This is a genomic window from Streptomyces olindensis (genome assembly GCF_040645895.1).
GTDB classification, from domain to species: domain Bacteria; phylum Actinomycetota; class Actinomycetes; order Streptomycetales; family Streptomycetaceae; genus Streptomyces; species Streptomyces olindensis.
The window spans coordinates 1-57,391 of the sequence record NZ_JBEYZD010000041.1; the positions used below are offsets into that span (position 1 = coordinate 1).

General features: G+C 71.3%; 48 protein-coding genes, 1 pseudogene and 1 riboswitch (1 of these 50 cut by a window edge). Of the genes and pseudogenes, 32 read left to right on the forward strand and 17 right to left on the reverse strand.

What is annotated here, in order from left to right; genetic code table 11:
* Positions 1-47 precede the first annotated feature (47 nt).
* A complete protein-coding gene (locus ABZ948_RS25035; RefSeq protein WP_031116879.1) occupies positions 48-287 on the reverse strand; it encodes a hypothetical protein in 240 nt (79 codons plus the stop codon).
* Between the two features lie 679 nt (positions 288-966).
* The gene (locus ABZ948_RS25040) at positions 967-1,503 is read right to left on the reverse strand and encodes a DUF6082 family protein (RefSeq protein WP_359763048.1); all 537 of its coding nucleotides are present in this window, start codon (positions 1,501-1,503) and stop codon (positions 967-969) included.
* A gap of 340 nt (positions 1,504-1,843) precedes the next feature.
* On the opposite strand from ABZ948_RS25040, the gene ABZ948_RS25045 reads away from it, so the two are divergent.
* Positions 1,844-2,902, forward strand: coding sequence for a CobW family GTP-binding protein (locus ABZ948_RS25045; RefSeq protein WP_359763050.1), 1,059 nt, complete (start codon positions 1,844-1,846; stop codon positions 2,900-2,902).
* A gap of 25 nt (positions 2,903-2,927) precedes the next feature.
* On the opposite strand, the gene ABZ948_RS25050 is transcribed toward ABZ948_RS25045, so the two are convergent.
* Positions 2,928-5,384: a DNA gyrase/topoisomerase IV subunit A gene (locus ABZ948_RS25050; RefSeq protein WP_359763052.1), complete on the reverse strand. Its 2,457-nt coding sequence runs from the start codon at positions 5,382-5,384 to the stop codon at positions 2,928-2,930.
* A gap of 243 nt (positions 5,385-5,627) precedes the next feature.
* Between ABZ948_RS25050 and ABZ948_RS25055 the strand changes: the two genes are divergently transcribed.
* From ABZ948_RS25055 to ABZ948_RS25070, 4 genes are all read left to right on the forward strand, one after another.
* Positions 5,628-6,998 carry a M16 family metallopeptidase gene (locus ABZ948_RS25055; RefSeq protein WP_359763054.1) on the forward strand — a complete coding sequence of 457 codons (1,371 nt, stop codon included), beginning with the start codon at positions 5,628-5,630 and terminating at the stop codon, positions 6,996-6,998.
* Complete coding sequence (locus tag ABZ948_RS25060) at positions 6,995-8,383, forward strand: M16 family metallopeptidase (protein WP_359763056.1); 1,389 nt, start codon at positions 6,995-6,997, stop codon at positions 8,381-8,383. The genes ABZ948_RS25055 and ABZ948_RS25060 overlap by 4 nt, the downstream gene beginning before the upstream one ends.
* A 191-nt stretch (positions 8,384-8,574) precedes the next feature.
* Positions 8,575-8,739, forward strand: a riboswitch (cyclic di-AMP (ydaO/yuaA leader).
* Positions 8,740-8,752: 13 nt separating this feature from the next.
* Entirely contained in the window at positions 8,753-9,541 is a 789-nt protein-coding gene (locus ABZ948_RS25065) for a M23 family metallopeptidase (protein WP_359763058.1), read from the forward strand.
* 184 nt (positions 9,542-9,725) lie between these two features.
* Entirely contained in the window at positions 9,726-10,421 is a 696-nt protein-coding gene (locus tag ABZ948_RS25070) for a GntR family transcriptional regulator (RefSeq protein WP_031116871.1), read from the forward strand.
* Between the two features lie 192 nt (positions 10,422-10,613).
* On the opposite strand, the gene ABZ948_RS25075 is transcribed toward ABZ948_RS25070, so the two are convergent.
* Positions 10,614-10,895, reverse strand: coding sequence for an HPr family phosphocarrier protein (locus ABZ948_RS25075; protein ID WP_114255742.1), 282 nt, complete (start codon positions 10,893-10,895; stop codon positions 10,614-10,616).
* Positions 10,896-11,069: 174 nt separating this feature from the next.
* Here ABZ948_RS25075 and ABZ948_RS25080 point away from each other — a divergent pair, with 174 nt between their 5' ends.
* From ABZ948_RS25080 to ABZ948_RS25095, 4 genes are all read left to right on the forward strand, one after another.
* A complete protein-coding gene (locus ABZ948_RS25080; RefSeq protein ID WP_359763061.1) occupies positions 11,070-14,036 on the forward strand; it encodes a bifunctional acetate--CoA ligase family protein/GNAT family N-acetyltransferase in 2,967 nt (988 codons plus the stop codon).
* 73 nt (positions 14,037-14,109) lie between these two features.
* Positions 14,110-14,697 carry a DUF5998 family protein gene (locus ABZ948_RS25085; RefSeq protein WP_031116868.1) on the forward strand — a complete coding sequence of 196 codons (588 nt, stop codon included), beginning with the start codon at positions 14,110-14,112 and terminating at the stop codon, positions 14,695-14,697.
* Positions 14,697-15,893, forward strand: coding sequence for an alkaline phosphatase family protein (locus tag ABZ948_RS25090; RefSeq protein ID WP_359763063.1), 1,197 nt, complete (start codon positions 14,697-14,699; stop codon positions 15,891-15,893). The genes ABZ948_RS25085 and ABZ948_RS25090 overlap by 1 nt, the downstream gene beginning before the upstream one ends.
* A 59-nt stretch (positions 15,894-15,952) precedes the next feature.
* Positions 15,953-16,603 (forward strand): thymidine kinase, encoded by a 651-nt coding sequence (locus tag ABZ948_RS25095; RefSeq protein WP_031116866.1) that lies wholly within the window; start codon positions 15,953-15,955, stop codon positions 16,601-16,603.
* Positions 16,604-16,623: 20 nt separating this feature from the next.
* On the opposite strand, the gene ABZ948_RS25100 is transcribed toward ABZ948_RS25095, so the two are convergent.
* The gene (locus tag ABZ948_RS25100) at positions 16,624-17,427 is read right to left on the reverse strand and encodes a VOC family protein (protein ID WP_359763066.1); all 804 of its coding nucleotides are present in this window, start codon (positions 17,425-17,427) and stop codon (positions 16,624-16,626) included.
* Between the two features lie 325 nt (positions 17,428-17,752).
* Between ABZ948_RS25100 and ABZ948_RS25105 the strand changes: the two genes are divergently transcribed.
* Entirely contained in the window at positions 17,753-18,604 is an 852-nt protein-coding gene (locus ABZ948_RS25105; protein WP_359763068.1) for a sulfurtransferase, read from the forward strand.
* A 75-nt stretch (positions 18,605-18,679) separates the two neighbouring features.
* Here ABZ948_RS25105 and sepH read toward each other — a convergent pair whose 3' ends face one another.
* The 3 genes from sepH to ABZ948_RS25120 all read right to left on the reverse strand — a co-directional run bounded on the left by sepH (position 18,680) and on the right by ABZ948_RS25120 (position 22,764).
* The gene (gene sepH, locus ABZ948_RS25110; RefSeq protein ID WP_359763070.1) at positions 18,680-19,720 is read right to left on the reverse strand and encodes a septation protein SepH; all 1,041 of its coding nucleotides are present in this window, start codon (positions 19,718-19,720) and stop codon (positions 18,680-18,682) included.
* A 526-nt stretch (positions 19,721-20,246) separates the two neighbouring features.
* Positions 20,247-21,566 carry a D-arabinono-1,4-lactone oxidase gene (locus ABZ948_RS25115; protein WP_359763072.1) on the reverse strand — a complete coding sequence of 440 codons (1,320 nt, stop codon included), beginning with the start codon at positions 21,564-21,566 and terminating at the stop codon, positions 20,247-20,249.
* The gene (locus tag ABZ948_RS25120; protein ID WP_359763074.1) at positions 21,526-22,764 is read right to left on the reverse strand and encodes an MFS transporter; all 1,239 of its coding nucleotides are present in this window, start codon (positions 22,762-22,764) and stop codon (positions 21,526-21,528) included. Before ABZ948_RS25120 ends, ABZ948_RS25115 begins: the two co-directional genes overlap by 41 nt.
* Before the next feature lie 256 nt (positions 22,765-23,020).
* On the opposite strand from ABZ948_RS25120, the gene ABZ948_RS25125 reads away from it, so the two are divergent.
* Together ABZ948_RS25125 and ABZ948_RS25130 are read left to right on the forward strand one after the other, a co-directional pair.
* Complete coding sequence (locus ABZ948_RS25125; RefSeq protein ID WP_359763076.1) at positions 23,021-24,148, forward strand: ferrochelatase; 1,128 nt, start codon at positions 23,021-23,023, stop codon at positions 24,146-24,148.
* An 8-nt stretch (positions 24,149-24,156) separates the two neighbouring features.
* Positions 24,157-24,972, forward strand: a complete 816-nt coding sequence (locus tag ABZ948_RS25130; protein ID WP_359763078.1) for an inositol monophosphatase family protein — start codon at positions 24,157-24,159, stop codon at positions 24,970-24,972.
* Between the two features lie 99 nt (positions 24,973-25,071).
* Here the strand turns inward: ABZ948_RS25130 and ABZ948_RS25135 are convergent, their stop codons facing one another.
* Positions 25,072-25,245 (reverse strand): hypothetical protein, encoded by a 174-nt coding sequence (locus ABZ948_RS25135; protein WP_010035018.1) that lies wholly within the window; start codon positions 25,243-25,245, stop codon positions 25,072-25,074.
* Positions 25,246-25,698: 453 nt separating this feature from the next.
* Here ABZ948_RS25135 and ABZ948_RS25140 point away from each other — a divergent pair, with 453 nt between their 5' ends.
* The 4 genes from ABZ948_RS25140 (at position 25,699) to ABZ948_RS25155 (ending at position 29,311) form a co-directional block, all read left to right on the forward strand.
* A complete protein-coding gene (locus ABZ948_RS25140; RefSeq protein WP_003993508.1) occupies positions 25,699-26,352 on the forward strand; it encodes a response regulator transcription factor in 654 nt (217 codons plus the stop codon).
* Positions 26,353-26,358: 6 nt separating this feature from the next.
* Complete coding sequence (locus tag ABZ948_RS25145; protein ID WP_359763081.1) at positions 26,359-27,591, forward strand: sensor histidine kinase; 1,233 nt, start codon at positions 26,359-26,361, stop codon at positions 27,589-27,591.
* Between the two features lie 405 nt (positions 27,592-27,996).
* Positions 27,997-28,293: a DUF4193 domain-containing protein gene (locus tag ABZ948_RS25150; RefSeq protein WP_003993510.1), complete on the forward strand. Its 297-nt coding sequence runs from the start codon at positions 27,997-27,999 to the stop codon at positions 28,291-28,293.
* 13 nt (positions 28,294-28,306) lie between these two features.
* Entirely contained in the window at positions 28,307-29,311 is a 1,005-nt protein-coding gene (locus ABZ948_RS25155; protein ID WP_359763083.1) for a hypothetical protein, read from the forward strand.
* A 42-nt stretch (positions 29,312-29,353) separates the two neighbouring features.
* Here ABZ948_RS25155 and ABZ948_RS25160 read toward each other — a convergent pair whose 3' ends face one another.
* On the reverse strand, positions 29,354-29,812 hold the full coding sequence (locus tag ABZ948_RS25160; RefSeq protein ID WP_359763085.1) for a DUF3093 domain-containing protein: 459 nt from the start codon (positions 29,810-29,812) through the stop codon (positions 29,354-29,356).
* A gap of 58 nt (positions 29,813-29,870) precedes the next feature.
* On the opposite strand from ABZ948_RS25160, the gene ABZ948_RS25165 reads away from it, so the two are divergent.
* From ABZ948_RS25165 to ABZ948_RS25200, 8 genes are all read left to right on the forward strand, one after another.
* On the forward strand, positions 29,871-30,455 hold the full coding sequence (locus ABZ948_RS25165) for a PaaI family thioesterase (RefSeq protein ID WP_359763087.1): 585 nt from the start codon (positions 29,871-29,873) through the stop codon (positions 30,453-30,455).
* 77 nt (positions 30,456-30,532) lie between these two features.
* Positions 30,533-31,102 (forward strand): dUTP diphosphatase, encoded by a 570-nt coding sequence (gene dut / locus ABZ948_RS25170; protein ID WP_359763089.1) that lies wholly within the window; start codon positions 30,533-30,535, stop codon positions 31,100-31,102.
* A 1-nt stretch (position 31,103) separates the two neighbouring features.
* Positions 31,104-31,856 (forward strand): DUF3710 domain-containing protein, encoded by a 753-nt coding sequence (locus ABZ948_RS25175; protein WP_031116853.1) that lies wholly within the window; start codon positions 31,104-31,106, stop codon positions 31,854-31,856.
* 158 nt (positions 31,857-32,014) lie between these two features.
* Positions 32,015-33,190, forward strand: a complete 1,176-nt coding sequence (locus tag ABZ948_RS25180; RefSeq protein WP_359763092.1) for an alginate lyase family protein — start codon at positions 32,015-32,017, stop codon at positions 33,188-33,190.
* Positions 33,191-33,328: 138 nt separating this feature from the next.
* A complete protein-coding gene (locus ABZ948_RS25185) occupies positions 33,329-35,872 on the forward strand; it encodes a sensor histidine kinase (protein WP_359763094.1) in 2,544 nt (847 codons plus the stop codon).
* Entirely contained in the window at positions 35,869-36,552 is a 684-nt protein-coding gene (locus tag ABZ948_RS25190) for a response regulator (RefSeq protein ID WP_359763096.1), read from the forward strand. The genes ABZ948_RS25185 and ABZ948_RS25190 overlap by 4 nt, the downstream gene beginning before the upstream one ends.
* A 53-nt stretch (positions 36,553-36,605) precedes the next feature.
* Positions 36,606-37,004: an OB-fold nucleic acid binding domain-containing protein gene (locus ABZ948_RS25195; protein WP_359763098.1), complete on the forward strand. Its 399-nt coding sequence runs from the start codon at positions 36,606-36,608 to the stop codon at positions 37,002-37,004.
* Between the two features lie 3 nt (positions 37,005-37,007).
* On the forward strand, positions 37,008-37,739 hold the full coding sequence (locus ABZ948_RS25200; protein ID WP_359763100.1) for a DUF3159 domain-containing protein: 732 nt from the start codon (positions 37,008-37,010) through the stop codon (positions 37,737-37,739).
* 69 nt (positions 37,740-37,808) lie between these two features.
* On the opposite strand, the gene ABZ948_RS25205 is transcribed toward ABZ948_RS25200, so the two are convergent.
* Together ABZ948_RS25205 and ABZ948_RS25210 are read right to left on the reverse strand one after the other, a co-directional pair.
* Positions 37,809-38,486 carry a potassium channel family protein gene (locus ABZ948_RS25205; protein ID WP_359763102.1) on the reverse strand — a complete coding sequence of 226 codons (678 nt, stop codon included), beginning with the start codon at positions 38,484-38,486 and terminating at the stop codon, positions 37,809-37,811.
* Positions 38,486-39,157: a potassium channel family protein gene (locus tag ABZ948_RS25210; RefSeq protein ID WP_094053911.1), complete on the reverse strand. Its 672-nt coding sequence runs from the start codon at positions 39,155-39,157 to the stop codon at positions 38,486-38,488. Before ABZ948_RS25210 ends, ABZ948_RS25205 begins: the two co-directional genes overlap by 1 nt.
* 261 nt (positions 39,158-39,418) lie before the next feature.
* On the opposite strand from ABZ948_RS25210, the gene ABZ948_RS25215 reads away from it, so the two are divergent.
* The 5 genes and pseudogenes from ABZ948_RS25215 to ABZ948_RS25235 all read left to right on the forward strand — a co-directional run bounded on the left by ABZ948_RS25215 (position 39,419) and on the right by ABZ948_RS25235 (position 45,015).
* Entirely contained in the window at positions 39,419-40,360 is a 942-nt protein-coding gene (locus ABZ948_RS25215) for an adenosine kinase (protein WP_359763104.1), read from the forward strand.
* 296 nt (positions 40,361-40,656) lie between these two features.
* On the forward strand, positions 40,657-42,708 hold the full coding sequence (locus ABZ948_RS25220) for an APC family permease (RefSeq protein WP_359763106.1): 2,052 nt from the start codon (positions 40,657-40,659) through the stop codon (positions 42,706-42,708).
* 119 nt (positions 42,709-42,827) lie between these two features.
* Positions 42,828-44,156 carry a class I SAM-dependent RNA methyltransferase gene (locus ABZ948_RS25225; protein WP_359763108.1) on the forward strand — a complete coding sequence of 443 codons (1,329 nt, stop codon included), beginning with the start codon at positions 42,828-42,830 and terminating at the stop codon, positions 44,154-44,156.
* Between the two features lie 182 nt (positions 44,157-44,338).
* Positions 44,339-44,689, forward strand: a pseudogene (locus tag ABZ948_RS25230) (transposase); the annotation flags it as partial.
* Positions 44,690-44,850: 161 nt separating this feature from the next.
* Positions 44,851-45,015, forward strand: a complete 165-nt coding sequence (locus ABZ948_RS25235; RefSeq protein WP_359763110.1) for a hypothetical protein — start codon at positions 44,851-44,853, stop codon at positions 45,013-45,015.
* Between the two features lie 92 nt (positions 45,016-45,107).
* Here ABZ948_RS25235 and ABZ948_RS25240 read toward each other — a convergent pair whose 3' ends face one another.
* The 5 genes from ABZ948_RS25240 to ABZ948_RS25260 form a co-directional block, all read right to left on the reverse strand.
* Positions 45,108-45,437 (reverse strand): hypothetical protein, encoded by a 330-nt coding sequence (locus ABZ948_RS25240; RefSeq protein ID WP_359763112.1) that lies wholly within the window; start codon positions 45,435-45,437, stop codon positions 45,108-45,110.
* A 136-nt stretch (positions 45,438-45,573) separates the two neighbouring features.
* Positions 45,574-50,295: a putative T7SS-secreted protein gene (locus ABZ948_RS25245; protein WP_359763113.1), complete on the reverse strand. Its 4,722-nt coding sequence runs from the start codon at positions 50,293-50,295 to the stop codon at positions 45,574-45,576.
* 2 nt (positions 50,296-50,297) lie between these two features.
* Entirely contained in the window at positions 50,298-50,954 is a 657-nt protein-coding gene (locus tag ABZ948_RS25250) for a hypothetical protein (RefSeq protein ID WP_359763115.1), read from the reverse strand.
* A complete protein-coding gene (locus ABZ948_RS25255; RefSeq protein ID WP_359763117.1) occupies positions 50,944-51,282 on the reverse strand; it encodes an SseB family protein in 339 nt (112 codons plus the stop codon). The genes ABZ948_RS25250 and ABZ948_RS25255 overlap by 11 nt, the downstream gene beginning before the upstream one ends.
* A gap of 367 nt (positions 51,283-51,649) precedes the next feature.
* A complete protein-coding gene (locus tag ABZ948_RS25260; protein WP_359763119.1) occupies positions 51,650-53,023 on the reverse strand; it encodes an extracellular catalytic domain type 1 short-chain-length polyhydroxyalkanoate depolymerase in 1,374 nt (457 codons plus the stop codon).
* A 559-nt stretch (positions 53,024-53,582) separates the two neighbouring features.
* Here ABZ948_RS25260 and ABZ948_RS25265 point away from each other — a divergent pair.
* The 3 genes from ABZ948_RS25265 to ABZ948_RS25275 form a co-directional block, all read left to right on the forward strand.
* Positions 53,583-55,781: a 1,4-beta-glucanase gene (locus ABZ948_RS25265; protein ID WP_359763121.1), complete on the forward strand. Its 2,199-nt coding sequence runs from the start codon at positions 53,583-53,585 to the stop codon at positions 55,779-55,781.
* A gap of 66 nt (positions 55,782-55,847) precedes the next feature.
* Complete coding sequence (locus ABZ948_RS25270) at positions 55,848-56,954, forward strand: ricin-type beta-trefoil lectin domain protein (protein WP_359763122.1); 1,107 nt, start codon at positions 55,848-55,850, stop codon at positions 56,952-56,954.
* 182 nt (positions 56,955-57,136) lie between these two features.
* A protein-coding gene (locus ABZ948_RS25275) for an RICIN domain-containing protein (RefSeq protein WP_359763124.1) crosses the window boundary here: on the forward strand, positions 57,137-57,391 show its 5' portion. 2,397 nt of this gene lie beyond the right edge of the window; 255 of the gene's 2,652 nt are visible here — the first part of the coding sequence; it begins with the start codon at positions 57,137-57,139; its stop codon lies beyond the right edge, outside the window.

Consider the following 57,391-nt stretch of genomic DNA (forward strand, 5'->3'; position numbering starts at 1 on the left):
ACCTCCTGGTGCCGGGCCGCGGCGTCGGTTCGATGGGGACCGACGGATCAGGCGTCGGGAATGTCGGCCTTGGCGTCGATGAGCGTCTTGCGCGTGACGACCACGATCCGCTCGTAGTCGGCCCGGGACGCGTCGGCGGGGAGCTTTCCGTCGAGTTCTTCGGTGAGGTCCGTGCCGATCACAGCGAACCGGCCGTCGGACAGCTCGAAGATGTCGGGGCAGTTGGCACCTGTCGCACTGCCCCGCGCGCTGGGAGGGGTGCCAATCCGACGGATGATGTGGCTCACGTTCTGGCGTTCCTTTTGATCTCGAGGCTTGGTGCGCACTGTAGCCTGCGGTGCGATGCGGCCCTGTGGGGCCGCGGCCTCGACAACCGGGCGGCGTGGAGCGGCGGTTCGGCGGTGGTCGACCCGGTTCGCGGGATGCGCAGTAGTCAACCTTGTTGGCACCTGGGCAAACGCGCCGGTTTATGGGTTCGTTACCGCCCAGGCGTGTGATGCCTTCAGGAGAGTGATCCACGAGGTGCGGCGCTTACGGCGGGGTGCCGGAACGGGGCCGACGGGGCCGGTGTGGCGGAGGGGGGCTGGGCGCTCGGGTCCGCCAACGCGACAGCTGTGGCCACCCACGCCGGCGAGCGGGCGACGCCCGTCGCCGCCGCGACACCACGGGGCCCACCCGACGCCGTACCCGACCCGCGCCTCGGACCCGACCCGACGCTGTACCCGACCCGGGGCCTCGGCCCCGACCCGCCGCCGCACCGGACCCCGGCCTCGAAGCCCACCCAGGCCTCGGACCCGGCCCCGGCCTCAGACTCGACCCAGGCCTCGGACCCGGCCCCGGCCTCAGACTCGACCCAGGCCTCGGACCCGACCCCGGCCTCGGACCCGACCCCGGCCTCGGACCGGACCTCGGCCTCAAACTCGACCCCGGCTCCAAACCCGACCCACCCCGCCCACCCCCACCCCGCTACTCAACCGGCGGTTCCCCCACCACCCACCACTCCTCGACGTCCGCCTCCTCCAACTGCACGAGGAGATCGTCGACCATGCGTCCCAGCCGTGCCTCTTCCGACGTCCCGACCAGGGTCGCCCGATGCGGGCGGGAGGCGTACCAGTATTCGCGGAAGATCGGGTTCTGCAGCATGCTCCGGGCGAAGCCGAAGAACTCCTCCCGGGACATGTTGCCCATGCGGTAGTAGCACAGGGCGTTGGTGTAGAGGGCGTTGGCGAAGAGGAACTGGCGCAGCTTGCCGGGCGGCACGGTCCCGTCGTAGGCGTCGAGCACATCGGCCAGCTCCGGGTCGTCCATCGCCTTGCTCAGCAACTCCCAGTGCAGCCGCTGCTGATGGGCGAAGTTGGTGCGGCGCTGGGACTGCGCGGTCTCCTCCAGGTGCTCGATCCGGGCACGCAACGCATGGAGCTTGGGCCACTGCACGGCCAGGGCGACGACGGTGCCCGCCGCCAGGCCGATTCCGGCCGAGGCGGTGGCCCTCAGTCCTCGCATCGCAAAATTCTGTGTGGCCATGTCAACCCCCGATTCAGACGGCCGTCCGCCGGTCGTCGGGGTGCGGGTCGACTGGAGGGGACCGGCGCGCGGTGGGCGGCGCTTTCCGTCTCCCAGAGTGCCGAGCGGCTCTGATCGGCGGGGAGGCGGAGGAGAGGCGCACGGAGGGAAGCGAGGGTCGCACAAACCGGCGCCATGCCCAACGTCTGCCCCGCGAGTGCTGCTAACAATCGTTCACATCGCCGCGTTCTGAGGCTCGTATCCTGGGGCGGCATCCCCATTTCCTCCGTGTGCCGGGAACGCGAGCCGGTGCACGCATCGGCGTGAGAGAGGTCGCACGGTGAGTCAGCGGAGCCCGAAACCGCAGCAGATCCCGGTCGTCGTCCTGGCCGGATTCCTCGGCTCGGGAAAGACCACGCTGCTCAACCACCTCCTCCACCGCAGCGGAGGCAGCCGGATCGGCGCCATCGTCAACGACTTCGGGGCCATCGAGATCGACGCGATGGCCGTGGCCGGAGCGCTCGGCGACTCGACGGTCTCGCTCGGCAACGGGTGCCTGTGCTGTGCCGTAGACGCGAGCGAGCTGGACCAGTACCTGGAGCGGCTCGCGGAGCCCTCCCTCGGCATCGACGTCATCGTCATCGAGGCCAGCGGTCTCGCCGAGCCGCAGGAACTGGTGCGGATGCTGCTCGCCAGCGAGCATCCGGGGATCGTCTACGGCGGGCTCGTCGAGGTCGTCGACGCCGCCGAGTTCGACGACACCCGGGCCCGGCATCCCGAGATCGACCGGCATCTCGCGCTGGCCGACCTCGCCGTGGTCAACAAGCTGGACCGGGCGGCGGACGGCGAACGCGTCCTCGGACTCGTCCGGTCCCTCGTCGACCGCGCCGCCGTCGTCCCGGCGACCTACGGCCGGATCGACCCCGAGTTCCTCTTCGACTGCCGGCCGAGCGAGGAACGCATCGGACAGCTGTCCTTCGACGACCTGCACGAGCACGGCGAGGACGATCACGCCGGTCACCTGCACACCGCGTACGACAGCCTGTCGTTCGTCTCGCGGGAGCCCCTCGACCCGCGCCGGCTGATGGAGTTCCTCGACAGCCGGCCCGACGGTCTGTACCGGATCAAGGGGTACGTCGACTTCGGCCCGTACGACGCCCGCAACCGTTACGGCGTCCACGCCGTCGGGCGGTTCCTGCGCTTCTACCCCGAGCCCTGGCCGGCCGGTGAGGAACGCCTCACCCAGCTGGTCCTCATCGGCTCCGGCATCGACGCCCCCGCCCTCGACAAGGAGCTCGACGCGTGCCGGAGCGACGCCCCGCACGCCGACGAACACGGCATGTGGGGCGTCCTGCGGTACGTACGGGACCCCGACGAGGACCCCGCCGGCCCGGCCTAGACCGGCCCGGCCTAGACCGGCCCGCCTAGACCGGCCCGGCCACCACCGCCACCGTCTTGGCCAGCGAGACCCCCGAGCCGTCGCGGCGCGGGTCGGTCTCCGGCAGGTCGGCCGGGCTGCCGTTCTTCTGGGCGGCGAGAGCGGGAGCCGGGCCCGCCCAGGCCAGGGACAGGCAGTCCTCGCCCTTCAGGAACCGCTGGCAGCGGACGCCACCGGTGGCTCGGCCCTTGCGCGGGTACTGGTCGAACGGGGTCAGCTTGGCCGTCGTCTGGACGGAGTCGTCCAGCGTGCCCCGCGAGCCCGCGACCGTGAAGACGACGGCGTCCGCCGCCGGGTCCACCGCCGTGAAGGAGATGACCTTCGCGCCCTCCGAGAGCTTGATGCCGGCCACACCGCCGGCCGGGCGGCCCTGCGGGCGGACCTGGGACGCCTGGAAGCGCAGCAGCTGGGCGTCGTCGGTGATGAAGACCAGATCCTCCTCGCCCGTGCGCAGCTCGACCGCGCCGACGATCCGGTCACCCTCCTTGAGGGTGATCACCTCCAGCTCTTCCTTGTTGGCCGGGTAGTCCGGCACCACCCTCTTCACCACGCCCTGGGCCGTGCCGAGCGCCAGGCCGGGCGAGGACTCGTCGAGCGTGGTCAGGCAGACCACCGTCTCGTCGTCCTCCAGGGAGACGAACTCGGCCAGCGGGGCACCCCCGGCGAGATTCGGCGTCGGCATCGACTCCGGGAGCTGGGGCAGGTCGACGACGTTCAGCCGCAGCAGCCGGCCCGCCGACGTGACCGCGCCCACCTCGCCGCGAGCGGTGGCGGGCACCGCCGAGACGATCACGTCGTGCTTCACGCGCTTGGCGGCGGCGTCCTCGGCGAACGGCTCGCCGTTGGCCGTACGGGCCAGCAGACCAGTCGAGGACAGCAGCACCCGGCACGGGTCGTCGGCCACCTGCAGCGGCACGGCGGCGACCGGGGCGCCGCCCGACTCCAGCAGGACCGTACGCCGGTCGGTGCCGAACTTCTTGGCGACCGTGGCCAGTTCCGAGGAGACGAGCTTGCGCAGCTCCGCGTCCGAGTCGAGGATCCGGGTCAGTTCCTCGATCTCCGCGTTGAGCCGGTCCTTCTCCGTCTCCAGTTCGATGCGGTCGTACTTGGTCAGGCGCCGCAGGGGCGTGTCCAGGATGTACTGCGTCTGCACCTCGCTCAGCGAGAACTGCTCCATCAGACGCTGCTTGGCCTGCGCGGAGTTCTCGCTGGAGCGGATCAGCCGGATGACCTCGTCGATGTCCAGCAGGGCCGTCAGCAGACCCTCGACCAGGTGCAGCCGGTCGCGCTTCTTGCCCCGGCGGAACTCCGAACGGCGCCGTACGACGGTGAAGCGGTGGTCGAGATAGACCTCCAGCAGCTCCTTGAGGCCCAGCGTGAGCGGCTGGCCGTCCACCAGGGCGACGTTGTTGATGCCGAAGGACTCCTCCATCGGCGTCAGCTTGTACAGCTGCTCCAGGACCGCCTCCGGCACGAAGCCGTTCTTGATCTCGATGACCAGGCGCAGGCCGTGCTCGCGGTCGGTGAGGTCCTTGACGTCGGCGATGCCCTGGAGCTTCTTGGAGCCGACCAGGTCCTTGATCTTGGCGATGACCTTCTCGGGGCCGACCGTGAAGGGCAGCTCCGTGACGACGAGGCCCTTGCGGCGGGCCGTCACCGGCTCCACGGACACCGTCGCCCGGATCTTGAACGTGCCACGGCCCGTCTCGTAGGCGTCCCGGATGCCGGACAGGCCGACGATGCGGCCGCCCGTGGGCAGGTCCGGGCCGGGGACGTGCTTCATCAGGGCGTCGAGATCGGCGTTCGGGTGCCTGATCAGGTGGCGGGCGGCGGCGATGACCTCGCGCAGGTTGTGCGGCGGCATGTTCGTCGCCATGCCGACCGCGATGCCGGAGGCGCCGTTGACCAGGAGGTTCGGGAAGGCGGCGGGCAGCGCCGCCGGTTCCTGCTCCTGGCCGTCGTAGTTGGGGTTGAAGTCGACGGTGTCCTCGTCGATCGACTCCGTCATCAGGCTGGTCGCCTCGGCCATCCGGCACTCGGTGTACCGCATGGCGGCGGGCGGGTCGTCGTTGCCCAGCGAGCCGAAGTTGCCGTGGCCGTCGACCAGGGGGACGCGCATCGAGAAGGGCTGGGCCATGCGCACCAGGGCGTCGTAGATCGACGCGTCGCCGTGCGGGTGCAGCTTGCCCATCACCTCGCCGACGACACGGGCGCACTTCACGTAGCCCCGCTCGGGGCGCAGGCCCATCTCGTTCATCTGGTAGACGATGCGGCGGTGCACCGGCTTGAGGCCGTCACGGGCGTCCGGCAGGGCGCGGGAGTAGATGACCGAGTACGCGTACTCGAGGAAGGAGCCCTGCATCTCGTCGACGACGTCGATGTCGAGGATCCTCTCCTCGTACGAGTCGTCGGGCGGCGGGGTCTTCGTGCTGCGGCGGGCCATCGCTGCCGGCTCCTTGCTGAAGCGTGAACGAGATCTGACGCCGACCATTGTGGACCGCCGCACTGACAACCGGGACCAGGACCCGTCCTCCGGCCGCCGCACCCCGTCCGGCACCCGTCACCGGTCACGCTCTCCGCGTACCCCGCCCGGGAACTTCACCAGCGGTTCGCACGCTTGCATACAGTGGCAGGACCGGCAGGAATCCGCGGTTGTGAAGACCGCTCCGCGATCGAAGGGACGTACATGCCCATGGGTCACACGGCCACAGCCCAGGCAGGCTCCGGGGGCCTGACAGCGACCGAGCACCGCCTGGCCAACGGCCTGCGCGTGGTGCTCTCCGAGGACCACCTGACCCCGGTCGCGGCGGTGTGCCTCTGGTACGACGTCGGCTCGCGCCACGAAGTCAAGGGCCGTACCGGCCTGGCTCACCTTTTCGAGCACTTGATGTTCCAGGGTTCCGCCCAGGTGAAGGGCAACGGCCACTTCGAGCTCGTCCAGGGCGCGGGCGGCTCGCTGAACGGCACCACCAGCTTCGAGCGGACCAACTATTTCGAGACCATGCCCGCCCACCAGCTGGAGCTCGCCCTCTGGCTGGAGGCCGACCGCATGGGCTCCCTGCTCTCCGCCCTCGACGACGAGTCGATGGAGAACCAGCGGGACGTGGTCAAGAACGAGCGCCGCCAGCGCTACGACAACGTCCCCTACGGCACCGCCTTCGAGAAGCTGACCGCCCTCGCCTACCCGGAGGGCCACCCCTACCACCACACCCCGATCGGTTCGATGGCCGACCTGGACGCGGCGACCCTGGAGGACGCGCGGGCCTTCTTCCGTACCTATTACGCGCCGAACAACGCCGTCCTCTCCGTGGTCGGCGACATCGACCCGGAGCAGACCCTGGCCTGGATCGAGAAGTACTTCGGCTCCATCCCCGGTCACGACGGCAAGCCCGCCCCGCGCGACGGCTCGCTGCCGGAGATCATCGGCGAGCAGCTGCGGGAGGTCGTCGAGGAGGAGGTCCCGGCCCGCGCCCTGATGGCCGCCTACCGCCTGCCGCACGACGGCACGCGCGCGTGCGACGCGGCCGACCTGGCCCTCACCGTCCTCGGCGGCGGCGAGTCCTCCCGCCTCTACAACCGTCTGGTGCGCCGGGACCGTACGGCCGTCGCCGCGGGCTTCGGCCTGCTGCGGCTCGCCGGGGCGCCCTCCCTGGGATGGCTGGACGTGAAGACCTCCGGTGACGTGGAGGTGCCGGTCATCGAGACCGCCATCGACGAGGAGCTCGCCCGGTTCGCCGAGGAGGGCCCCACGGCCGAGGAGATGGAGCGCGCCCAGGCCCAGTTGGAGCGCGAGTGGCTGGACCGGCTCGGCACGGTCGCGGGCCGCGCCGACGAACTGTGCCGGTACGCCGTGCTGTTCGGCGACCCGCAGCTCGCCCTGACCGCCGTCCAGCGCGTGCTGGAGGTCACGGCGGAGGAGGTCCAGGAGGTCGCCAAGGCCCGCCTGCGCCCCGACAACCGCGCGGTGCTCGTCTACGAGCCCGTCGCCGACGAGACCGACGAAGCCGAGGACACCGCAGCCGCGGCCGGCGACGAGAACGAGGAGGCGGCCAAGTGACCGAGCTCGCCACGATGGACTTCCACCCCCGGCCCCAGGCGGGCGACGCCAAGCCGTGGGCCTTCCCGGCCCCCGAGCGCGGCACGCTCGACAACGGCCTGACGGTGCTGCGCTGCCACCGCCCCGGCCAGCAGGTCGTCGCCGTGGAGGTGCTGCTGGACGCGCCCCTGGACGCCGAGCCGGCCGGCCTCGACGGCGTGGCCACGATCATGGCCCGGGCCTTCTCCGAGGGCACCGACAAGCACACCGCCGAGGAGTTCGCCGCCGAGCTGGAGCGCGCCGGCGCCACCCTCGACGCGCACGCCGACCACCCGGGTGTCCGGCTGAGCCTGGAGGTGCCGGCCTCCCGGCTCGCCAAGGGGCTCGGCCTGATCGCCGACGCCCTCAGGGCGCCCGCCTTCGCCGACAGCGAGGTCGAACGGCTGGTCCGCAATCGCCTCGACGAGATCCCGCACGAGCTGGCCAACCCCTCCCGCCGCGCGGCCAGGGAGCTCTCCAAGGAGCTGTTCCCCGCCGACTCGCGCATGTCGCGCCCCCGGCAGGGCACCGAGGAGACGGTCGCCGCGATCGACTCCACGGCCGTGCGCGGCTTCTACGAGAAGCACGTCCGGCCCGCCACGGCCACCGCCGTGGTCGTCGGCGACCTCACCGGCATCGACCTCGACACCCTGCTCGGCGACACGCTGGGCACCTGGACCGGCTCCTCGGCCGAGCCCCGGCCGGTGCCGCCGGTGACCGCCGACGACACGGGCCGCGTCGTCATCGTGGACCGCCCGGGCGCCGTCCAGACGCAGCTCCTGATCGGCCGCGTCGGCCCCGACCGGCACGACCGCGTGTGGCCCGCCCAGGTGCTCGGCACGTACTGCCTCGGCGGCACCCTCACCTCGCGCCTGGACCGCGTCCTGCGCGAGGAGAAGGGCTACACCTACGGGGTGCGCTCCTTCGCCCAGGTCCTCAGGTCCGCCCCGGACGGCACCGGTGCCGCGATGCTCGCCATCAGCGGTTCCGTGGACACCCCCAACACCGGCCCCGCCCTCCAGGACCTCTGGACGGTGCTGCGCACCCTCGCCGCCGAGGGGCTCACCGACGCCGAGCGGGACGTCGCCGTGCAGAACCTGGTCGGCGTCGCGCCGCTCAAGTACGAGACCGCGGCGGCCGTCGCGAGCACCCTGGCCGACCAGGTCGAGCAGCACCTGCCCGACGACTACCAGGCCACGCTGTACCGGCAGCTCGCCGCGACCGGCACCGTGGAGGCCACCGCGGCGGCCGTCAGCGCCTTCCCGGTGGACCGTATGGTGACCGTGCTCGTGGGTGACGCGGCGCAGATCAAGGGCCCGGTGGAGGCCCTCGGCATCGGCGAAGTCACGGTCGTCGCCGCCGAGTAGGGCACGCGCGCGAGGAGCCCTGGTTGTCTTCCTAAGGCACCAGGGCTCCTTTATGCCCGAATTGGTACGGAGGTTGCCTGTCTGCCCTGTGGGATGCGCTACAAAACGGCGGATCCGTTTGGGAATTGAAAGTGGCCCCGCTTAGCGTCGTCCGGGCTGTTCGTCAGGCAGTGCGCCGCACCCGCGGCACCGGACAGTCATCGCCGAGTCCCCGTACGGCGCGAGCCAGGGGAGCCGGGGACCCAACCGCAGTCCCTGGGGTGAATCGGACGCCCGCGCGAGCCGCGAGGGGGTCCGTAGGAGACCTTCCTGCTCCGAACCCGTCAGCTAACCCGGTAGGCGAGAAGGAAGGAAAGGACCAGGCACTCCATGGCGTTCACCCGCGCCACCGGGAAGCATCGTCGTCCCAGCAGGATCCACCGCGGCACGGCCCGCGCGGCGGGGGTCGCGGCCCTCGCCACCACCGGCGTCATCGGCACCGTGGCCGCTCCGGCCGCCTTCGCCGCCGAGCCCGCCCCCGAGCAGACCGGCCTCACCCCCGTCGTCACCATGGGCGACACCGTGGCCCAGCAGATCGACGCCCAGGCCGTCGCGCAGAAGCACGCGGCCGAGGAGGCCGCCGCCAAGAAGAAGGCCGAGGAGGCCGCGCGTGAGCGGGCCGCCGAGGCGGCGAAGAAGGCCAAGAAGGCGGCCGAGGAGGCCCGCGAGGCCAAGGAGCGCGCCGCCCGCGAGGCCGAGCGCAAGCGCCTCAACAGCTTCGTCTCGCCGATCCCGGGCTCCTACGTCTCCACCGGCTACAAGGCCGGCGGCGCCGTCTGGTCCTCCGGCAGCCACACCGGCATCGACTTTCACGCCGCCAGCGGCACCTCCGTCCACTCGGTCGGCATGGGCACGGTCGTCGAGGCGGGCTGGGGCGGCGCCTACGGCAACCAGGTCGTGATCAAGATGAACGACGGGACGTACACCCAGTACGGCCACCTGTCGTCCATCGGCGTCTCGGTGGGCCAGCAGGTCACGCCCGGCCAGCAGATCGGCCTGTCCGGCGCGACCGGCAACGTCACCGGCGCGCACCTGCACTTCGAGGCCCGGACGAGCCCCGAGTACGGCTCGGACATCGACCCCCTCGCCTACCTCCGCTCGCACGGCGTGAACGTCTGACGGCACCCGCCCGCTCCCCGAGGCCCCGGCTCACCGAGCCGGGGCTTTCGGCGTTTACGGCGGCCGACTGTCCAAAAAATATCCATGGATTCCGGGCTGCCGTCGGAAATTCCGGCTCATTGCAATAGAGTCACGGACACGCGTCACTCGTCGACGTTTCACGGGGATTAAACGGAGGTCGGTCATGCGTATTCCCGCGCACTCGGTGTGCACGGCCATCCGGGACGACATCGTCGCGGGTGTCTACGAACGCGGCAGCCGGCTCACCGAGGAACTCCTGGCGCGCCGCTACGGCGTCTCGCGGGTGCCCGTCCGGGAGGCCCTGCGCACCCTGGAGGCCGAGGGCTTCGTGGTGACCCGGCGGCACGCGGGCGCGTGCGTCGCCGAACCCACCGAGCAGGAGGCCGCCGACCTGCTGGAGATGCGCATGCTGCTGGAGCCGCTCGGCGCCGCCCGCGCCGCCCAGCGCCGCACCGAGGCCCATCTGAAGGTCCTGCGCGGCCTGGTCCGGCTCGGCCAGGAGCGTGCCCGCCGGGGCAACAGCGACGACCTGCGCTCTCTGGGCGGCTGGTTCCACGAGACGCTCGCCCAGGCCTCCGGCAGCCCCGCGCTGACGTCGGTGCTCACCCAGCTCCGGCACAAGATCGCCTGGATGTACACCGTGGAAGCACCCGCCGGTCCCGTGGAGTCCTGGAGCGAGCACGGCGCGATCGTGGACGCGGTGGCGCGCGGTGACAGCGAGCGCGCGCGGGCGGTCACGGCGCTGCACACCGAGCGCGCGACGGCCGCCCACCGGCTCCGTTTCGGCTCCGCCGGGGAGCGCGCCGACCGTGTGAGGAACTCGCAACATCCCGTAAACACGGCGAGCCTGCGGCATTAACACGGGAGCCGTATACAAAGAGTGGCTAATTCGCGGGGGTTTATTTCTGCTGCCCCCGAACGGAAATTCCGCGCCCTCTGGGAGCTCCTCCTGGACGGGAATTGCGCGACCCGGGGCCGGGGAAAAGCGAAGGGCCCGCCCGGAAAACCGGACGGACCCTTCAGGAGCGCCGGATCAGGCGCGGAAGAATGCTCAGACGGTCTCGGGCAGTTCTTCCAGGCCCTCGGAGACCAGCTTCGCCAGCCGGTCCAGGGCGGCGTCCGCACCCTCGGCGTCGGAGGCGAGGACGATCTCCTCACCGCCCTGGGCGCCGAGGCCCAGGACGGCCAGCATGGAGGCCGCGTTGACGGGGGTGCCGTCAGCCTTGGCGATCGTCACCGGGACGCCTGCGGCCGTGGCGGCTCGGACGAAGATGGAGGCGGGGCGGGCGTGGAGGCCCTCGGCCCAGCCGACGTTGACGCGGCGCTCAGCCATGTGTTGCTGCCCTTCGGTGTTCAGGGTTGTCTAGACCAGTTTTCCATACGTGAAGCCCGGAGCGGTCCTGTCGTTCCACTCCGGGGGTGCCGTCGGATCGCGGCCTCGACCCGACTGACGCCCTCCACAGACTGCCTCGCGCCGCTGTCGGACGCTAGCCGTACTCTGGGGCCCATGCAGACCTCGCCGGACCGGCACGAGTATCCCGCCCACTGGGAAGCCGACGTGGTGCTGCGCGACGGGGGTACCGCGCGCATCCGGCCCATCACCGTTGATGACGCCGATCGCCTGGTCAGCTTCTACGAGCAGGTCTCCGACGAGTCGAAGTACTACCGCTTCTTCGCGCCGTACCCTCGCCTGTCCGCCAAGGACGTCCACCGCTTCACGCACCACGACTTTGTGGACCGGGTGGGACTCGCGGCCACGGTCGGCGGCGAGTTCATCGCCACCGTACGCTACGACCGGATCGGCCCGGACGGAACGCCCGCCTCCGGACCTGCCGACGAGGCCGAGGTCGCCTTCCTGGTGCAGGACGCCCACCAGGGCCGCGGGGTCGCCTCCGCCCTGCTCGAACACATCGCCGCCGTCGCCCGCGAGCGTGGCATCCGCCGTTTCGCCGCCGAGGTGCTGCCCGCCAACACCAAGATGATCAAGGTGTTCACGGACGCCGGGTACACCCAGAAGCGCAGCTTCGAGGACGGCGTCGTCCGTCTGGAGTTCGACCTCGAACCGACCGACCGCTCCCTCGCCGTGCAGTACGCGCGCGAACACCGTGCCGAGGCGCGCTCCGTGCAGCGGCTGCTCGCGCCGGGCTCGGTCGCCGTCATCGGCGCCGGACGCACCCCGGGCGGCGTGGGCCGCAGCGTCCTCGGCAACATCCGCGACGCCGGCTTCACCGGCCGGCTGTACGCCGTGAACAAGGCCCTCCCCGAGGGACAGAAGGAACTCGACGGGGTGCCCGCCCACCGTTCCGTGCGGGACATCGACGGCCCCGTGGACCTGGCGGTCGTCGCCGTGCCGGCCGAGCACGTCCCCGAGGTCGTCACCGAGTGCGGCGAACACGGCGTGCAGGGGCTCGTCGTGGTCTCCGCCGGATACGCCGAGAGCGGCTCCGACGGGCGCGAACGCCAGCGCGCCCTCGTGCGGCAGGCGCGCACGTACGGCATGCGGATCATCGGACCGAACGCCTTCGGCATCATCAACACCTCCCCCCAGGTGCGCCTCAACGCCTCCCTCGCCCCCGAGACCCCTCGCCCGGGCCGGATCGGCCTGTTCGCCCAGTCCGGCGCCATCGGCATCGCCCTGCTGTCCCGGCTGCACCGCCGCGGCGGGGGCGTCACGGGCGTGACCGGCGTCTCGACCTTCGTCTCCTCCGGCAACCGGGCCGACGTCTCCGGCAACGACGTCCTCCAGTACTGGTACGAGGACCCGGACACCGACGTCGTCCTCATGTACCTGGAGTCCATCGGCAACCCCCGCAAGTTCACGCGCCTCGCCCGCCGGACGGCCGCCGCGAAGCCACTGGTCGTGGTTCAGGGCGCGCGCCACGGAGCCGCTCCCCAGGGGCACGCCGTACGGGCGACGCGGCTGCCCCACGCGACCGTCTCGGCCCTGCTGCGGCAGGCCGGCGTGATCCGGGTCGACACGATCACCGAGCTGGTGGACGCCGGCCTCCTGCTCGCGCGCCAGCCCCTGCCCGCCGGCCCCCGGGTGGCCATCCTCGGCAACTCCGAGTCGCTCGGACTGCTCACGTACGACGCGTGCCTCGCCGAGGGCCTCCGGCCACACCCGCCGCAGGACCTGACCACGGCGGCCTCCGCGGCGGACTTCCACGCGGCCCTCGCCCGCGCGCTGGCCGACGACCGCTGCGACGCGGTCGTCGTCACCGCCATACCGGCGGTGGGGGAGGGCTCCGTCGCCGACGCGGCCCTCGCGGAGGCCCTGAGGTCGGCGGCGGCCGCGGCCCCCGCCAAGCCGGTCCTGGTCGTGCACGTGGAGCTCGGCGGCCTGGCCGAGGCCCTGTCGGCGGCGGCGAGCACGGCACCACAGATCGAGGCGGGCAAACCCACACAGATCGCCTCCGGCTCGGCGCCCACCGAAGAACGACCGCCCACCGAGGAACGACCGTCGAGCGGAGAACACCCGTCGACCGGAGAGCGGCTGCCGACCGCAGAACGGCCGTCCACCGCAGAACGGCCGTCCGCCACAGGACGTCCGCCCGCCGGGGAACGTCCGCCCGCCGAAGCAGGGCCGCCCACCGCCGAGACCCCCGAAGGCGCCCACCTCATCCCCGCCTACCCTGCGGCCGAGCGCGCCGTCCGTGCCCTCGCCCAGGCCGTCACCTACGCGCAGTGGCGCCGCGACGCCGCCGAACCGGGCAAGGTGCCCGAGTACGAGGACATCGAGGAGAAGGGCGCCGCCGCGCTGATCGACGGGCTCCTCGCTCGCGGGCAAGGGCTCACGCTCGGCACGGACGAGACCTGCGACCTGCTCGGCCACTACGGCATCCACGTCCACCGCGCCCTGCCCGCCCCGACCGCCGACGCCGCCGCCGAGGCCGCCCGTACCCTCGGCTACCCCGTCGCCCTCAAGGCCACCGCCCCGCACCTCAGGCACCGCGCCGACCTGGGCGGCGTCCGCCTCGACCTCGCCGACGAGGACCAACTCCGCCGGTCGTACCAAGAGTTGACCGAGCTGTTCGGCTCACCGGACGAGCTGCGCCCCGTCGTGCAGCGCATGGCACCGCGCGGCGTCGACGTCGTCGTACGGGCCGTCATCGACCCCGCGGCCGGAGCGGTGCTCTCCTTCGGGCTGGCCGGCGCCGCCTCGCAGCTGCTCGGGGACACGGCCCACCGGCTGATCCCGGTCACCGACCGCGAGGCGACGTCGCTGGTGCGGTCGATCCGCACGGCCCCGCTGCTGTTCGGCTGGCGCGGCTCCGCACCGGCCGACACCCGCGCCCTGGAGGAGCTGCTGCTGCGGGTGTCCCGGCTGGTGGACGACCACCCCGAGGTCGTCGCGGTCACGCTCGAACCGGTCGTCGTCGCCTCGCACGGACTGAGCGTCCTGGGCGCCTCCGTCCGCCTCGCACCACCGCCCGCCCGCGACGACCTCGGCCCCAGGACCCTCCCCGCCTACTGAGCGGACCCTCCCCGCGTACCGACAGGGGGCGAGCTGTGCCTCGCAGTCAGTGGTCCCCCGTAGGATGGGCGTCATGGCCAAGACCAGTACGACGACCCAGGGGCTGCGGGCGGCGATCGAGCGCAGCGGCTACTACCCGGCCCTCGTGGCCGAGGCGGTGGAGGCCGCCGTGGGCGGCGAGCCCATCCGGTCGTACCTGGTCCACCAGGAGACGACGTTCGACCAGAACGAGGTGCGCCGGCACGTCACGGTGCTCGTCCTCACGGACAACCGCTTCATCGTCAGCCACACCGACGAGCAGGCCGCCGACAGCACCTCCCCGACGCCCTACGCCACGACGTCGACGGAGTCCGTGAAGATCGGCCGCATCTCCTCGATCGTGGTCAGCCGCGTGGTCGCCAACCCGGAGTCGTACAAGCCGGGCACGCTGCCCCGCGAGGTCGTGCTCACCATCGGCTGGGGCGCGGTCTCCCGCATCGACCTGGAGCCCGCAGCCTGCGGCGACCCCAACTGCGAGGCGGACCACGGCTACACCGGCAACTCGACGGCGGACGACCTCAGCCTGCGCGTCAGCGAGGCCGGGGACGGACCGGAGACCGTGCGCCAGGCACTCGCCTTCGCGCAGGCCCTCTCCGAGGCGACCGCGGACACCGCCCGCTGATGGCACAGCCGTACACGGCCTGGGACCACCACCCCGAACCGCTCGCCGTCGCCTCCGCCCCGGTCCCCGAGTACGGCAGGGGCTCGCTCGCCGACCTCCTGCCCACGCTGGCCGCAGGCCTGGGCGTGCCGGGCATGAGCGCCACGATCTCCGAGCTGACCCCCGCCGACCGGAACTGCGTGTTCCTGATCGACGGCCTCGGCTGGGAGCAGCTGAAGGCACACCCCGAGGACGCCCCCTTCATGACGTCCCTGCTCGCCACCTCGCGCGGCGGCACCGGACGTCCGCTGACCGCCGGCTACCCGGCGACCACGGCGACCTCCCTCGCCTCCGTCGGCACCGGCCTGCCGCCCGGCGCGCACGGCCTGCCCGGCTACACGGTGCGCAACCCGGACACCGGCGAGCTGATGAACCAGCTGCGCTGGCAGCCGTGGGCCCCGCCCGGCCCCTGGCAGCCGTACCCGACGGTCTTCCGGCTGGCCCACGAGGCGGGCGTGCACGCGGCGCAGGTGTCGTCCCCGACCTTCGAGAACACCCCGCTCACCAAGGTCGCACTCAGCGGCGGAACGTTCCTCGGGCGGCTGACCGGCGAGGACCGCATGGACCTGGCGGCCGAGCAACTCGCCGCGGGCGACCGCTCCCTGGTCTACACGTACTTCGCCGAGGTCGACGGCGCCGGCCACCGCTTCGGCGTCGACTCCGACGCCTGGCGCGCCCAGCTCATGTACGCCGACCGCCTGGCCCAGCGCCTGGCCGAGCAACTGCCGCCGCGCAGCGCCCTGTACATCACCGCCGACCACGGCATGATCGACGTGCCCTTCGACGAGGAGCACCGCATCGACTTCGACGAGGACTGGGAGCTGAGCGCCGGGGTCGCCCTGCTCGGCGGCGAGGGCCGCGCCCGTCACGTCTATGCCGTGCCGGGCGCCGCGAACGACGTCCTGACCTGCTGGCGCGAGGTGCTCGGCGAGCAGTTCTGGGTCGCCTCGCGCGACGAGGCGATCGCGGCGGGCTGGTTCGGGCCGCGCATCGACGAGCGGGTGTACAGCCGTATCGGCGACGTGGTCGCCGCCGCGCGGGACGACGTCCTGCTCATCGCCTCCGAGCGGGAGCCGAAGGAGTCGGCGATGGTCGGCAACCACGGTTCGATGACCCCTGCCGAGCAGCTGGTCCCCCTGCTCGAAGTACGCTCCTGAGACCGCACGCCGACCCCTTCCACCCGCCGATCCCTCCGCCGAAAGGTGCTCAACTCGTCATGCCCGAGCTGGTGTTCTTCTCCGGAACGATGGACTGCGGGAAGTCGACGCTGGCTCTCCAGATCGAGCACAACCGCTCGGCGCGCGGCCTGCAGGGCGTCATCTTCTCGCGCGACGACCGCGCCGGCGAGGGCAAGCTCTCCTCGCGCCTCGGCCTGGTCACGGACGCGGTGGAGGTCGAGGACGGGCAGGACCTCTACGCCTACCTCGTCGACCACCTCTCGCAGGGCGGCCGCGCGGACTACGTGATCGCCGACGAGGCGCAGTTCCTCGCGCCGGAGCAGATCGACCAACTCGCGCGCGTCGTCGACGACCTGGGCCTGGACGTCTACGCCTTCGGCATCACGACCGACTTCCGCTCCAAGCTCTTCCCCGGCTCCCAGCGGCTGGTGGAACTGGCCGACCGGGTCGAGGTGCTCCAGGTCGAGGCGCTGTGCTGGTGCGGAGCCCGGGCCACGCACAACGCCCGCACGATAGGCGGCGTGATGGTCGTCGAAGGCGCCCAAGTGGTCGTCGGCGACGTCACGCACTCCGCCGACGAGGTCGGTTACGAGGTGCTGTGCCGCCGCCATCACCGCCGTCGGATGACCGCGGCGACGGCCCGGGCGGCGGCCCTGTCGCCGGACGTACTGCCGGTGACCTCCGTCTGACCAGCGGTCGCCAGGGGCCGTCAGGCCGCCGGTTGGAGCAGCGCGAACCGCGCCCCTTCCGGATCCGCCACGGTCGCCACGCGGCCGTGTGCCGTGTCGTGGGGCGGCTTGAGGACGTGTCCGCCCAGGTGGAGAAGCTGGTCCAGGCTGTCGTCGAGGTCGGCGACCTGGAAGTACGTCACCCAGTGCGGGCCCCGGTCCCGGGGCAGGGCCTGCCCCAGGCCGTGGACCCCGGCGACGGGCCGCCCGCCGAGGTGCAGGGCCACGTAGTCGAAGTCGGCGGAGACCACCGGCTCCTCCTCGTAGCCGAACACCGCCCGGTAGAACTTGGCGACGCTCGCGGTCTCGAAGGTCAGCAGCTCGTTCCAGGCGGGCGTGCCGGGGACGCCCGAGACGGCCGTACCGAGGTGCGCGGCGGCCTGCCAGATGCCGAAGACCGCGCCCGACGGGTCGGAACCGATCGCCAGCCGGCCGGCGTCGGCGGCGTCCAGCGGGCCCACGCCGATCGTGCCGCCGCAACTGCGCGCGGTCTCGGCCGTCAGATCGGCGTTCTGCGAGGCGAAGTAGGGCGTCCACGCGATGGGCAGGTGCCGGTCCGGCGGCAGTTGACCGATGCCGGCCACCTCGTGCCCGTCGAGCAGGGCGCGCACATACGGGCCGAGCTGCTGCGGGCCGGGCCGGAACTCCCAGCCGAACAGCGCCCTGTAGAACTCCTCGGTGGCGGCCAGGCCGTGCACCATCAGGCTCACCCAGCAGGGCGTGCCGGGCGTGTGCCGAGCGGGCGCTGGGCCGTGCGGGCCGGTGGACCCCCGTGCGTCGGTCATCGTCACTCTCTTCTCGGCCTCGTGCCGGCCGTGTTCTCGGCGGCCCTCGTGGGGCGGGTACGCCCTGTGGGACGACCCTTGTCCGGGAGAATGCCCGATGTGCTCGGCGCTGTCCCTCACGGCACGCTTATGGGCAGGTGTCGTTCAGCTGTGCACCAGGTGCTTGTTCCCGTGCGGCGGGTGACCGGCGCGGCCGGGCCGGTGGCCGGAGGGGTCGGGTCGAGTGACCGGAGGGGTCGGGCCGGGTGACCGGAGGTGCCGCCCGGCCGGGCCGGGCGGCCGGAGGCGGGCGGCTCGGCCGCGGCCCGTGCGCGAGGATGGGGCCATGAACGCCATCATCTCCGCATCCGACCTCGCGAGCGTCCTGGCGGGCGCCAACCCGCCGGTCCTGCTCGATGTCCGCTGGCAGCTCACCGCGGCCAAGGCGGCCGGTGAGCCGCCCTTCGACGGCCGGGCCGCGTACGAGGCAGGGCACCTCCCGGGTGCCGTCTACGTCGACCTGGACCGGGAGTTGGCCTCCGCGCCGGGCGAGGGCGGCCGTCATCCGCTGCCCGATCTCGCGCGTTTCGGGGCCGCGATGCGCCGCGCGGGCGTGTCGTCCGGGACTCCGGTGGTCGTCTACGACGGCGGCGAGGGCTGGGCGGCGGCCCGGGCGTGGTGGCTGCTGCGCTGGACGGGCCACCCGGACGTGCGCGTCCTCGACGGCGGGCTGCCGGCCTGGGAGGGGCCGTTGGAGAAGTCCGTGCCGACGCCCGAGGAGGGTGACTTCGTGCCGGAGCCGGGAGCGACGGGGCTGCTCGACGCCGACGCCGCCGCGGGGCTGGCGCGGTCCGGGGTGCTGCTGGACGCGCGGGCGGGGGAGCGGTACCGGGGCGAGGTGGAGCCGATCGACCCGGTGGCCGGGCACATCCCGGGTGCGGTGTCGGCGCCGACCACGGAGAACGTGGGGGCGGACGGCTGCTTCCTCCCCGCCGAGGAGCTGCGGGAGCGCTTCAAGGGGCTCGGCGTGTCCGAGGGCGCACGGGTCGGCGTGTACTGCGGGTCGGGCGTCTCGGCGGCCCACGAGGTCCTGGCGCTGGCGGTCGCGGGCATTCCGGCGGACCTCTACGTCGGGTCGTGGTCGGAGTGGTCCTCGGACCCGGGCCGACCGGTCGCGGTGGGGCCGGATCCCCAGTAGTCCGACGCGAGAAGAGGGCCGCGCCCGGTCGGCGCGGCCCTCGTGCTCGTACAGCCGGTCGGGCGGTTACTCCTGCTATTCCTGCTTCTTGCGCCGCGTGCCGAACACGATCTCGTCCCAGCTGGGGACGGCCGCTCTGCGGCCCGGGCGGACGCCGTCGGCCTCTGCCTGGCGGTCGGTGGCGCCGATGAGCCGGTCGCGGTGGCTGCCGACGGAGCGCGGCATGAGGACGTCCGCGTAGGCGGAACCGGCACCGGCCGAGGCGGCGGGAGCCGGGGGCTCCTCGGCCTCGGGTTCGGCGACGGGCTCCTCCTCGGGTTCCGGCGCCGGGCGTTCCGGGACGACCAGGTCGCCGCGGAAGCTGGGCACCGCCTCCAGCAGGCTGGTCAGCGAGTCCCGTTCGCCACTGCTCTCCTCGACCGGTTCGGAGGCCGCCGCGGGCAGGCTGGGCCGCTCGCGGTCGGCGGAACGGTCCAGCGGTCTGTCGCGCGGGAGCCGGGCGATCCGCGGCACGAACGGGAAGCTGGGCTCGGGCGCGGCGAGGTCGTCGGACTCGCCGATCAGCGAGCGGGCCTCGTCGTCGACGGCCTGGACGAGCCGCCGGGGCGGGTCGTACGTCCAGCTCGCCGAGTGCGGCTCGCCCGCGACGCAGTAGACCAGCAGGACCTCCCACGTGCCGTCGTCACGACGCCACGAGTCCCACTGGACGGTGTCCTTGTCGGCCCCGCGCATCAGCAGCCGCTCCTGCACGGCCTCGCCGAGCGGCGGACCGGAGTTCTCGCCGGGGCGGCGGACGGGGGTCTTGCGGGCCCGCTCGGCCATGAACGCCCGCTCGGCGAGCACGGGTCCCTCGAAGCGGCGGACCCGGTCGACGGGGATGCCTGCCATCTGCGCGACCTCTTCCGCGGTCGCGCCGGCACGTATACGCGCCTGGATGTCGCGGGGGCGGAGATGGCTCTCCACCTCGATCTCGATCTGGCCGAGGCGGGGACGGTCGCCGCGCACGGCGGCGCGGAGCCGTTCGTCGATCGGAAGCGTGTACTCCGTGCTGTCCGCAGCCTTCAGCACCAGCCGTGTGCCGTCATTCGAGACGGCCACGACACGCAGTTCGGGCATGGGGACCTCCCGGGTGGTGCCTGCCGACGTCACGTGCGTCGCTGCTTCCGCTAGTCGAGTGTGGCCTGCCCGGGTGCAGCCTGCCACAACCTTGCCGAGTTGCCCGGCGTGTCGGGCGCGGGCCCTGGATCGCCGTTATGGCACGGTTACCTATTCGCAACGCTAAGTGACGAACTCTGTCACCCTGTGCAACTAGCCCCCTCCCGGCGGTCCTTAAAGGCCCCGTACACCCTGACGGGAGACCGGACCCAGGGCTCGCAACAGTACTCCATTTGGGCCACGTGCGTGGATTGGCACGCCGTCCAACTTCTGGCAAGGGGTGGGACTCGGTCGTCCATTGCCCGGATTCCTCGATCTTGAACGTGGGGAACTTCACGTAATCGTCGGAATCGGAACAAGCCCCTCCACTGTCCGCCGAGTTCAGGGGTTCGGACTCGGGTTCCAGGGGTGACGGCGGCGTCGCGACCGGACCGTCCCGGGGCACCGTGGGGCGAGGATGCCGAGCACGCCACTTCGGGCGCGTCGTCTACGCCCCCAGAACCCTGCGCAAGTAGTCGTTCTGGAACCGCCGATCAGGGTCGAGACGGTCCCGCAGCGCCGTGAACTCGTCGAAACGCGGGTACACCCGGGAGAAGTACTCGGCGTCCCGGGTGTGCACCTTGCCCCAGTGCGGACGGCCCTCGTGGGCGGTGAAGATGCGCTCGGCGGCGGTGAAGTACCGCTGGTAGGGCGTGCCCTGGAACATGTGGACGGCGATGTACGCGCTGTCCCGGCCGGAGGCGGTGGACAGCGTGATGTCGTCGGCCGGGGCGGTGCGCACCTCCACGGGGAAGCTGACCTTCAGCCCGGAGCGGTCGACCATGGCCTTCAGTTCACGCAGCGCCTGGACGACGGCCGCACGCGGAACGGCGTACTCCATCTCCACGAAGCGCACCCGGCGGGGGGACGTGAAGACCTTGTAAGGGATGTCCGTGTAAGTCCGCGCGGACAGGGCCTTGCTGGAGATCTGCGCGATCGCGGGGATCGTGGCGGGCACCGCGCGGCCGACCCAGTTGGCCACCTGGAAGACGCCGTTGGAGAGGAACTCGTCCTCGAACCAGCTCTGGAGCTGCGGCACCGGCTTCTCCGGGCCGGCGCTGCGGTTGTTGCGCTTGGTGTTGGTGCTCCCGGTGTGCGGGAACCAGTAGAACTCGAAGTGCTCGTTCTCGGCCCACAGTTCCTCGAAGTCGGCGAGGACCCTCTCGAACGGCATCGGCTCCTCGCGGGCCGTGAGCAGGAACACCGGCTCGACGGCGAACGTGATCGCCGTGACGATGCCCAGCGCGCCGAGGCCGATCCGGGCGGCCGCGAAGACCTCCGGGTTCTCCTTCTCGGAGCAGGTCAGGACCGAGCCGTCGGCGGTGACCAGTTCCAGACCCTTGATCTGGGCGGCGATGGAGCCGGAGTCGCGGCCCGTGCCGTGCGTGCCGGTGCTCGTGGCCCCGGAGACGGTCTGCTCCATGATGTCGCCCATGTTGGTCAGCGACAGACCCTCACGCGCGAGGGCCATGTTGAGCCTCTTGAGCGGGGTGCCGGCCTCCACGGTGACCGTCATGTTCTCGCGATCAATGCCGCGTATGCCGGTCAACAGTTGAGGGCGGATCAACACACCGTCCGTGGCGGCTATGGACGTGAAGGAGTGCCCTGTGCCGACGGCCTTCACCGTGAGCCCGTCCTCGGCGGCCTGCCGCACGGCGGCGGCCAGCTCGTCGACGGAGGCCGGGGCGACCTCCCGCGCGGGACGCGCCAAGACGTTGCCGCCCCAGTTACGCCACGTGCCGTTCTTTCCGTTCGCTGTGCTGCTCAACGGAGCCTCCCCGACCCGGTGCCGGTCGCTTGAGCCGGCGGTACCCGAGGAAACCCACCGCGACCGCGACGGCCCCGGACACCGCCGGAACCCCGTACCCGGCACGCGCCCCGGCCGCGTCGATCACCCAGCCGGCCGCGGAGGAGCCGAGCGCGACCCCCACCGCGAGCCCGGTGCTCACCCAGGTCATTCCTTCGGTGAGCTGCGCGCGTGGTACGTGCTCTTCGATGAGGGACATGGTCGTGATCATCGTCGGAGCGATGGACAGACCCGCAACGAACAGCGCCACGGCCAGGAACGGCAAGTTTCCGACCAGTAGGAGTGGGATCATACTCACGGCCATGGCGCACACGCCCAGCAACCACCGACGTTCCGGCGCCCCGGCGAAGTGCAGCAGCCCGAAGACCATGCCCGCCACACAGGAGCCCGCCGCGTACAGCGCGAGGACGATGCTCGCGGCGGCCTTGTGCCCCTCCTCGTCGGCGAAGGCCACGGTGACCACGTCGACGGCCCCGAAGATCGCCCCGGTGGCGACGAAGGTGGCCACCAGGACCTGGAGCCCCGGCGCGCGCAGCGCGCTGCCACCGCCCTTGCGCTCGCGCGGGTGCGGCTCCGGCTCGGTGGCGCGCTGCGCGGTCAGCCAGAACACCCCGACCGCCAGGAAGCAGGCGGCGAGCAGCGGTCCGGCCTCCGGGAACCAGGCCGTGGACAGGCCGATGGAGATGATCGGCCCGAAGATGAAGCACACCTCGTCGATCACCGACTCGAAGGAGTACGCGGTGTGCAGTTGCGGCGTGCCCCGGTACAGGGCCGCCCAGCGGGCCCGGATCATCGCGCCGACGCTCGGCACGCAGCCGATGCCGACACAGGCCACGAACAGCACCCAGTCCGGCCACTTGTAGTGCGCGGCGAGCAGCAGGAGGGCCGCCGCCGCGAGGGAGAACAGCGTCGCCGGGCGGAGCACCCGCCGCTGCCCGTACTGGTCCACCAGACGCGAGACCTGCGGTCCGGCGAGCGCCGCCGCCAGCGCGATCGTCGCCGACAGGGCACCGGCCAGGCCGTACCGCCCGGTGAGCTGGGAGATCATCGTGACCACGCCGATGCCCATCATCGACACCGGGATCCGGCCGAGGAAGCCCGCGGCGGAGAAGCCCTTGGTGCCGGGGGCGGCGAACAGGGCGCGGTAAGGACTGGGCAACGGGGTCTCCGAAGGGCTCAGTAAGCTGCGAACGCAGTCGACACAGCTTACGGCTCCGGACGCCCCGACGCACCCGTCCGGCCCAGTCCCCGCGCACCTGTCCGGCCCAGTCCCCTCGCACCCGTTCGGCCCGAGCCCGACGCACTCGCCCGGCTCAGTCCCGAAGCGGCTCGCGACCCCGTGCCACCAACGGCTCGCGCCCAGGTGTCACCCCGCCGTTTCCCGGCTGTCAGTGCAGGGTGGCAGGATCGGAGTCATGCCAGACGCGCGCGATGCCAGCCCCTACGACGCCCTGCTCCTGCTCTCCTTCGGCGGCCCGGAAGGCCCGGACGACGTGGTCCCGTTCCTGGAGAACGTGACGCGCGGGCGCGGCATCCCCAAGGAACGCCTCAAGGAAGTCGGGCAGCACTACTTCCTGTTCGGCGGGGTCAGCCCCATCAACGACCAGAACCGCGCCCTCCTGGACGCCCTGCGCAAGGACTTCGCCGACCACGGCCTGGACCTGCCGGTCTACTGGGGCAACCGCAACTGGGCGCCGTACCTGACCGACACCCTGCGCGAGATGGTCCGCGACGGCCGCCGCCGCGTCCTGGTGCTCGCGACCAGCGCCTACGCCTCGTACTCGGGCTGCCGCCAGTACCGCGAGAACCTCGCCGACGCGCTCGCGGCCCTGGAGGCCGAGGGCCTGGAGCTGCCGAAGATCGACAAGCTGCGGCACTACTTCAACCACCCCGGCTTCCTGGAGCCCATGATCGACGGGGTGATCCGGTCCCTGGAGGAGCTTCCCGAGGCCGTCCGGGACGGCGCCCACATCGCCTTCTCGACGCACTCGATCCCGACGGCCGCCGCCGACACCTCGGGGCCCGTCGAGGACCACGGCGACGGCGGCGCGTACGTGAAGCAGCACCTGGACGTGGCGAAGCTGATCGCCGAGGCCGTCCGCGAGCGCACCGGCGTCGACCACCCCTGGCAGCTCGTCTACCAGTCGCGCTCCGGCGCCCCGCACATCCCGTGGCTGGAGCCCGACATCTGCGACCACCTGGAGGAGCGGCACGCGGCCGGCGTCCCGGCCGTCGTGATCGCCCCCATCGGCTTCGTCTCCGACCACATGGAGGTCCTCTACGACCTCGACACGGAGGCCAAGGCCAAGGCCGAGGAACTGGGGCTGCCGATGCGCCGCTCGGCCACCGTCGGCGCCGACCCGAGGTTCGCCGCGGCGGTCCGCGAGCTCGTCGTGGAGCGCGCCGCCGTCGAGCGCGGCCAGGAGGTCGCTCCGTGCGCCCTCGGCGCCCTCGGGGCGAGCCACCAGCTCTGCCCGGTCGGCTGCTGCCCGGCCCGTGCCCCCCGGCCCGCCGCCGCGGGCGCCGACAGCCCCTACGCGTGAGGAGCCCTGTGACCGACCCCCTGCACACGGACCTGCTCGAACTCGCCCAGGAGGCCGCCCGCCGCGCCGGCGCGCTGCTGCGGGACGGCCGCCCGGCCGACCTCGCGGTCGCCGCGACCAAGTCAAGCCCGATCGACGTCGTCACGGAGATGGACATCGCGGCGGAGAAGCTGATCACGGGCCTGATCGCCGAGCGCCGCCCGGACGACGGGATCCTCGGGGAGGAGGGCGCCTCCACCGAGGGCACGAGCGGCGTCCGCTGGGTGATCGACCCGCTCGACGGCACGGTCAACTACCTCTACGGGCTGCCCACCTGGGCCGTCTCCATCGCCGCCGAGCAGGACGGCGAGACCGTCGTCGGAGTCGTCACGGCACCGATGCGCGGCGAGACGTTCCACGCGGTGCGCGGCGGCGGTGCCTGGGCCACCGGCGCCTGGGACGGCGAGCGCCGGCTGGCCTGCCGCCCCGCGCCGCCCCTGGACCAGGCGCTGGTCTCGACGGGCTTCAACTACGTCACCGACGTCCGCACCCACCAGGCCGAGGTCGCCCAGCGGCTGATCCCGCTGCTGCGCGACATCCGCCGCGGCGGCTCGGCCGCGGTCGACCTGTGCGACGTGGCGGCGGGACGCCTCGACGGCTACTACGAGCGGGGCCTGCACGCCTGGGACCTCGCCGCCGGGGACCTGATCGCCCGGGAGGCGGGCGCGCTGACCGGTGGACGCCCCGGAGAGCGCCCCTCGGGCGACCTCGCGGTCGCGGGTTCCCCCGGCGTCTTCGAGCCCCTCCAGCGCCTCCTGGAGGACTTCGGCGCCTGGCACGACTGAGGCCCCGGCACGGACCGACCGAGACCGGCTCGGACCGTCGTACGACGACGAAGCGGGCCCCGGCGCTGGATTCGCCGGGGCCCGCTTCGTACGGCCTGATCAGACGCTCGTCGCGCCGACCTCCACACCGTGCTCGGCGGCGAGGCGGCGCAGGTCGTCGAGCTCGCCCTGCTCCACCTCGACGAGGAAGTCGTCGCCCTCGTCGCGAGCCCGGGACAGATCGGACTCGGTCGCCCTTATGCGCTGCAGAAGTCCTGCGGTGAATGCGTCCATGCTGCGCCCCCTCGTCCTGGGTCGTGGGTCGATGGCACGGGGGTGTGCCGTTCGGAAGGGACGATCACGTCTCATGTGGATGCCCAGCGCCGCTCTGCTGGGCGGCGACGGTGCCGGACACCCACGCCCGCCCTGCGGAAAAGCGGATTGATGCGCACCGCATGGTGGTGCGGTACCAGCAGAGCGTGATCGTGGGATGTAAAGCCGTCCTCCCCAAGCTCCCTTCCGAGGAAACCTAACCGGAGGAGAAAATCTCGTATTCCCCCTCCTTCGCCCTCCTCCCCCCTCCGGTCACCGTTCCCCGCCCCCTCCGCCACCGTGCGCTCACCTGCCTTACCGCCGACTTACGGCCGAAAAGGGCAGGATGGAGGGCAACACACCGACACCGTCGAAAACCCCTGCCCGTGTGCCCCTCAGGCGCTACGCGGGTGGACATGAGGAAGGACTAGGGACGTGCGCGTACTCGTCGTCGAGGACGAGCAACTGCTCGCCGATGCGGTGGCCACCGGACTGCGCCGGGAGGCCATGGCCGTCGACGTCGTGTACGACGGTGCGGCCGCCCTGGAGCGCATCGGCGTCAACGACTACGACGTGGTCGTCCTCGACCGCGACCTCCCGCTCGTGCATGGCGACGACGTCTGCCGCAAGATCGTCGAACTCGGCATGCCCACGCGCGTGCTGATGCTCACGGCCTCCGGTGACGTCAGCGACCGTGTGGAGGGGCTGGAGATCGGCGCCGACGACTACCTGCCCAAGCCGTTCGCGTTCAGCGAGCTCATCGCCCGTGTGCGTGCCCTCGGCCGGCGCACCAGCGTGCCCCTGCCGCCCGTCCTGGAGCGTGCCGGGATCAAGCTGGACCCCAACCGCCGCGAGGTGTTCCGCGACGGCAAGGAGGTCCAGCTGGCGCCCAAGGAGTTCGCCGTCCTCGAGGTGCTGATGCGCAGCGAGGGCGCCGTCGTCTCCGCGGAGCAGCTGCTGGAGAAGGCCTGGGACGAGAACACCGACCCGTTCACGAACGTCGTGCGCGTCACGGTCATGACCCTGCGCCGCAAGCTGGGCGAGCCGCCTGTCATCGTCACGGTCCCCGGCTCCGGCTACCGGATCTGATACCCCGTGGCAACGACTCCCGCGCCCCCGCAGGCGCCTCCCAAGCCCACCTGGGACCCCAGGAGGCCGGTGCCGCCCTTCCCGTGGCTGCGCCCGACCATCCGCATAAGGCTCACGCTGCTCTACGGCGGCATGTTCCTGATCGCCGGCATCCTGCTGCTGTCGATCATCTACCTGCTCGCCGCGCAGGCACTGGCCGTCGGCAGCGACCTGCCCTTCAAGATCGTCGAGGGCAAGGTCACCAGCGACATCTGCAACCTGCCCGACCAGGCCTCGCCCTCTGAGTTCAACAACGCCATGAACCAGTGCGTGAACGATCAGCGCCAGCACGCCCTGGACAACCTGCTCAGCCGCTCGCTCCTGGCCCTGCTGGGCCTGGCGGTCATCGCCTTCGCCTTCGGCTACGCCATGGCCGGCCGCGTCCTGTCCCCGCTGGGCCGGATCACCCGCACGGCACGCACGGTGGCGGGCTCGGACCTGTCCCGCCGGATCGAGCTGGACGGCCCGGACGACGAGCTGAAGGAGCTGGCGGACACCTTCGACGACATGCTGGAACGGCTGCAACGCGCCTTCACCGCCCAGCAGCGCTTCGTCGGCAACGCCTCGCACGAGCTGAGAACGCCCCTGGCGATCAACCGCACCCTGCTGGAAGTGCACCTGTCCGACCCGAACGCGCCCGTGGAGCTCCGGCAGCTAGGCAAGACCCTGCTGGCCACCAACGAGCGCAGCGAGCAGCTCGTCGAGGGCCTGCTGCTGCTCGCCCGCAGCGACAACCAGATCGTCGAGCGGGGGCCGGTGGACCTCGCCGAGGTCGCGTCGCAGGCCATCGACCAGGTGCACGGCGAGGCCGAGGGCAAGGGCGTGCGCATCCGCGGCGAGCAGAAGCCCGCGGTCGTCCAGGGCAACGGCGTGCTGCTGGAGCGGATCGCCCTGAACCTGCTGCAGAACGCCGTGCGCTACAACGTGCCCGAGGACGGCTGGGTCGAGGTCAGCACCGACGTCCAGCACGGCCAGGCGGTCCTGGTCGTCTCCAACACGGGCCCGGTCGTGCCGGCGTACGAGATCGACAACCTCTTCGAGCCGTTCCGGCGGCTGCGCACGGAGCGGACGGGCAGCGACAAGGGCGTCGGACTCGGCCTGTCCATCGTCCGGTCCGTGGCCCGGGCGCACGGCGGGCACATCTACGCGCAGCCGCGCGAAGGAGGTGGGCTCGTGATGCGGGTCACGCTGCCCATCTGAGATCATGGCGCCGATCAACTCGCGGGCACTCGAAGATGTTCGCTTTACGCGGAATTTCCGAGACATCGTCGTGCGTGCCCCGTGTGTGATCGATCACAGGGGTGCCTTTCCGGCCATCTACTCTCCGTGATCATGCCTGCTGTCGGAAAGCCGGGAAAATCCCGGTTTTCGGGGGTCTTGATCACGGGAAGTACACGGTGAGACGCCTTTGAAGTGCGGCATTAGGACCGTGTACGGTCCCCATCGCCATCCAAGCCGATCACTCGTGAGGAGTCCGGTTGGGTGTCGATTGAGTAACAGACCTTGATGTGAGGCAAAATCTCCGCCTCAGGTCGGGCACAAGTCCGGCCTCTCACGCGTTACGTGCGCTGGAGACACCGCAGACACCCAGAGGGGGAGAGCGACATGGCAACCGATTACGACACTCCACGCAAGACCGACGATGACGTCGACTCGGACAGCCTCGAAGAGCTGAAGGCTCGGCGGAACGACAAGTCGGCCTCCGCCGTGGACGTCGACGAGTTCGAGGCCGCCGAAGGCCTCGAACTGCCCGGAGCCGACCTCTCGAACGAGGAGCTGGCCGTCCGGGTGCTCCCGAAGCAGCAGGACGAGTTCACGTGCATGAGCTGCTTCCTGGTGCACCACCGCAGCCAGCTGGCCCGGGAGAAGAACGGTCAGCCGATCTGCCGCGACTGCGACTGAGGACGGGTCGGCCGTGACTGGCTCGACCCCTCCCTGGAAGCGCCGCTTCTCCAAGCGGAAAGCGGACGAAGGGCCGATCGACGACGGCCCGCAGTACGGCGCGCGTGACGACGGGCGAGGCACCACCGGTACGGGGGCGGCCTCGCTCGAACCGGCCGCGGACCGGGGTGACCTCCCGGCGTCCGTGGACGTCCCCGCACCCGTCGCCAGGCGGCGGGCGGGGGCGATCCGGGAGCGGGCACGGGAAGGTGCCCGCAAGGGCGGCGAGCGGGCCCGTGCGGGGCTCGCGTACCTCGCCGACCGGATCATCGACATGGCACCACGGGTCCCCGTACGGGACCTGGCGACCCTGCGCAGGCAGTTCCCGGACCTCGGGCCCGAAGAGCTCGCGGACAAGCTGGTCGCGGGCGCGGCGAAGGCGACGGCGACGGTCGGAGCCGGCATCGGCGCGGCGGCGATGCTTCCCGTGCCCCCCGCCATGCCCACGGAACTGGCCGCAGAGGTCACCGGTGTCGCGGCGATCGAGCTGAAGCTGATCGCCGAACTCCACGAGGTCTACGGCGTACGGCCGCCCGGCAACCTCAAGCAGCGCAGCACGGCGTACCTCGACTCGTGGTCGGGGGAGCGCGGGATCGACGCGACCAAGCCGTCGACGTTCAGCACGGCGCTGAACAGCCGCATGAAGCGTGAGCTGCGCCAGCGGATCATGAAGCGGATGGTCCGCAACATGCCGAACCTCATGCCGTTCCTGGTGGGAGCCGCCGTGGGCGCGGCCATGAACCGCAGCGAGACGAGAAAGCTCGCCGCCCGCATCCGCGAGGACCTCCGCAAGATCCAGGTGCCCTGGGAGGCCCTGGAGGCGCTGCCCGCCCTGGAACGCCCGGCGGACGCCCTGGAGATGGGCGAGATCACGAACGATCCCCTGGGTCCCCGCGGGTACGAGAAGCACGACCCGGGACAGCCCGAACCGGGACGGCACGACACGGGACGCGACGAGAAACGCGACGACGGGCCCTGAGGCCCGCCGTTCTTCCGCCGGGTGACGTCCCGGACGGGTGTGCTAGGCCGACTTCGCCGCCCGCAGCGCCTCCGCCAGGCGCTCCGGCTCGCGCGTGGACAGGTACAGGTACGGAGTCGGGTCCTCCGGATCCGTGACCTCCACACGCAGGGCCGTGGGGATGTAGGCGCGCAGCAGCAGGAAGGCGCGCGGGTCGGCCTTGTGGGTGCGCCAGGCGCGGGCCTCCTCCGCGTCCAGCACCTCCGCCTCGCCCAGCGCCGCCACCGGGATCTTCGCCTCGCCCGCGACCAGGGAGTCGCCCACGACGCGAATGCGGACCGAGCCGTACGAACTCGCGGCGACGGCCGCGACCGCGGTGCCCCCGGCGAGGCCCCCGAGCATCGGCAGCGTGCCGAACGGGAGCAGGACCAGGGCCATGGAGACCCCGACGAGGAACGAGATCAGCCACCAGGTCCGCGGGGCGGTGAGGCGTTCTTCGTACGGGGCGGCGGAGAGCTGCATGGGGCCAAGCTTGACACGGTGTCCGGAGGGCGCCGACGCGCGGGTAAGGTCTCCGCCTGTGAGTCGTACTTCCGCAAGCCTTCAGCCTCCGGCCGACGCCGTGCGACCGGTGCGGCATCCGGACGCTCCGGCGCCCGGTGAGCTCCTCGGCGCGCACTACGGCCAGTGCTTCGGCTGCGGTGGCGACCAGCCGCACGGTCTGCACCTGGAGGCGCGCGCCGGCGAGGGCGTGTCCCTGACCGCCGAGTTCACCGTGCAGCCCGCCCATCAGGGCGCCCCGGGCCTCGCGCACGGCGGAGTGCTCACCAGCGCCCTGGACGAGACGCTCGGCTCACTGAACTGGCTGCTGCGCACGATCGCCGTGACCGGGCGGCTGGAGACCGACTTCGTACGGCCCGTGCCCGTCGGCACCACGCTCCATCTGGAGGCGGAGGTGACGGCGGTGGCCGGGCGGAAGATCTACTCCACGGCGACCGGACGCGTCGGAGGCCCCGACGGACCCGTCGCCGTGCGCGCCGACGCGCTCTTCATCGAGGTGAAGGTCGACCACTTCGTCGACCACGGCCGCCCGGAGGAGATCCAGGCGGCCATGAACGACCCGGACCAGGTCCGCCGTGCCCGTGCCTTCGAGGTGAACCCGTGAGCCCCGAAGGCCCCACCGGCCCGGCCGGTCCCATCAGTTCCACGAGTTCCACGAACCCCGCGAGCCCGGAAAGCACCATGACTCCCACGACCCCCGCGAGCCGTCAGCCGGTGGACGTGCTGATCCGGCGCGTCGACCCGGACGTACCGCTGCCGTCGTACGCGCACCCCGGTGACGCGGGTGCCGATCTGCGCACCACCGAGGCGTGCCAACTGGCGCCGGGCGAGCGGGCCGTGCTGCCCACGGGAGTGTCTGTGGCGCTGCCGGAGGGGTACGCGGCCTTCGTGCACCCGCGATCCGGCCTGGCCGCCCGCTGCGGCGTCGCCCTGGTGAATGCCCCGGGGACGGTTGATGCCGGGTACCGTGGGGAGATCAAGGTGATCGTGGTGAATCTCGACCCGCGCGAGGCCGTGCGGTTCGAGCGCTTCGACCGGATTGCCCAACTGGTTGTCCAGCAGGTCGAGAGGGTCCGCTTCCATGAGGTGGCGGAGCTTCCCGACTCCGCGCGGGCCGAGGGGGGCTTCGGGTCCACCGGAGGCCATGCCGCGGTGGACGGGACGAGCGGCACAAGCGGTCAGGCCGCCATCGGCGGTCGGACGGGTGGGAATCGATACGCTTCGGTCGTATCCGACCGGGAAGGACAGTGACGTGTTCGGACGTCGCAAGAAGAGGGATGCCGCCGAGGACGCGGCCGGCGAGGCCGAGCAGGTCGTCGACGGTGTCGACAGTGAGGCGGACGACGAGGGCGAGCGCCTGAGGCTCGAGCCGGCGCCGCGCCCCGACGGACCGTGGGACAGCTCCGAGGTCCGCGATCCGGCCGAGGGCCGGGTCGACCTGGGAGGCCTGTTCGTGCCGGGCGTCGACGGCATGGAGCTGCGGGTCGAGGTCGCGGGCGACGCGATCGTGGCGGCGACGGTCGTGCTGCGGGACAGCGCCATCCAGCTGCAGGGCTTCGCCGCGCCCAAGCGTGAGGGCATCTGGGGCGAGGTGCGCGAGGAGATCGCCACCGGCATCACCCAGCAGGGCGGCATCGTCGACGAGGTCGAGGGGCCGCTGGGCTGGGAGCTGCGGGCCCAGGTGCCGGTGCAGCTGCCGGACGGCACGGGCGGCTTCCAGGTCGTGCGGTTCGTCGGTGTGGACGGCCCCCGCTGGTTCCTGCGCGGGGTCATCTCGGGCCAGGGCGCGGTGCAGCCGCAGGCCGCCGGGCTGCTGGAGCAGATCTTCCGGGACACCGTCGTGGTCCGTGGCGAGGGCCCGATGGCGCCCCGCGACCCGATCGTCCTGAAGCTGCCGAACGACGCCCAGATGGTCCCCGAGGGCGTCCAGCAGGAGGAGGGCTCCCGTTTCGCGGGCGGAATGGGCCAGCTCCAGCGCGGACCGGAGATCACCGAGGTCCGCTGAGCCACAGAGACACCAGGGCCGCACCCCACCGGGGGCGCGGCCCTTTCTCGTGCGCGGAACCTTGACGGGGCATTGGTCTGTACCTACCTTCTCGGGTCAACGCGTCTGTTCATAAAGGCGCTTCACGTTCACATACGAGAACGGAAGGCCCCCCACGTATGCGCAGAACCGCTCTTCTCGCCGCCGCGGCCGCACTCCTCGCCGGCGCCCTCGCCCGGCCCGCCGACGCCGCTCCCGGCGCCCCCGCCGCCTTCGTCCACCCCGGAGTCACCGTCTCCAAGGGCCAGTTGGACTTCGCCCGCTCCCGGGTCAACGCCGGCGCACAACCCTGGAAGGGCGCCTTCGACCGGATGACGGCGAGCAAGTACGCCGACCTGAACCGCACGCCCAAGCCCCGGGCGGTCGTCGAATGCGGCTCGTACTCCAACCCCAACCACGGCTGCACCGACGAACGCGAGGACGCGATCGCCGCCTACACCCAGGCCCTCGCCTGGTACGTCACACGCGACGAACGGCACGCGCGCAAGGCGATCGAGCTGATGGACGCCTGGTCCGCCGTGATCCGCGACCACACCAACAGCAACGCGCCCCTGCAGACCGGCTGGGCCGGCTCCTCCTGGCCCAGGGCCGCCGAGATCATCAAGCACACGTACACCGGGACCTGGGCCAACTCCGGCCGCTTCGCCACCATGCTCCGCACGGTCTACCTGCCGGAGATCATCAACGGCTCCCACTCGAACGGCAACTGGGAGCTGTCGATGATGGAGGCCGCCGTCGGCATCTCCGTCTTCCTGGAGGACAAGGCCTCCTACGACAAGGCCATGGCGAAGTTCCGCACCCGGACGGCCGCCTACGTCTACCTGGAGTCCGACGGCGCGCTGCCGAAGACGGTCCCCAGCCAGAACCTGGACACCCGGGACAAGATCGTCAAGTACTGGCAGGGGCAGTCGACCTTCGTCAACGGGCTGAGTCAGGAGACCTGCCGCGACTTCACGCACACCGGCTACGGCCTCTCGGCCATCTCGCACGTGGCCGAGACCAGCCGGATCCAGGGCCAGGACCTCTACGGCACGGACGTGGGGGAGCGGCTGCGGCACGGGCTCGGCTTCCACGCGAAGTACGAGCTGGGCACCGCCGCCCCGAGCCGGCTGTGCGGCGGCTCTCTCAAGCTCGGCCTCGGCCCGATCCCCGAGGTCGGCCACAACGCCCTCGCCAACCGCCTCGGGCACGCCATGACCCACACCGAGACGCTGACGACGCGCGGCCGCCCCGCCGGCTCCAACAACCTCTTCGTCGCCTGGGAGACCCTCACGCACGGCGACAACCCCGCCTGACCCCCTGCCCCCCGACCGGTCGGGCGCGTCAGAGTTCCGTCAAGGACGGGCCCGCTGCCGTCCCCGGCGCCCCGATGCCGGGACGGCCGGTCGTAAGGTCGACGCTGCGTGAACGGCAGACCGGAAGACAATGAGGCCATGGGACGCGGCAAGCTTCGGATCTACCTCGGTGCGGCACCGGGCGTCGGCAAGACGTACGCGATGCTGTCCGAGGCGCACCGCCGCGTCGAGCGGGGCACGGACTGCGTGGTCGCCTTCGTCGAGCACCACGACCGGCCCCGCACCGAGGTGATGCTGCACGGACTGGAGCAGGTGCCGCGCCGGGAGATCGACCACCGGGGCGGCACCTTCACCGAGATGGACCTGGACGCCGTCCTCGCCCGCCGCCCCCAGGTCGCCCTGGTGGACGAACTCGCCCACACGAACGTCCCGGGCTCCCGCAACGCCAAGCGCTGGCAGGACGTGGAGGAGCTGCTCGCGGCCGGTGTCGACGTGATCTCGACCGTCAACATCCAGCACCTGGAGTCCCTCGGCGACATCGTCGAGTCGATCACCGGCGTACGGCAGCAGGAGACCGTGCCGGACGAGGTGGTGCGGCGGGCGGACCAGGTCGAGCTGGTCGACATGTCGCCGGAGGCGCTGCGGCGGCGCATGGCGCACGGCAACATCTACCGGCCCGACAAGGTCGACGCCGCACTGTCGAACTACTTCCGGCCCGGCAACCTCACCGCGCTGCGCGAGCTGGCGCTGCTGTGGGTGGCCGACCGGGTCGACTCCTACCTCACCCGGTACCGCAGCGACCACCGGGTGTCGGCGATCTGGGGCTCGCGCGAGCGGATCGTGGTCGGGCTGACCGGCGGCCCCGAGGGGCGCACGCTCATCCGCCGGGCCGCGCGGCTGGCCGAGAAGGGCGCCGGCGGCGAGGTGCTGGCCGTCTACATAGCCCGCAGCGACGGGCTGACCTCGGCCTCGCCCAAGGAACTCGCGATGCAGCGGACCCTGGTCGAGGACCTGGGCGGAACGTTCCACCACGTTGTCGGCGACGACATACCGGCCGCGCTGCTCGCCTTCGCCCGGGGCGTGAACGCCACCCAGATCGTGCTGGGCTCCTCACGCCGCAAGACCTGGCAGTACGTCTTCGGGCCGGGCGTCGGCGCGACGGTCGCCCGGGAGTCCGGGCCCGACCTCGACGTGCACATCGTCACCCACGGCGAGATCGCCAAGGGCCGCGGGCTGCCGGTGGCCCGGGGCGCGCGCCTCGGGCGGTCGCGGCGGGTGTGGGGCTGGATCGTCGGAGTCGCCGGTCCGCCGGCGCTGGCGGCGCTGCTGAGCGCCGTCGACCTCGGCCTCGCCAACGACATGCTGCTGTTCCTGGCGCTGACGGTGGCGGCGGCCCTGCTCGGCGGGCTGTTCCCGGCGCTGGCCTCGGCGGCGGTGGGCTCCCTGCTGCTGAACTACTTCTACACACCGCCCCTGCACCGGTGGACCATCGCCGACCCGAGGAACATCGTCGCCATCGTGATCTTCGTGGCCGTCGGCGCGGCGGTGGCGTCCGTGGTCGACCTCGCCGCCCGCCGCACCCACCAGGCGGCCCGGCTGCGGGCCGAGTCCGAGATCCTGTCCTTCCTCGCGGGCAACGTGCTGCGCGGCGAGACCGGCCTGGAGGAGCTGCTGGAACGGGTCCGGGAGACCTTCGGCATGGAGTCCGCGGCCCTGCTGGAGCGGGCGGGCGACGTCGAGCCGTGGACCTGCGCCGGCCGGGTGGGCCAGGGGCGCCCCGTCGAGCGGCCCGACCAGGCGGACGTCGACGTGCCGGTCGGGGACCACATGGCGCTCGCGCTGACCGGGCGTGTCCTGCCCGCCGAGGACCGCCGGGTGCTGGCCGCCTTCGCCGCCCAGGCCGCCGTCGTCCTGGACCGGCGCCGGCTCCGGGAGGAGGCCGACCGGGCCCGCGCGCTCGCCGAGGGCAACCGCATCCGCACGGCGCTGCTGGCCGCCGTCAGCCATGACCTGCGCACCCCGCTCGCCGGGATCAAGGCTGCGGTGTCCTCCCTGCGCTCCGAGGACGTCGAATGGTCCGAGGAGGACCGGGCGGAGCTGCTGGAGGGCATCGAGGAGGGCGCCGATCGCCTCGACCACCTCGTCGGCAACCTGCTCGACATGTCCCGGCTCCAGACCGGCACGGTCACCCCGCTGATCCGCGAGATCGACCTCGACGAGGTGGCGCCGATGGCGCTCGGCGGCGTACCCGAGGGCAGCGTCGTCCTGGACGTGCCCGAGACCCTGCCCATGGTCGACGTCGATCCCGGACTGCTGGAGCGGGCGATGGCCAACCTCGTCGAGAACGCCGTCAAGTACAGTCCGTCCGGTGCGCCCGTGCTGGTCGCGGCCAGCGCGCTCGCCGACCGCGTCGAGGTGCGGGTGGTCGACCGGGGGCCGGGCGTCCCCGACGAGGCCAAGGACCGCATCTTCGAACCCTTCCAGCGCTACGGCGACGCCCCGCGCGGCGCCGGTGTGGGACTGGGGCTCGCGGTGGCGCGCGGCTTCGCCGAGGCCATGGGCGGCACCCTGAACGCCGAGGACACGCCCGGTGGCGGGCTCACCATGGTCCTCACGCTCCGCGCGGCGGGAACGCGCCCGGAGCTCCTCCCCGCGGCAGAACCGGAAAGGCAGGCCTCATGACCCGCGTCCTGGTGGTCGACGACGAGCCGCAGATCGTGCGCGCCCTCGTGATCAACCTCAAGGCACGCACGTACGAGGTCGACGCGGCCCACGACGGTGCCACCGCCCTGCGGCTCGCCGCCGCCCGCCACCCCGACGTGGTCGTCCTCGACCTCGGGCTGCCCGACATGGACGGCGTCGAGGTGATCAGGGGCCTGCGCGGCTGGACGCGGGTGCCGATCCTGGTGCTCTCCGCGCGGCACTCCTCCGACGAGAAGGTCGAGGCGCTGGACGCGGGCGCCGACGACTACGTCACCAAGCCGTTCGGGATGGACGAGCTGCTGGCCCGGCTGCGGGCCGCCGTGCGCCGGGCCGAGCCGGCCGGGGGCGGTGAGGGCGACGTGATCGTGGAGACCGGCGAGTTCACCGTCGACCTGGCCGCCAAGAAGGTCAACCGCGCGGGGAAGGACGTCCGGCTGACCCCCACCGAGTGGCACCTGCTGGAGGTCCTCGTGCGCAACAGCGGCCGCCTGGTCGGGCAGAAGCAGCTGCTGCAGGAGGTCTGGGGGCCGTCGTACGGGACGGAGACCAACTATCTGCGCGTGTACATGGCGCAGCTGCGCAGGAAGCTGGAGGCGGATCCGTCCCATCCCCAGCACTTCATCACCGAGCCGGGGATGGGATACCGGTTCGAGAAATAGGGTCCTCGCCCCAGGGCTACGGAGATGTCGGCGGGCCCCGGTACGCTTCAGATATGAGTGCTGTTCCTCGTTCGCAGAAGCCGGCGGGCCGGTTCCGGCGCATGCTCGACCGGCTCTCCTCGTCGCAGGAGGACCTGGAGTCCGAGGAACTGCGGGAGGACTCCGAGACCACCGGCTGTATCCGGATCGGAGACTGCCAGGACCGCCAGATAGTGACGGTTACTGGTACCTTGCGCACGGTCACCCTGCGACCGCGCGCCGGAGTCCCGGCCCTGGAGGCCGAGCTGTTCGACGGCTCCGCGGCGCTGGACGTGGTCTGGCTCGGCCGGCGCTCCATCGTGGGCATAGAGCCGGGGCGCAAGCTGATCGCATCGGGCCGGGTCGCGATGAGCCGGGGCCGCCGGGTGCTGTTCAATCCCAAGTACGAACTGAGACCCCTCGGACGGGAGTAGCCGGTGACGTCGCTCGACAAGCCGACCGAAGAGAATTCTGCGGACGACGCCCGGGCGGTGACCGAGGCCGCCCTGTTCGAGGCGTTCGGCGGCGTGCGGGGCATGGTCGAGACGGTGGTGCCCGGCCTGCTGTTCGTCACCATCTACACGATCAACAAGGACCTGCACCTGTCGGCGATCGCGGCGCTTGCCGTGTCGCTGGTGCTGGTCGTGGTCCGGCTGGTGATGAAGGACACCGTCAAGCACGCCTTCAGCGGTGTCTTCGGTGTGGCCTTCGGTGTCGTCTTCGCGATGATGACCGGCAACGCCAAGGACTTCTACCTGCCCGGCATGCTCTACACGCTCGGCCTCGGGCTCGCGTACGTGATCACGGCCGTGTGCGGGGTGCCGCTCATCGGGCTGATCCTCGGGCCGGTCTTCAAGGAGAACCTCTCCTGGCGCACGCGCAACCCGGGCCGCAAGAAGGCGTACACCAAGGCCAGTTACGCCTGGGGCGCGATCCTGCTCGCCAAGTGCGCGATCCTCTTCCCGCTGTACTGGTGGGCCGACACCACGCAGCTGGGCTGGGTCCTGGTCGCCCTGAAGATCCCGCCGTTCCTGCTCGCGGTGTGGCTGACCTGGGTCTTCCTGGCGAAGGCGCCCGCGCCGATCGACGTGTTCGCGGAGATGGAGGCGGAGGAGAAGGCCGCCGAGGAGAGGGAGCGGCAGGCCGCCGCCCGGTCTTCCGAGTCGTAGTCCCGCAGTGCTGGGAAAAGGGGCGTCCCGAGTGGTCCGGGACGCCCCTTCCGCTTGTGCCCCGCCTTGTCAGCTCGCCGCGTTGTCCCGGCGCACCGACAGCAGGTCCTCCAGCTGCTCCTCGCGGGCCGGCGCGGCGACGAAGAGGAGTTCGTCGCCCGCCTCCAGGGAGTCCTCCCGGGTGGGGGTCAGGACGCGGGTGCCGCGGATGATCGTGACCAGGGACGTGTCCTCGGGCCACTCGACGTCGCCGACCTGCGTGCCGGCCAGGGCCGACTCCTCCGGCAGGGTCAGCTCGACGAGGTTGGCGTCGCCGTGGCTGAAGCGGAGCAGGCGGACCAGGTCGCCCACACTCACCGCCTCCTCGACCAGGGCCGACATCAGGCGCGGGGTGGAGACGGCGACGTCCACGCCCCAGGACTCGTTGAACAGCCACTCGTTCTTCGGGTTGTTCACCCGGGCGACGACGCGCGGAACGCCGTACTCCGTCTTGGCCAGCAGGGACACGACCAGGTTCACCTTGTCGTCGCCGGTCGCGGCGATGACGACGTTGCAGCGCTGGAGCGCCGCCTCGTCCAGGGAGGTGATCTCGCAGGCGTCGGCGAGCAGCCACTCGGCCTGCGGGACGCGCTCGACCGAGATGGCCGTCGGCGCCTTGTCGATGAGCAGGACCTCGTGGCCGTTCTCCAGCAGCTCGCCCGCGATCGAGCGGCCGACCGCGCCGGCTCCGGCAATGGCGACCCTCATCAGTGACCGCCCTCCTCTTCGGGACCCTTGGCGAACGCCGCCTCGACCTTGTCGACCTCGTCGGTGCGCATCATCACGTGCACCAGGTCGCCCTCCTGGAGCACCGTCTGCGAGGTGGGCAGGACCGCCTCGCCGAGCCGGGTCAGGAACGCCACGCGCACGCCCGTCTCCTCCTGGATCCGGCTGATCTTGTGGCCGACCCAGGCGGTGGAGGTGTGCACCTCGGCGAGCTGGACACCGCCGGTGGGGTCGCGCCACAGGGGCTCGGCGCCGGAGGGGAGCAGCCGGCGCAGCATCTGGTCGGCCGTCCAGCGGACCGTCGCGACGGTGGGGATGCCCAGGCGCTGGTAGACCTCGGCGCGGCGGGGGTCGTAGATGCGGGCGGCGACGTTCTCGATGCCGAACATCTCGCGGGCCACGCGCGCGGCGATGATGTTGGAGTTGTCACCGCTGGAGACGGCGGCGAAGGCGCCGGCCTCCTCGATGCCCGCCTCCCTCAGGGTGTCCTGGTCGAAGCCGACCCCGGTGACGCGGCGGCCGCCGAAGGAGGACCCCAGGCGGCGGAAGGCGGTGGGGTCCTGGTCGACCACGGCGACCGTGTGGCCCTGCTGCTCCAGGTTCTGGGCCAGGGCGGAACCCACCCTTCCGCAACCCATGATGACAATATGCATCGCGTCACACCGCGCTTCCTGCAGGCCCTCTGACCTTCATGAATGTCGTACTCATGTCTCTCTTTCGGCTCGCCAGGCAACACGTCGCGGCCTGAACGCGGGCCGCCGGGACAACATCATGCCGGGGGAATCACGCCATGATGTCTTCCGGGGCCGGTGCCGCGTTCGACTGCCCGACTCCAACGTATCGGCAAAGCCGAGGGTGTTGCCGGGGGCCCTGCCGGGGCTTCGACGGGGGCTTCGGCGGGGGAGGAGTCTGTCATGCGGACCGACATCGACGTGCTCGTGCTGGGCGGCGCGGGCGTGGACACGATCGTGCACGTGCCCGAGCTGCCCGTGCCGTTCGCCGACAGCCACATGATCCGGCCCGGGATCGTCACGCGCGCCGGGCAGAGCGGGGACTTCGTCGCCCTCGGGACGAGCGCGCTGGGCCTGCGCACGCACCACATCGACATGCTCGGCGACGACCCCGAGGGTGATCTCGTCCGCGCGCTGCACCGGGACCGCGGCATCGCGCTCACCGCCGTCCCGCAGCCGCTCGGCACCAAGCGCGCGGTCAACCTCGTCGGCCCCGACGGCAGGCGCCTCTCCCTGTACGACGCGACGCGCTCGGCGGAGACGGACCGGCTGCCCGAGGCCACCCTGCGCGCACTCGCGGCCGTGAGCCGGCACGCGCACGTCGTCATCACCCAGCCGTGCGCGCACGCGCTGCCGATCCTGCGCGAGGCGGGCGTCACGATCTCCACCGACCTGCACGACTGGGACGGCACCGACCCCTACCACGAGCCCTTCGCCCACCAGGCCGACCTCGTCTTCCTGTCCTCCACGGCCCTGGCCGACCCGGAGCGGACCATGCGGCGGATCACCGAGCGGGGCCGGGCCCGGGCGGTCGTCGCCACGGCCGGGGCGGACGGGGCGTACCTGCTGACGGACGGCGCCCTGACCCACGTCCCCGCGGCCGAGCCTCCGTCCCCGGTCGTCGACTCCAACGGCGCGGGCGACGCCTTCGCCGCCGCGTTCCTCCACGCCTGGCTCAACGGCGAACCACCCCACCGCTGCGCCCTGCAGGGCACGGTGGCCGGGGCGTACGCCTGCACGGTGCCGTCGACACGGGCGGACAGCATCGGGCAGGAGGAACTGCGCGCCCGGGTGGCGGAGCTGGACAGGCCGGAGCAGGAGCCTCAGGGCGTGCATACCTCCTAGCGCGCTTCCGGCGACACGTCCTTGCGGCGGCTGATGCTGCGCACGCTCGCCAGGGTGAGGATTCCGAGGACGACCAGTGTGGCCGCTGCGCCGATCAGCTCTGCGGTGGTGTGCACGGGACCTCCGGGGGGGCGACGGCCGGTGTGGGCGGGGCTTAGTCATATAGGCATGGGAACGGGGTGACCTGCGGAATCCGCGACCTCACCGGCCCCTTAATTCACTCGGAGAGCAGAGGGAACGGCGATGGGGGGTGGCGGGTGGGCGAGTGTGCAATCGAACGCTTACGATCCTCTGTTGTGTCCAAACTGACCGACGTGCCCAAACGGATCCTGATCGGGCGCGCACTGCGCAGTGATCGGCTCGGGGAAACGCTCCTGCCGAAGCGCATCGCACTCCCCGTCTTCGCCTCCGACCCGCTGTCCTCCGTGGCGTACGCACCCGGCGAGGTGCTGCTCGTCCTGTCGATCGCGGGCGTGACGGCGTACCACTTCAGTCCGTGGATCGCGGTCGCGGTCGTCGTGCTGATGTTCACCGTGGTGGCCTCGTACCGGCAGAACGTGCACGCCTATCCCAGCGGCGGCGGCGACTACGAGGTGGCGAACACCAACCTCGGCCCCAAGGCGGGCCTCACGGTCGCCAGCGCGCTGCTCGTCGACTACGTCCTCACCGTCGCGGTGTCGATCTCCTCCGGCATCGAGAACCTCGGCTCGGCGATCCCGTTCGTGGTCGAGCACAAGGTGCTCTGCGCGATCGGCGTGATCGTGCTGCTGACGCTGATGAACCTGCGCGGCGTGAAGGAGTCCGGCTCGCTGTTCGCGATCCCGACGTACGTCTTCGTCGCCGGCGTCTTCACGATGATCGCGTGGGGCGCCTTCCGCGGACTGGTCCTGGACGACACCATGCGGGCACCCACCGCGGACTACGTCATCAAGCCCGAGCACCAGGGCCTGGCCGGCTTCGCCCTGGTCTTCCTGCTGCTGCGCGCCTTCTCCTCCGGCTGCGCCGCCCTCACCGGCGTCGAGGCCATCTCCAACGGCGTCCCGGCCTTCCGCAAGCCCAAGTCCAAGAACGCCGCGACCACCCTCGCGATGATGGGCCTGCTGGCCGTCACCATGTTCTGCGGCATCATCGCCCTGGCCGCCGCGACGGACGTCCGCATGGCCGAGAACCCGGCCAGGGACCTCGTCCACAACGGCGTCCCGCTCGGCCCGGACTACGTCCAGAACCCGGTGATCTCCCAGGTCGCCGAGGCCGTCTTCGGCAAGGGCAGCTTCCTGTTCCTCATCCTGGCCGCCGCGACCGCGCTGGTGCTGTTCCTCGCCGCGAACACCGCCTACAACGGCTTCCCGCTGCTCGGCTCGATCCTCGCCCAGGACCGCTACCTGCCGCGCCAGCTGCACACCCGAGGCGACCGGCTGGCCTTCTCCAACGGCATCGTGCTCCTCGCGGGCGCCGCCGGACTGCTGGTGTGGATCTACGGAGCCGACTCCACGCGCCTGATCCAGCTCTACATCGTCGGCGTGTTCGTGTCGTTCACGCTCAGCCAGACCGGCATGGTCCGGCACTGGAACCGCCACCTGGCCACCGAGCGGGACCAGGCCAAGCGCCGCCACATGATCCGCTCGCGCGCCATCAACGCCTTCGGCGCCTTCTTCACCGGCCTGGTGCTGGTCGTCGTCCTCGTCACCAAGTTCACGCACGGCGCCTGGGTCGCCCTGCTCGGCATGGTGATCTTCTACGCGACGATGACCGCCATCCGTAAGCACTACGACCGGGTCGCCGAGGAGATCGCCGCCCCCGAGGGCCCGAGCGACGACAGCGTGCGGCCCTCCCGCGTCCACTCCGTCGTCCTGATCTCCAAGATCCACCGCCCGACGCTGCGCGCCCTGGCCTACGCCAAGCTGATGCGCTCGGACACGCTGGAGGCGGTCAGCGTCAACGTCGACCCGGCCGAGACCAAGGCACTGCGCGCCGAGTGGGAGCGGCGCGGCATCGACGTACCGCTGAAGGTCCTCGACTCGCCCTACCGCGAGATCACGCGGCCGATCATCGAGTACGTCAAGGGACTGCGCAAGGAGTCGCCGCGGGACGCGGTGTCCGTGATCATCCCCGAGTACGTCGTCGGCCACTGGTACGAGCACTTGCTGCACAACCAGAGCGCCCTGCGTCTGAAGGGCCGGCTGCTGTTCACGCCGGGCATCATGGTGACCTCCGTGCCGTACCAGCTGCAGTCCTCCGAGGCGGCCAAGCGGCGGGCCCGCAGGCAGCAGGAGTGGAACGCGCCGGGGTCGGTGCGGCGCGGACCGGCGCAGGAGCGGGCCCGGGAGTCCTCGGAGCCCAAGTCCTGACCCGGGGCCCTGGGGAACGGTCGTGAAACGGCCGGGCGGCAGCCACGTAGACTGGTGGGCTGTTGTCCGGCCGTACTCCGTACGGACCCTCCCCTCACGTGTTTTGGAGTCACCCCGCCATGCAGGCAGAACCGAGGAAGTCGCTGGTGGGGGAGGAGTACGAGGTCGAGGTCGGCCCCGTCGCCCACGGTGGCCACTGCATCGCCCGTACGTCCGAGGGCCAGGTGCTGTTCGTGCGCCACGCGCTGCCCGGTGAGCGGGTCGTGGCGCGGGTGACGGAGGGCGAGGAGGGTGCCCGGTTCCTGCGCGCGGACGCGGTGGAGGTGCTCGACGCCTCCAAGGACCGGATCGACGTCCCCTGCCCGTACGCCGGTCCCGGCCGCTGCGGCGGCTGCGACTGGCAGCACGCCAAGCCGGGAGCGCAGCGGCGCCTGAAGGCCGACGTCATCGCCGAGCAGCTCCAGCGGCTCGCCGGGCTGACGCCGGAGGAGGCCGGCTGGGACGGCACGGTGGTGCCCGCCGAGGGCGACAAGGTGCCGGCGGGCCAGGTCCCGGCCTGGCGCACGCGCGTCCAGTACGCGGTCACGGCCGACGGCCGGGCGGGCCTGCGCCGGCACCGCTCGCACGAGGTGGAGCCGATCGACCACTGCATGATCGCCGCGGAGGGCGTCAGCGAGCTGGGCATCGAGAAGCGTGACTGGACGGGCATGGACTCCGTCGAGGCGATCGCGGCGACGGGCTCGCAGGACCGCCAGGTGGTTCTCACGCCGAAGCCCGGCGCGCGCCTGCCGCTCGTCGAACTGGACCGGCCGGTGTCGGTCCTGCGCGTGGACGAGCGCTCCGGCGGCGTCCACCGTGTCCACGGCCGCCCCTTCGTCCGCGAGCGCGCGGACGGCCGGACCCACCGCGTCGGGAACGGCGGCTTCTGGCAGGTCCACCCGATGGCGGCGGACACCCTGGTGACGGCCGTCATGCAGGGCCTGCTGCCGCGCAAGGGCGACATGGCGCTCGACCTGTACTGCGGCGTCGGCCTGTTCGCGGGCGCGCTCGCCGACCGCGTCGGCGACCAGGGCGCGGTCCTCGGCATCGAGTCCGGCAAGCGCGCGGTGGAGGACGCCCGCCACAACCTCGCCGAGTTCGACCGCGTGCGGATCGAGCAGGGCAAGGTCGAGAGCGTGCTGCCCCGGACGGGCATCACGGAGGTCGACCTGATCGTCCTGGACCCGCCGCGGGCCGGGGCGGGCCGGAAGACGGTGGAACATCTGTCGTCGCTGGGCGCACGGCGGATCGCGTATGTGGCGTGCGATCCCGCTGCGCTGGCGCGGGATCTCGGGTACTTCCGGGACGGGGGGTATCGGGTGCGGACGTTGCGGGCGTTCGATCTGTTTCCGATGACGCATCATGTGGAGTGCGTGGCGATTCTTGAGCCGGCAGAGAAGGGCGTCTGACCTGCTGTTTTTCTGATTCTCCAGATGGCGGCCGGGGCGTGCCGACGCTGTTCCTGACGAAGCGTGAGGTGGTCGTCCTGGATCAGATGGCGCGGGTCAGTCGACGTGTCGGGTGCAACCCGTCGAGCAGCGCGTTAGCCTCGAGGTTTCATGACGGTCCGCCGACGGAGTCGGGGGACCGTTTGTCTGCCCCTGCAGGCCTCGCGGAAGACAATCTCGCCTCGGCGAGTCCCGATCTGCTGCGCGCGATGATCAAGACATTCGCCGGCGCGCCAACGTCCGCAGAAGCCGCCGCCCCCTGCAACGCCGAACACGGGCAGGTCAGCGACGAGAGAGACAACAACCGCAACGGCTACCACCCGCGCGAGTGGGACACCCGCGCCGGGACCGTCGAGCTCGCCGTCCCCAAGCTGCGGCAGGGCGGCTACTTCCCATACTGGCTCCTCGAACGCCGCCGCCGGGCCGAACAGGCTCTGCACTCGGCGGTCGGCACCGCCTATCTGCTTGGTGTCTCCACCCGCCGAGTCCCTCGGCGTCATCCAGCTGTCGAATGCCCAGGTTCAGCGCGATGGCCAAGCTCCGGCCACTGGACGCCGGTCAACCCCGCCATGGGCGCCGGTACATTATCGACAGGGTCGCCGAAGAACGCTCCCGACGCGGGGAGGGTTTCCGCGGCGAGGCACTGGAGCAGCTGGTGGGCCGGCTGATCGGCTTCGAGCGTCGGATGGCCGCCGAAGCGGACCGGATCAGGCGCGAGCAGAAGGTCACCGTCATAATCCGGTACTGGCGGTCGGTGTGTCTGCTGGACCACGGTGTCGACAACCCCTGCCGCCGGGTCCGGTTGTCGTTCCTCGGGTAGTCCAGGTCACGCCACAACTGCGGGGCCGCGTTCGTGGCGCCACGGATGGGCTCGGACAGTGCATCTGACAAGATCTCCACGGAATCCAGGCTCTACTCCAGTTCCGCCGCGCGCCTCTTGAGGTCCTCGGCGAACGTGTCCCAGTCGGGTCCGAAGGACAGCAGATCTGAGGCTGCTTCCCGGAGCAATCGCGGGTCGTCGGGACGTTGCAGGCAGGCCAGACGGTAGGCGAGGTTCCGGGCCCAGGGTGGCAGGGCCATCCAGTCCTCGGTGAGCACGTCCTCGAGCATGGCGAGGATTTCGTCCGCCGTCGCGAAGGTGAGCTTCTCGACGAACTCACGGGTCGTTTCGTTGACCTGCCGGCTGTCACCGCCGTCGATCGCCTGGCTGAGACTCCTGGCCGCAGGGGTCGGATCGGGCATGGCGTGCTTCTCCAGACGGATTACTTCCGGCGCCCCGGAGCGCCGTGGTGGTGGACGGAATGGGCGCCCAGACCCTAGCAGTCGATCCCGGCGCCGCCCGGGCAGCCGGAGCGGTGCCGGGTCGGGGGACCTGTCCCTACGGATTGAGCCAGTAGGTGGACAGTTGGTATGCGCCGTCGGGCCGCTGAATGACCCGGTAGCCGACGTCGTGCCCGTCGATCTGCACCGACCTGTCGAGCGGGCCGCTGAACTCGGGGGTCCTGGCGCGGGGGACCACCCCGCCGTCCCTCATGTACGCGTACACGTCGGAGACGATTGCTTGTTCGATCTGGTTGGGCTTCAAGTTGGTGGTCCGTAGATCGTTCGTGGTTCCGTCCGGGCCGGTGTGGGCTCGGTCGTAGCCGTGGCCGGTGTTGAAGTGCCACTGGTCGTCGCCCACCATGGCGGAGCGTTTGAGATCCTGCCCCTCGCCTTTGGAGGTGTACTCGCCGATGGCCGGGCCGTCGCCGTTCGGGTACGGCGACAGGCCGAAGGGGTCGCAAACGGTGTGCGGGTTGGTCACGTAGGCGACCGGGTTCGGCGCCGGCGAGAGCCCCAGAGGGTCCGGAGACGTGTACCGGCCGGTCTCCGGGTCGTAGTGACGGAAGAGGTTGTAGTGGAGGCCGGTCTCTGGGTCGTAGTACTGGCCGGGGAAGCGAAGGGGGGTGTAGGCCGTGCTGGAGCGGGACCAGGCGGTGGTTCCCCACAGAGTGGCGCGGGCGCGCCAGGCGATGCGTCCGGATTCGTCGACCAGTTCGGTGGGAGTGCCGAGCAGGTCGGTGGCCACGGCGAAGAATCGCCGGTCGATCTCCTCCTGACGGGCGTCCGGGGTGAGGATGCGCTCGGTTTGGGCGAGGGGCGTGAGGCCGCGGTGCTCCCAGGTGAGCGCTACCGGACGAGGCAGGTCGCTGGAAACGGTGGTCTGTTCGCAGAGGGTCAGGCCGTCCCAGGTGAAGCGGATCTCCTCCGCAATGGTCTCGCCGTCCGCCGCCAGGCGCTGCTTGGCAGTGCGCCGGCCCAGGGGATCGTAGCGGTAGCGCCAGTGGGTGCCGTCGGGGGTGACCACGGAGATGAGGCGGTCCTCGGCGTCCCACGTGTAGCGCCAGGTGTCCGGTTTGCGGGAGAGCCGGACCTTCTGGCGCAAGGTGACGCGGCCGAGGGCGTCGTGCTCGAAGCGGACGTCACCCGCACGCGTGACGGTCGTGCCGGTATAGGCGCGAGGGCCGGTGGCCTCGTGGCCGGGGTGTGAGTCGGGCCAAGCGGCCGAGGTCTGGTTGCCGCTCGCATCGTATGCGTACCGCTCGCTCCAGCCGCGTGCGTGGACGGCGGTGACCCGGCCGGCCGGGTCGAGGTCGAACGTTCGCGCCCCCGACACCCAGTCGGACGTTGCGGTGAGACGGCCGTCGGCGCGGTAGGCGTACGTGCGCTGGTTGAGGGTGCGGGAACCAGCCGTGAGGTGCTGGCCCGACAGCCGGCCGGCCTCGTCCCAGACGGACGCCTGGGTGACGATGCCAGCGAAGACGCGTTCCACTTCGCGTCCGGCCGCGTCGTGCGTGAAGGTGATGTCGTGGCCTCCGGAGGTCACCCGGATGGGGCGGCCCGCGGCATCGTAGGCGTAGCTCGTGACCAGTCCGGTAGGGGTGGTGCGACGGATCCGGCGGCCGGCGGGGTCGTAGGCGTGGTCGAGGGCACGGCCGTCGACGAGTTCGGTCTTGAGCCGGCCGCGCCGGTCGTAGCGGCGCACCAGTTCGCTGTCGGGACTCGACGCCTGAATCAGGCGTCCGGCGCGGTCGTAGGCGTGGACAGTGACCCGGCCCCCGACCTCCTTGCGGACCATCCGGCCGAGTTCGTCGTACGCGTATGCGGCAACGCCGCCGATGTGATCGGTCCGGGTGGTGACCTGCCCGGCGGCGTCGAGGCCGTAGGTGACGGTGCGGCCGTCGAAGTCGGTCTCGGACACGAGCCGGTCGGCCCGGTCGTACCCGTACGTCCAGACGAGCCCCTGCGGGTCAGTGACCCGGGTGAGCCGCAGGCTCGTGTCGTGCTCGAACTCGTACCGTGCGCCGTCGGGCCGAGTGCGGGCGGCGAGGAGGTCGAAGTGGGTGTATTCGAAGCGGGACACTCCGCCCGCCGCATCAGTGTGAGTGAGACAGTTGCCTTCGCCGTCGTAGGTCCATGACTCGGTAGCGCCGTCGGGGCCGGTGCGTCGGGCGAGTTGTCCGTCGGCGTGCCACTGCAGGCGGGTGACGCCGCCCACCGGGTCGGTGATGCGGACCGGCCTGCCGAGGGCGTCGCGTTCCAAGCGGGTGGTGCCGCCGTCAGGGGCAGTCACCTCCACCGGGCGGCCTGCCTCGTCGCAGCGCACGACGGTGGTGGCCCCCAGGGCATCGGTGACAGACGTCAGGAGACCGGACTCGTCGTAGGTGTAGCTGATGGTACGGCCGGCGGGATCGGTGACCGCCGTGCGGTTTCCCCGCTCGTCGAACTCCTGGAGCCACCGGGCGCCGTCCGGATCGTGACGCTCCGTGGGCAGGCCGGACGGGGCGCGTACGACGCGGAGTTCGGTGCCGTCGGGACGTGTGACGGTGACAAGCCGGCCCTCCCCGTCGTAGGAGAACGCAGTGGTGCGGCCCAGTGGGTCCGTGCGGAACTGCAGGTCGCCGCTTGGGCCGTAGTGGAACCGGGTGGTGTTGCCGAGAGGGTCGATGGTGGCCAGGACGCGGCAGCCGAGGCCGATCAGGTGCCGGGTGGCCCGGCCGTCGGCGGTGGTCAGGACCGTCGTCCGGTGGCCCGTCTCGGGGTCGGGTTCGGTGTACGTCAGGGTGATCTGGACGTGGCCGGCCTCGCCGCCCTCCGCGACGACGCGGTCGCGGTCGTCGTAGACGTAGTCGTAGCGGCTGTTGTTGGAGTCGATCCAGGCGATGACGCGGCGGCGGTCGTCGTAAACGAAGGTCGTGGTGGCACCCGACGGCTTGGTGACGGTGGTGAGGTTGCCGTCCTGATAGCCATAGCTCATGAGGGGCAGGTCCGCGCCGCCCTCGCCCGCGCCGGCCAGGGACAGGGCGGTGACCAGGCCGTCGGCGACGGACAGCTTTACCTGGTGGCCCGCCGAGTGGGCCAGGGCCAGCGGCAGGCCGTTCTCGCCACGGTCGACGGTGATGGTGTGGCCGTTGCGCTCGGTGATGCCCGACAGCCATGCGACGCCGTCGTCCCCGGGTTCGCTGCCGGGCGGGGCGGTGAAGTGGAAGGTCAGGCCGCTGTCGGGGTGGGTGACGGTGTAGTCGCCGTCGGCGTCGCGGGCCAGCAGGGTGCGGGCTGTGCCCGATGACGGGGTGGTGGGCGCGCCGGGGACCGGGTGGGGGTACGGGATCAGGAGGCCGTCGGCGGTGACGTGGATGACGCCGACCGCGTCGACCTCCAGTCGTTCGTCGACGGTGGACGTCCAGGAGGGGCCGAGGAAGCGGCCGGCCGTGCAGCCGGACTCGGTGCGGCGGGTGAAGAGCAGCGGCAGGATGCCGGGGATCGCCAGATCGGTCTGGGGCAGGAACATCCGGCCGGAGGCGAGGTCGACGGGGTCGGTGCCGTCGGTGGTGCGCTCGCCGTCGGGGCGGTTATGGGTGCCCTCGGGGGCGTCGTCGATCAGCCTGCGCGCCCGTGCGGCGTCGGCGGCCTCCTCGGCGATGCGGATGCCCTTGACCGCGGCGCCGCCGCCACCGGTGGCGGCGGTCAGTGCGAGGTCGGGGATCAGCCGGCCGAAGCCCTCGGCCGGGTCCTTCATGAAGTCGCTGACCATCTGCTTGCCGGTGCCGACCGGGTCGTTGGCGGCGACGATCAGCCCGGCGGCGAGGCTGTTGAGGGAGGTGGCGTACTCGGCCGGGTGCGTGATGTTGTACGGGTCGACGGGGTTGACGCTGCGGACGAAGTTGAGGATGCCCGCCGTGCCCTTGATGATGCCGCCGCCGACGTGGTCGCCCATGATCTGGAATTCCTGGAACCCGCCTGCCAGTTGCTCGGCGTAGGACGGCTTCGCGGGGGCCATGTCGCGTGCGGCGCGGACCGCGGTGCGTGCCGTCTCCGCCGCCGAGTTCCGCTGCTTGCGGGCCTCGGCGAGGATGTCCTGCGCCTCCTGCATCAGCTTCTTGCCGGGGTCGTCGAACGTCGCCGCGGGCCTGGGCGGGAGCGAGGACGGGTCGCGCTTGTCGGCGGGCTGGGCGTTGTAGCGGTCGACGGCGCTGTTGTAGTCGTCGACCTTCTTGCGGTGGGCGTCGGCGGCGTCCTCTGAGGCCTTGACACCCTCCTTCCACTTGTCGATCGCCGTCTGCGCCTGTGCCTGCGCCCAGGTGATCGTGGCGGCGAACGCGTCGAGCGCGCCGAGCGCCTTCGCGCAGGCGTCGGCGGCGGCGTACCACTTGGGCGGCTGGGTGCTCACCGCGGTGCGCAGGGCTTCGGCCGTCTCGCCCTTGAGCCGGGAGGAGTCCAGGCCCTTCAGGCCGTCACCGGCGTCGTCAAAGGCCTTCTGGAAGGCGCGGAGTTTGGCGGCGGTGGCGGTGATCTTGCTTGCGCTGCCGTAGATCAGCTTGGTCTTGTCCTCGGTCTGTCCGAGGTCCATCTCGTCGACCTCGGCGCCCATGCGGTTCGCGACCGAACGGGACTGCTCGCGCACCCAGTCCGCGCCGGACTCCCAGCCGACGTCCTGCAGCCGGTCGGCGGTCCAGTTGCCGGCGTCCTCGACCCTGTTGCCGGCCCACTTGACACCGTCCTCGACCGCGTTCTCGACCGAGTCGGGCGTGATGTCGCTGAGGAAGTCGCCTATGCCCACCGTCAGTTCCCCCCGGACTCACCCTGCTGCTGCGCCTGCTGGGCGCGTTCCTCCGGCGACGGGCCGAAGGTGTTGTCCAGGGCCCGGTTCCACTGGTCCTCGGAGACACCTGACGCGTCGATGATCGCCTGCGACCGCCGGCCGCCCTCGCCCTCGGTGAGAACCGTGCGGCCGGTGTCCTTCCAGGTCTGGGTGATGTCCTGACCGGCCTGGTCGAACGACTCGGCGCTCCAGTCCGGCTTCAGGGCGTCCGGCGTGAACACCTCGCCCCAGTCCTGCCGGGCGATCTCCTCCTCGGTGGCATGCGGGTTGCCGCCCATCACGGAGTTGACGCCCACTTTCAGCGTGCCCTCGACGTACTGGTCGTGCTCCCACTGGGTGCCCGCTGCCAGCCCGAGGCGGTTCGCGATCGCGCTGGCGTCGCCCACCAGGGCCCGCACACCCCACTCCCAGCGCTCGCAGAAGTCCTCGAAGTCGACCGAGAGGCCGTGGTGCCCGGCCTCCATCCCGGTCATCGCCAGCTCCGAAAATCCCTTGCCCAGCACCGAACCGGTGGCGCCGCCCAGTTCGCCGAGCCCGTCGATGGTCGCGCCCACGCCCTGCGTGAACTTCGCGACGGACGCCTTGTCGAATTGCAGATCGGCCCCGTCAGCGCCCATGGCCGCGTTCCTCCTGCGCCTCGTCGAAGTCGACGGCGACGCCGTCCGCAACGATGCCGACGACCGGCGGGAAGAACATCGACCCGTCCTCGGTGGCGATGTCGACGGCCAGGCCGGCGGGCTCGTCGAGGGACGGCACGACCTCGTCGACGATGCGGGCGCCCAACAGCGCCGCGTAGTCCATGGGCTGATCACCGGATGCGTGCAGCAGGGCGAACCGGGCCAGTGCGGCCTCGTCCGTGAACCCGCAGATCCACCGCACCCCGCCCGACCGCGCCGACCAGAGGCCTCCACCGGCCGTCGGCACCAGAAGGACCGAGCGTCGCATCTCACCGACCAGCGCACGAGGGTCACCGACTCCCCTTCTCTGCTCGGCAATTCGCTCGGCGAGCGCTGTCCTTGTCCGCTGCACGGCCTCTCCCCGTCCTAGGCGACTGAGGGAACGGTAGATCAAGACGCACGCGGACATGTCGGCGGTTCTCCGGAAGGCACCCCTGAGTGGGGCCCTGCAACAGGTCCAGCGGCTCGGCAGGCGCCGCCGGGACCTTCTCCCGTACAGCGCGAGGTCTCACCGCCGTGGTCGAGGAACTGGCGGCTGACGTCCTGTTGGCTGCCCGAAGGCTCCTCCGGCGAGCCGGAAAACGGCAACTGACCTGCTGGTACGTCACGAATTCCGTATTGCGGGGGCGGTGGTGTCAGGCGAGGCGCCACTGTTGGTTGCTGCCGCCGTTGCAGTCCGACAGCTTGACCGGTGCGCCGTTGGCGGTGGAGGCACCGGCCACATCCAGGCACAGCCCTGACTGGACACCGGTGATGGTGCCGTTGGAGTTGAGGTTCCATTGCTGGTTGGCGCCGCCGTTGCAGTCCCAGATCGCGACGTCTGCGCCGGCCGCGGTGCCGGCCGCGTCGAGGCACTTCGCACCGCCGTAGACGGTGAGCTGCTTGGCCGGCGTACGGGTCCAGGACTGGTTCGTCTGGCCGTTGCAGTCCCAGATCTGCGTCCGGGCGCCATTGGTCTGCGAAAAGCCGGGGACGTCCAGGCACTTGCCCGAGCCGGTGGCGTGGACAGGACCCGTGGTGGTGCCGCCGGAACCTCCCGAGCCGTCGAGTCCGAAGAAGGTGATGGCCCGGGCCGCCATACCGCTTTCGGGCAGGCTGTGCCCGACACCCTGGAAGCTGTTCGCCTCGACCGGTGCCTGCGCGCCGGCGGAGCCATAGCGGGTGCGGGTCCAGTTGGACTGCGGGGAGTCGGTGAAGACCGGGGTCTGGCTCACCCCGAGCACATTCGTCCACTGCTTGATCTCTTCACCGAAGTTCGCGTAGTGCAGCGCTTCGTCCTCGGTGCCGTGCCACAGCTGCATCCGCGGCCGGGGGCCGGTGTACCCGGGGTAGGCGGCCCGGACGAGGTCGCCCCAGGCCTGCGGGGTCTTGGAGATCTGGCCGGTGGCGCAGTCGCTGTTCCAGCCGGAGCCGTCGGTGGTGGCGAAACAGCCGAACGGCACGCCCATGAAGGCCGCCCCGGCCTTGAACAGGTCGGGGTACGCGCCGAGCATGACATTGGTCGTCATCGCGCCGGACGAGGCGCCGGTGACGTAGACCCGGTCGGGGTCGGCGTTCATGTTCTGCAGGGTGTACCGGACCATCTGGGCGATGCTCGTCGGGTCACTGCCCCCGTCGTGCTTGAGCGCCTGGGGCGAGGAGACGTCGAAGCACTGCCCGCTGACGTTCGCGTCCGGGTAGACGACGATGAACCCGTACTGGTCGGCAAGGCGGGCGAACTCCGTGCCGGAGTAGAAGGCGGGCCCCGTGCCGGTGCAGTAGTGCACCGCCACCAGCACCGCCGGGTGTGCCGTAGCGCTGTCGGGCACGTAGGTGTACATCCGCAGGTCGCCCGGGTTGCTGCCGAAGTCCGTCACCTCCTTCAGCGATGCGGCCGATGCGGCCGACGCGGCCGACGCGGTGGTGGCCGAGGTGCCGGTCAGCACGAGCGCCGCGATCAGCGGTGAGATCCCCAACAGCAGAGCTACCAGCACCTCCTTGACGCTTCTCTTCCTGGCCTTCGGGGACATGACGCTGTCCTTTCTGGAATCCGGCCCGGTCGCGACGAAGACCATGTGATGAAGCGCTTCGTCAGGCACGCGTGCCGCGGTGAACGGCTTCGGCTGGATGCTGGTTCAGGGATCCCATGTGTGTGCGGCCCGTGGGCGGACGCATGGGATTCCCCTGAAGTGGACTAGAGGAGAAGAGTGAAGCGCTTCGATGCTCGTCAGAGCTTCAGGTCCGTGTCAAGAGACCGGCCTCGTTCCGTTGAACAGAGCGCTCCAGCACCTTTGTTGTACCCCGGAGTAATCTTGAATGCGGCCCTTGTGCGCCCTCATGCCTTCACTTAACCTCGCAGTAACGTCGAAGCGCTTCGACTGTGCATCACGTCACAGTAATGGGATGTCTGCTTCCAGCTCAGCCAATTCCAGTCACGACACCCGCCGCAGCGGTGGCCGGTGGGATGCCGCTGCTCACCGCCTGATCCTCCGTCGGAGAGCGGCTCGGCGGCCGACTGCACCGGCAAGGTCCCCGCGCCCCTCAGGGGCGTCGCTCTTTCCGTCTCCTTCGCGCAAGGAAGAGGTTGTCATGCGCACGCTCCACATCAGCAGAAGAGCTGTACTCGCCGGGACCGCTGCCGCGGCCGCGGCCGTCTCCCCGCCGCTCGGCCAGGGACGTGCGCAAGCCGCCGCCACTCCCGCGACGAGTGGATACCGTTGGCGCAACGTGGTCCAGGGCGGTACCGGGTTCATCACCGGGGTGCTGTTCCATCCCTCCGTGCGCGGGCTGGCCTACCTGCGGACCGACATCGGCGGTGCCTACCGGTGGGACGACCGGGCCGGCCGTTGGGTCCCGTTGACCGACCACCTGGGCTGGGACGACTGGAATCTGCTGGGTGTGGAGGCCATGGCTGTCGACCCGGCGCATCCGAACCGCGTGTATCTGTCCCTGGGCGCGTACACGCAGGCCTGGGCCGGCAACGGGGCCGTGCTGCGCTCGGAGGACCGCGGGGCGACGTGGAAGCGCACCGATCTCAGCGTGCAGCTCGGGGCCAACGAGGACGGCCGGGGCTGCGGGGAGCGGCTGCTGGTCGATCCGCGCGACAGCGACACCTTGTGGCTGGGCACCCGGCACGACGGGCTGCTCAAGTCGACCGACCGGGGCACCAGTTGGCAGGCCGTGAGTTTCCCGGCCGCCCCGCGCGCCACCGGCCAGGGCGTCACGCTCCTGGTCGCCGTGGGCCGCAGCGTCTACGCCGGCTGGGGCGACTCCGACGGCACCTCCGCGAACCTCTACCGCACCGCTGACGGCGTCACCTGGGAGGCCGTCCCGGGACAGCCGGCCGGCACCGCCGCCAAGGTCCCGATCCGGGCCGCCTACGACCGGCACACGCGCGAGCTGTACGTGACGTACGCCAACGCCCCGGGCCCGAACGGGCAGTCCGACGGCAGTGTGCACAAGCTGCGCACGACGAGCGGGACGTGGACCGAGGTCACCCCGGTGAAGCCGGGGGGCACGACGGCCGACGGCTCCGCCGACTCCTTCGGCTACGGCGGTGTCGCCGTCGACGCTCGCCGCCCGGGCACGCTCGTCGTCTCCACCAACAACCGCTGGTCGCTGGTGGACACCCTGTACCGGACCACCGACGGCGGCCGCACCTGGACGTCTCTGAAGGACAGGGCCGTCCTCGACGTGTCTGAGACGCCGTACCTCAAGTGGGGTGCCGACAAGCCGAAGTTCGGCTGGTGGATCCAGGCCGTCGGACTGGACCCGTTCGACTCCCGGCACATCGTCCACGGCACCGGCGCCACCCTCTACGGCACCCGCGACCTCAAGCACTGGGCGCCGCAGATCCGCGGTGTGGAGGAGGCGTCCGTACGCCAGCTGATCTCGCCCCCCACCGGTGAGGCCCACCTGCTCAGCGGCTCCGGCGACATCGGCGTGATGTACCACGAACGGCTCACGGCCTCACCCTCACGCGGCATGGCGTCCAACCCCGTCTTCGGCACCAGCACCGGCCTGTCCCTCGCCACCGCCCAACCCTCCTACGTGGTCCGGGCCGGGTGGGGCGACCACGGCAACGGCGCCTTCTCGAACGACGGCGGCAAGACCTGGACCCCCTTCACGACCCAGCCGGACGTCGCCAAGAGCGCACCCGGCCCGATCGCCACCAACGCCGACGCCGGCGTGCTGCTGTGGTCCTTCGGCACCGCCAACCCCGCCCACCGCTCGACCGACGGCGGCGCGACCTGGACCGAGATCCCCACCTTCCCCAGGGGAGCGACACCCGTCGCCGACCCCCTCGACCCCACCCGCTGGTACGCCTTCGACACCACCACCGGCACACTCTGCGCCAGCATCGACAACGGCCGGACCTTCACCGCGCGGGCCACCGGCCTCAGCTCGGGCGACACCGAGTTCCAGCTGGTCGCCGCACCCGGCCGCACCGGCGACCTGTGGCTCAGCCTCAAGAGCAGCGGGCTCTACCGCTCGACCGACGGCGGCGCGACCTTCACCAAGGTCAGCAGCTGCCACGCCTCACACACCCTGGGCTTCGGCAAGGCCGCCAGGGGCGCTTCCTACCCGGCGCTCTACATGGTCGGCGCCACGGACGCCATCACCGCCGTATACCGCTCCGACGACGAGGCGAAGACCTGGACACGAATCAACGACGACCGTCACCAGTGGGGCTGGACCGGAGCCGCCATCACCGGCGATCCCCGCGTGTACGGACGGGTCTACCTCGCCACCAACGGACGCGGCGCGCAGTACGGGGAGCCCGCCTGACGCGCGACCGCCCGGCGGCGACCAGCCCCGCTGAACAGCCATCACTCGCGGAAGAGAAGGAACTCCATGAAAAAGTCTCGGATCCTGCCCCTGGTCACGCTTGCCTCCGCCGTGCTCGGGCTGACAGCGGCAGGTGTGACCCCTGCCTCCGCCGCCCCCGACACGCCTTTGCGGGTCATGCCGTTGGGCGACTCGATCACCTGGGGTGTGGGAAGCAGTACGGGCAACGGCTACCGGGCGCCGTTGTGGGACAGACTCGCTGCGGACGGCCACCCGCTGGACTTCGTGGGCACCGGGCGGGCCGGTTCGATGTCCGATCCCGACAACGAGGGCCACTCGGGGTACCGCATCGACCAGATCGCCGCACTCGCCGACGCCTCGCTCACCCGCTACCGGCCCAATGTCGTCACGCTGCACATCGGCACCAACGACCTCCAGGGGGCCTCCGAGGTCGACACCGCCATCGCCCGGCTGAAGTCGCTGATCAACCAGATCACCGCCGACGTCCCCGACGCAACCGTCCTCGTCGCCTCCCTGGTCGTGTCCACCAGCAGCTCCGAGGAGCGGTGGCGGGGCGCGTACAACCAGGCCACCCGCCAAATCGTCAGCGAGGCACAAGCGGCGGGCAAACACGTCGCCTTCGTCGACATGAGCAGCCTGACCACGGCCGACCTGGCCGACCCCCTGCACCCCAACGACTCGGGCTACCAGAAGATGGCCGACGCCTTCCACCGCGGCGTCCGGGCCGCGGACAGCGCCGGATGGCTGAAGAACCCCGCCCCCGCCCCCGCACGCGTACAGTCCGGCATCGCCGGCAAGTGCATGGACGTCAATGGCGCCGGCACAGCCGACGGGACCGCCATCCAGACGTGGAGCTGCGGCGGCGGTGCCAACCAGTTGTGGTCCGCCTACACCGACGGCACGCTGCGCTCCATGGGCAAGTGCCTCGACGCCGCCGGCTATGGCACCGCGAACGGAACCAAGGTGCAGCTCTGGTCCTGTCACGGCGGCGCCAACCAGGTCTGGCAGCCCTACAACGGCGGCTACCGCAACCCCGCTTCGGGCCGCTGCCTCGACGTTCCGGGCTCCTCCACGGCCGACGCCACACAGCTCCACCTGTGGGACTGCAACGGCGGCTCCAACCAGAAGTGGACCACTCTGACCGCCGGATGACCCCGCTCCGGGATCCGCGCCCTCTCCGGGGGTCCGGATCCCGGAAGAACATCACCTGAAGAGAACTCCAAGATCACGGCAACCCTTTGCGCAGCCTGTGACCACAAGGAATCGGATCCGGCCAGTTCGGTGGCCGGTATCCGGATTTCCACGTGAACAGCAGGCAAGGAGAACGCCGCCCCATGAACCACCCCACGAACGGCGGGCGCCGCGGGCGTCACCGCCGCCGCTGGACCGCCACTGGTCTGGTGCTCGGTGTGCCCGCCGTCCTCGTGCCGTACCTCCTGTTCACGCAGGAGGACTCGCAGGCCGCGACGGTCGACGGCGATGCCTACTACCGGCTGGTCTCCGTGCGCAGCGGCAAGGTGCTGGACGTCAACGGCTTCTCCACCGCCGACGGCACCCGCATCCAGCAGTGGACCGACGAGAACACCGCC

Bases quoted from the DNA above. Each gene is read 5' to 3' on its own strand.
- ABZ948_RS25040 (WP_359763048.1), bottom strand. From the start codon at position 1,503: ATGCGAGGACTGAGGGCCACCGCCTCGGCCGGAATCGGCCTGGCGGCG.
- ABZ948_RS25050 (WP_359763052.1), bottom strand. From the start codon at position 5,384: ATGGCCCGCCGCAGCACGAAGACCCCGCCGCCCGACGACTCGTACGAG.
- ABZ948_RS25055 (WP_359763054.1), top strand. From the start codon at position 5,628: ATGCCCATGGGTCACACGGCCACAGCCCAGGCAGGCTCCGGGGGCCTG.
- ABZ948_RS25065 (WP_359763058.1), top strand. From the start codon at position 8,753: ATGGCGTTCACCCGCGCCACCGGGAAGCATCGTCGTCCCAGCAGGATC.
- ABZ948_RS25070 (WP_031116871.1), top strand. From the start codon at position 9,726: ATGCGTATTCCCGCGCACTCGGTGTGCACGGCCATCCGGGACGACATC.
- ABZ948_RS25075 (WP_114255742.1), bottom strand. From the start codon at position 10,895: ATGGCTGAGCGCCGCGTCAACGTCGGCTGGGCCGAGGGCCTCCACGCC.
- ABZ948_RS25080 (WP_359763061.1), top strand. From the start codon at position 11,070: ATGCAGACCTCGCCGGACCGGCACGAGTATCCCGCCCACTGGGAAGCC.
- ABZ948_RS25085 (WP_031116868.1), top strand. From the start codon at position 14,110: ATGGCCAAGACCAGTACGACGACCCAGGGGCTGCGGGCGGCGATCGAG.
- ABZ948_RS25090 (WP_359763063.1), top strand. From the start codon at position 14,697: ATGGCACAGCCGTACACGGCCTGGGACCACCACCCCGAACCGCTCGCC.
- ABZ948_RS25095 (WP_031116866.1), top strand. From the start codon at position 15,953: ATGCCCGAGCTGGTGTTCTTCTCCGGAACGATGGACTGCGGGAAGTCG.
- ABZ948_RS25100 (WP_359763066.1), bottom strand. From the start codon at position 17,427: ATGACCGACGCACGGGGGTCCACCGGCCCGCACGGCCCAGCGCCCGCT.
- ABZ948_RS25105 (WP_359763068.1), top strand. From the start codon at position 17,753: ATGAACGCCATCATCTCCGCATCCGACCTCGCGAGCGTCCTGGCGGGC.
- sepH (WP_359763070.1), bottom strand. From the start codon at position 19,720: ATGCCCGAACTGCGTGTCGTGGCCGTCTCGAATGACGGCACACGGCTG.
- ABZ948_RS25125 (WP_359763076.1), top strand. From the start codon at position 23,021: ATGCCAGACGCGCGCGATGCCAGCCCCTACGACGCCCTGCTCCTGCTC.
- ABZ948_RS25135 (WP_010035018.1), bottom strand. From the start codon at position 25,245: ATGGACGCATTCACCGCAGGACTTCTGCAGCGCATAAGGGCGACCGAG.
- ABZ948_RS25150 (WP_003993510.1), top strand. From the start codon at position 27,997: ATGGCAACCGATTACGACACTCCACGCAAGACCGACGATGACGTCGAC.
- ABZ948_RS25160 (WP_359763085.1), bottom strand. From the start codon at position 29,812: ATGCAGCTCTCCGCCGCCCCGTACGAAGAACGCCTCACCGCCCCGCGG.
- dut (WP_359763089.1), top strand. From the start codon at position 30,533: ATGACTCCCACGACCCCCGCGAGCCGTCAGCCGGTGGACGTGCTGATC.
- ABZ948_RS25180 (WP_359763092.1), top strand. From the start codon at position 32,015: ATGCGCAGAACCGCTCTTCTCGCCGCCGCGGCCGCACTCCTCGCCGGC.
- ABZ948_RS25185 (WP_359763094.1), top strand. From the start codon at position 33,329: ATGGGACGCGGCAAGCTTCGGATCTACCTCGGTGCGGCACCGGGCGTC.
- ABZ948_RS25190 (WP_359763096.1), top strand. From the start codon at position 35,869: ATGACCCGCGTCCTGGTGGTCGACGACGAGCCGCAGATCGTGCGCGCC.
- ABZ948_RS25195 (WP_359763098.1), top strand. From the start codon at position 36,606: ATGAGTGCTGTTCCTCGTTCGCAGAAGCCGGCGGGCCGGTTCCGGCGC.
- ABZ948_RS25205 (WP_359763102.1), bottom strand. From the start codon at position 38,486: ATGAGGGTCGCCATTGCCGGAGCCGGCGCGGTCGGCCGCTCGATCGCG.
- ABZ948_RS25210 (WP_094053911.1), bottom strand. From the start codon at position 39,157: ATGCATATTGTCATCATGGGTTGCGGAAGGGTGGGTTCCGCCCTGGCC.
- ABZ948_RS25215 (WP_359763104.1), top strand. From the start codon at position 39,419: ATGCGGACCGACATCGACGTGCTCGTGCTGGGCGGCGCGGGCGTGGAC.
- ABZ948_RS25225 (WP_359763108.1), top strand. From the start codon at position 42,828: ATGCAGGCAGAACCGAGGAAGTCGCTGGTGGGGGAGGAGTACGAGGTC.
- ABZ948_RS25240 (WP_359763112.1), bottom strand. From the start codon at position 45,437: ATGCCCGATCCGACCCCTGCGGCCAGGAGTCTCAGCCAGGCGATCGAC.
- ABZ948_RS25250 (WP_359763115.1), bottom strand. From the start codon at position 50,954: ATGGGCGCTGACGGGGCCGATCTGCAATTCGACAAGGCGTCCGTCGCG.
- ABZ948_RS25255 (WP_359763117.1), bottom strand. From the start codon at position 51,282: ATGCGACGCTCGGTCCTTCTGGTGCCGACGGCCGGTGGAGGCCTCTGG.
- ABZ948_RS25260 (WP_359763119.1), bottom strand. From the start codon at position 53,023: ATGTCCCCGAAGGCCAGGAAGAGAAGCGTCAAGGAGGTGCTGGTAGCT.
- ABZ948_RS25265 (WP_359763121.1), top strand. From the start codon at position 53,583: ATGCGCACGCTCCACATCAGCAGAAGAGCTGTACTCGCCGGGACCGCT.
- ABZ948_RS25270 (WP_359763122.1), top strand. From the start codon at position 55,848: ATGAAAAAGTCTCGGATCCTGCCCCTGGTCACGCTTGCCTCCGCCGTG.